This is a genomic window from Legionella quinlivanii (assembly GCF_900461555.1).
In the GTDB taxonomy this organism is placed as follows: Bacteria; Pseudomonadota; Gammaproteobacteria; order Legionellales; family Legionellaceae; genus Legionella_C; species Legionella_C quinlivanii.
Genome location: NZ_UGOX01000001.1, coordinates 678,186 through 735,856, shown reverse-complemented (window position 1 = coordinate 735,856; position 57,671 = coordinate 678,186). Strand labels below are relative to the sequence as shown.

Here is a 57,671-nt window from a genome sequence, read left to right as displayed (position 1 = left end):
ATTTTACCGGGATTTATTGTTTTCATTTTTTTGCTCCACTGTTGGTGGCCAATATTGGACGAACAATTACCTTTGTACCCAATCGATTGATTTTGGGGTTGGCTATCTCTACAAATTCATGATTCAACCAAAGCGCATCCTGCGTGAACAACCTGACACATCCATGACTGGCCCGCTCTCCAGGCATATCATCGGAACCGTGTAAAGCAAAACCTTTGTGGAAATACATACAGTACGGCATCTTTGCTCCCCCTCTGCCGATAGGGAACACGTTGGAACGGCATTTCTCATTTTCTTTGCTGAAGAAATGAAAGATCCCGGTCATTGTGCGGCAAGAGTGGTTACTGTCTGAGCATTTATCCCGGCCTGAAGAGATAGGACCCCATTTAACCAGCTTGCCGTTTACATCATAAGCTGCCCAGGCTAATTTGTCCTGATCGACAATCACCTGTTTTTCATCCTCGGGTTCTATTTGTAGCGGGAAGGGGGCGAAATCAAGCAAAGTTTTCTGATTAAGATCTTTGGGGACTACAATTTCTTTCCCAGCCCATAAATGATTGTAGGAGCGGTTCAAACGCTGAACAATATCACGCTGCACTGCGTCAGGAAACAGCGTTTCCCATGTTTGGCCTTTTTGCACCTTGATGCATTGATACTGAGAATAAGCACATAGACCCACGCCATAATAATTGCTTGCGGCAGACACTGAAGTCGATAGCAATAATGTCATCACTGCTAATAGTTTTCTCATAATTTGCTCCCTTCGTGCATTTATCTTTTCTCAAGCAAAAAACGTGCTGAAATTTGCGTTATTAATCTGTTTCAAAGCTAATGTCGGTAGAAGGTGAAAAAAGTTTAGCTAAAAAGGAAATTTTTCCAGCTATTAATTCTGAAATACCGGCCAATGCAGACAAAAGCCTATACATTCTCTCAATTGCCGTTTTTTTTCAAGCCTCAGGATGGAAATGTTGAAAAATTCGCATTGCGAGCTCTGCATTGATTCCAGAGACCTTCACAATTTCATCATAAGGCGCTTTTGCCAACTCTCTGAGACCGCCAAAACGGTTCATAAGAGCCTGACGCCGCTTTGACCCTACCCCCTCAATAGTCAATAAGGAAGAGTCCAGTCCGGTTTGCAAACGCTTTTTACGATGAGAAGTGATCGCAAACCGATGGGCCTCATCGCGAATATGCTGCAAAAGATGGAGAGCTGGAGAATCGATGGGTAAAGTGATTTCTCTATCCTGAGACACGAGAATCAAACGCTCCCAGCCAGCCTTTCGTTCCGGACCTTTTGCAATCCCCAGTAAAAAAACCGACTGAATGTCTAATGAGGATAATACTTTCGACGCCACTGCCACCTGCCCTTTTCCACCGTCGATTATCAGTACATCCGGCAAATTCTGCATTGCCGCCAGACGTTTGAAACGTCGGGAAATCGCCTGCTCCATCGCCGCATAATCATCTCCTGGCGTGATACCCTGAATATTGAAGCGTCTGTATTCACTTTTCCAGGGGCCCTCCTGATTAAATACCACGCAGGATGCCACGGTGGAATCCCCTTGCGTATGGCTGATATCAAAGCACTCCATTCGATTTATCGCCGATGGCAGGGCAAGTAACTCCTTAAGAGAGCTGTAGCGTTTTTCCAGTGTGGTGGTGGAAGCAATATGCTCAGCCACTGCCAGCCGCAGATTTTTGCTGGCCAGTTCAAGCCATCTCGCTTTTATACCTCGCGGTTTTGAGTTAATACGGACTTCTTTTTTTCTGAGTTCGCCCAACATCAGTTCAATGACCGGCTCATCTGTCAGAGCATCATCCAGTATAATGAGAGAAGGAATTCGTTCTGGCGTTTCCAGGTAATAATAAGAAACAAAGGCTTCAAATACTTGCTGACGCAAATCATTGGGTTCATATTCTTCCAGAGCAATGTGTTTTCTGGGCATGCTGGGAAAAAAACTTTGACTGGCAATTACCTGACCATCGCGGATTGTCAGACATTGGATACAGGCGAAGCCAGGCTGAACATCCATGACTATGACATCGGCATCGCCGCGCAACTGAATGATCCCCTGCTGTTCCTGGACCAGGCGTAAACTTTTTATCTGGTCGCGCAAAACTGCCGCTTCCTCAAAAGCCAGGCGCTCAACTGCACTTTCCATCCGTTTAGCCAGCTCATCAAGAATTTGCCCGCATTTACCTTGCAAAAACCGCAGCGCATCATTAATTGATTGCTGGTACTCTTCAGGAGAGATATAGGCAGTACAGGGTGCACTGCACCGTTTAATCTGATATTGCAGACAGGGTCTTGAACGTGCATTGAAATAACTGTCGCGGCAATTGCGGATCTTAAACACTTTCTGAATCACCCCAAGTGTTTCCCGCACCGATCCCGCACTGGGATAAGGTCCGAATACCTGACCCTTCTGCGGCTTTCGCTTACTGCGAAACATTTCTATACGTGGATACGCACTTCCGGAGCTAACCTGAATATAGGGATAAGTTTTATCATCACGCATCAATACGTTATATCGAGGCCGCAGTGTTTTAATGAGGCTGCTTTCAAGCAGCAAGGCTTCTGTTTCGCTGCTGGTTACTGTGACATCAATAGCAGTGATTTGATTGACCAGTGATTGTGTTTTGGTGCCGATTGATTGTTTATTGAAATAGCTGCTGACTCTTTTTTTAAGATTGGATGCCTTGCCAACATACAGCACAGTACCCTCGCCATCCAGCATGCGATAAACACCAGGCTCGCTGGTAAGCTTTGATAAAAAAGCTGAAAAATCGGTAGTGACTTCGTGATTACTCATAGAATTAAAATTATACTGTAAAAGCCTGACAATTTTTTGAACTCGATTGAAATCCCCTCTCTCTAACTCTCTCCCTCAGGGAGAGAGGACTTTAAAGAAGATTCCATTTAAAAAGAAATTCCCCTCTCCCAAGCCGGGAGAGGGCCAGGGTGAGGGTTGATTTAAACTCTCTTCGGGCTGAAAAAAGGACTATCTCAAAACCTGCTCAGGACTCATCATGCAGTGCGTCGGTGGGCTTTTCAATAATACGATGTTTCATGGCCAGGAAGGTCAGCTCGACATCATTTTTAATACCCAGCTTGTCAAACATGCGGTAACGATAACCATTGATAGTCTTGGTACTTAAAAACAAGCGATCCGCAATATCCTGAACGGTCATGCCGCTGGTGATCATAAACATGACTTGCATTTCACGTTCAGAAAGCTGATCAAAAGGAGATTCCTGATCGGCCTCGAGGCTGCTGATTGCCATTTTCTGAGCAATTTCAGTACTTAAATATTTTTCACCCTTGGCCACTTTGCGAATTGCGGCAGCCATTTCTTCAGCACTGGATTCTTTTGTAACATATCCCATTGCACCCAATTGTAAAACACGTGAGGGCAAAGGTTCAGCGCATAATGCCGTCACCGCAATAATTTTGACCTGCGGATTGGATTTTTTTAAACGACGGGTTACTTCCCAGCCATCAATGCCGGGCATTTTCATATCGAGCAAAATCACATCCGGTTTATGCAACTTGACCTGTGTTAACGCCTGTTCGCCGCTTTCTGCTTCAGCAACGACACTCATGTCAGGTAAATCTTCCAACAAACGGCGAATACCCATTCTAACGAACACATGGTCATCCACAATGAGTACTTTAATCAAACGATGCTCCTTGACCACTACGCCAATGAACACAAAAGGTCCACTGATATTAGCAAGACTGCTCTGTCATTACAATGATAGCCAGTCAATAAGCCATTTCAATTCCCTGTGCACAACTCATGACGCATACTATATAGTGTAGCGGAATTTAACAGGCCAGAATATGAATGCTGGGATTATTCGGATCCACCGAGAAAAAAGGAGGATACTCACCAAGTTCCCGCGCCCTGTTAATCAATTTGGAAATATCCTGAGTCACCAGCTCGTAAAGCTGCTCATAACTATCAATAACAAAATAAACTTTTTGTAACTGATCAATACGGTATGGCGTTCTAAACGCAGTAATGGGATTGAACATCGCCCGCATCGGAATTTCGCTTTCCACACTGTAAGCGGTTTCGCTGATTGAAGAGAGAATACCGCCGCCATATGCCCGCAGACCCTGGCGATTATTTATTAATCCAAATTCAACGGTGAACCAGAACAAGCGCTGCAGCAAAGGCCATTCATCCTCAGAAAAACCCAGCACCCGCTGGGCATAGTTACACACAAAATCGGCGTAGACCGGATTAGTAAGCATGGGACAATGGCCAAAGAGTTCATGAAAAATATCCGGCTCCTGAACATAATTTAACTCTTCCTCGCAGCGGATAAAGGTGGCAGCGGGAAATTTCCTCTGAGCCAGCAACTCGAAAAACTCTCTTGCTGAAATAAGCGCTGCAACCGGTTCCACCTGCCAACCAGTTAACTCAAGCAGTTTGCGGCTAATATGCGGTAACTGAGGAATTCCATCGGCAGACAGACCAAGGCGTTCGAGGCCGTTTAAAAATTCATCGCAAGCCCGATTAACCAAAATCGGCATTTGCCGCTCATAAAGCAATTGCCAGATTCGATGTTCCTCAGGGGAATAATTGACCATGCCCTCTGAATCAGGCTTGTGAGAAACATAGCGGCTGACAAACTCCATAATTACCTCGTGGATATTTCATTCTGATGACTAAATTATAGCGATTTGCTGGATTGTGCAAATAAAAATTAATCGTACAAATACTGGTCTGGCTATTAATTCTTCTTACCCTCGATCCGCTTTACAACATAGAGTATTCCATCTTACTTACATCCGCGGGAACCACAAGCTCAACAAACTGTGGCAGTACCCTGGCGGAAACAACAGTTGTACGATAACCATCACACCAGGTGGCACCACCACCTCCAACGGCACCAACCCCTGTTCGAGTCAGGTGTTCCCGGGCTTTAACCCTTTAAGCCTTTACAAGATCCGCAAAGCGGGGATTCATTCGACCGCTTATCCACAGAATCTGTGGATAAGCTTGTGCATACCCTGTAAAACGCCTTCAAAACAAAGGCCTGTGAGCTATTGCTTTAAATCTGACAGGCTGCATTATCCATGGCAGCGAGTTAATTTTTTATTAGGCTTGTGTTTACAGTAATTAAATCATGCTAAAATTGGCAGCTTTGCACATGAAAAAGCAGCATGGTTCAATCAGAACGTTATAAGCAGGCCAAACGCGTTACCCTTCTTGGCGCATTAGTCAACGCAATGCTGGGTTTAATTAAATTAATCACCGGTTTTATCTGGCATTCCCATGCGCTGGTTGCAGATGGCGTACACTCTTTTTCAGACTTATTTACCGACGGTCTGGTTCTCTTTGCTTCCCGATATGGCAGTCTGGATGCGGATGACAGTCATCCTTATGGACATCAGCGTATTGAAACTGCCGCCACTTTACTGTTGTCGCTGCTGCTGGTACTTGCAGGAAGCGGCATTGCCTGGGATTCTATTGACGAGCTGATGAACGCCAGCCACACCCGTCCTGGCTGGCTTGCCCTGCCAGTTGCCTTAATTTCTATTTTGTTGAATGAACTCCTCTTTCATTACACCCGTCATGTGGGCAAGCGCATTAAATCAGAGCTGATTATAGCCAATGCCTGGCATCATCGTTCAGACGCCGCCTCTTCCGTCGTGGTAGCATTAGGCTTGGTAGCCAGCCTTTCAGGGTTTATTTATTTTGATGCCATCGCTGCCATTATTGTGGGATTAATGATTATCAAAATGGGACTTGAATACGGTTGGAACAGTGTGAAAGAGCTGGTTGACACCGCGGTTGACGCCGAGACCCTGCAGGCAATTGAAACGATTATTCAGCAAGTGGATGGTGTGGATAAAATTCATCAGTTGCGCAGCCGATTCATGGGAGGCGATATCCTAATTGATGTGCATATCCTTGTCTCTCCGTTTATATCAGTCTCTGAAGGGCATTATATTGCGCAACATGTCCATCAGGCATTAGTGAATAAACTGGAAAAAGTGAAAGATGTTATTGTTCATGTGGATCCGGAAGATGATGAGGTCACTTGCCCGTCCTTGCATCTTCCCAGCCGAAAAAAATTGCAGGAAATGTTAATTACTCCCTGGCAGCAGCAATTCCATGAACTGGAGAGATGCACCATTCATTATCTTGACGGCTATATCTATCTTGATTTACAGATTAAATCCTCATCAATCTCTTCATCGCTTCAGGAAACCATTATCCGTGATCTCGCAGATTATCCTCAAATTAAACGCGTTACTATCCTGAATCTGAACCAGAGTATTGAAAATGAGGCTTGTCGAATTGGCTAGAAAACACTTGCCAAATAGAGTATGGAAAAATATCATTCCTGCATCTTTCAGGCCCAGGCATATTATTAAACAGTATCCCACCCAAGGAAATCCATGATTGTCACTGCAGCTACATTAAAGCTGATATTTGCCGTTGCCATTGTTGCGGTTATTTTATTAGCAGGTTGGTTACCTTTCAAGAAACGGATTGAAAACGAAGAACATCTGGATTTTCCTATCGGAGAAACACTGGCTACCGGTGTCTTTCTCGGTGCTGCATTAATGCATATGCTGCCTGAAGCAAATCATGCATTTATGGAACGAGGTTATCATTACCCTTTTGCTTTTATCATTACCGGGCTGGTTTTCCTGGTGTTTTTGTGGTTTGAGCATTTAGGCAAGGAACTGTACCAGCATCATAATCACCGCCATCCGGCTTTTGCTATATTAGCCTGGGCGATGTTGTCGGTTCATTCGCTGATGTTAGGCACAGCGCTGGGCTTAAGCCACAGTAATTCAGTAGTGATTATGCTTTTCTTAGCCATCATTACCCATAAATGGGCCGAAAGTTTTGCAATCGCTGTACAACTTAACAAAAGCAGCCTCAGTCATACCAAAAGCCTGCTCTTTTTTTTGTCCTTTAGCCTAATGACGCCGCTGGGTATTTTTCTCGGCTGGTATTTTGGAAGAGGACTTGAGACCAATTCACTTTTTGATTCCATCCTGATCTCAGCCTCAGCCGGTACGTTTCTTTATCTGGGAACCTTGCACGGACTGGAGCGCTGTGTAATGGTGGAGCGCTGCTGTAATCTTCGTGATTTCAGTTTTGTGATCATTGGTTTTCTATTGATGGCTTCGGTAGCGGTTTATGTATAATTTCCCCCATCAGAAACCGATTATTCTGGCATCTGGTTCAAGAGCGCGTCAGGAACTGCTGCGCTCACTGGGTCTTGATTTCCGGGTAATTCCATCCAACTGCGATGAAGAGGAAATCAAACAGTCATTCCCCTCTCAGGAATTTATTGAGCTGGCGCGCCAATTAGCTCGCTGTAAAGCGCTGTCCGTCAGCCAGGCGAACCCATCCTCTTATGTGATTGCCGCAGATCAGCTCTGTGTATTGGATGAGCAGATTCTGGATAAACCGGGAGGCCATGAAACCGCGGTAATCCACCTTAAAATGTTAAGAGGGAAACAGCACAGTCAAATTTCAGCCTGTTGCATTGCTTTCGCTGGAAAAATTATCTGGGAGGCTCAGGATAGCGCTTTGCTGACAATAAAAAACTTAAGTGAACAGGCGATTGAAAATTATCTTAAACAGGATAAACCCTATCAAAGCTGCGGCGCTTATCATTATGAGGGAAGGGCCAAATGGCTGTTTAGTGAAGTCATCGGCAGCGATAGTACGATTCAGGGTCTCCCTTTAATAGCATTGACTAATGCGCTGATTGATTTGGGGATTGTAGAACTGGATTAGCTTCTACCCGGCTTCCCCGCATTCCGCGGGGAATCACAGATAATAATATTACTCTTTTGAATGACCAAATCCACCTGGATTCCAGGGAATATTATCAAAGAAAGCATCCACATGGGTCATTTTACCGGTCTGAATAGTCTGCTTGTCTATGATCGCCAGCTTGTAGCTCACTTCATTGTTCTTGTAATGCGGAGAAGAAACCACTGCTACAAAATTCTGCTGCTTTCCAGACGCTGGCATCATGGCGAAGGCGACATTCGGCGGCACCTCTTTAAAATTATCTTTAATTGAATTATCGGTCCATAGCTTCAGAAACTCAGATAAACTTACCAGACCTGTTGAACGCACTGGCCGATCTGAAAAGTAGCTCAGATAATTTGGAGGATTTTGCAAGGTCAGAGTATACGAACTGTCAGCATTTTTTACCAGCTGCGCCTGTGAGTCGCTCTGGAAAAACATGTAATTGGTCTGAGTTGAGGCCATTGCATAACTACTGACTACCAAACAAACAGTACCCAACAACTTTTTCATGATAACCTCTTAAATTAGCTAGACTCATATCCGCTACGATGATTTAAATCGTCGCTATGTTCTTGCTTTACAACACTGGATGTTCCCAAGCTATGTCTGGCAAAAAACGGATAACGATTCTTGCCCTGCAAAGAAACATTGACCTCTGACACATCCTTTATCTGCTTATAATCTATCCTTATTGATTCATTATACTCTTTTTGATGCAAAGGTGAAGCAGTATTGTCATCAAAAATACTCAATCCTTCAAGACTTATATCCTCAATGCTTTCATCTTCGAGAAGTGGCTCTGAAGTCATTTGCTCTTCTTCACTGTATTGACTGATATCATCATCCGCATCATAGGAATATTCATCTGATTGATCTTCGAGAGCGTCGCTCTGCTGTTCAAACATGTCACTATCAGTATTTTCATCTTCATCCGAGAAATCAGACATAGAAAATGTAAGCAATTCCTGGCTTTCGATATCATTCTCTGCATCAATTTCTTCAATCCGTACTGAAGGTTCTTTTTGACGGCGCTGTGCTAATTGCAACTGAAAATCGATAAGTGCCACTGCAGACAGTAAACCCATTAAGAAAGAGCTTCCACCCAAATCCCAATCAAATAAATCATTAGTAACCTCATCATCATGAGCTGCGGCATAGATATCCAAAGGAAAATGAAAGAGAGCAGCAGCTAGCGAAGGATTAACACAAAGCACGGCCAATAGAAAGATTAAACTATCACTTAATACAGGATAGCCCTCTCTTGCCAGTGACTCACATAGGCCTGTAATTGCAGTGAAAAGGATTATTGTAGTGGGAATAAATGAGTTTAAAGCCAATTGTCCTTGCTGAATGAGTACATCAAGCACCCCTGTGAAAGCGGTTCCGCCGCGCCAAAAACTGGCAGCGTGCCTGGAAAAACTACGCTCATTCCTTTCACCCTGAACGCGATAATATTCCTGGCGGGTTGAAATCAGCGTGGGGATCAGAGCCAAGGCCGGCGCAATAATCTTGCCAAAGCTGTCGCTATATAAACGCACTCCCCCAACATCCATAGCCACGGTGGTTATCATGGTCCAGGCAAAGCCGAAGTCCCCCAGAAATCCACCTACTGCATAATCCATAAAGAACGTGCCTTTATGCAGTGATTTCAGGAATTTATTTTCGGGATATCGTTTAGCAAGCGCTTCGACCACCTCATTGCTAAGTGAAATACCCGCTCCCAAGGCCATTGGTGCAATTAACCAGGAACCCGGGTGGTAATAAATAGCCACCAGACCAAAAGTCGAAACCCAATTCGCGGCCCCTTCAGGAATAGAGGCCACTAAACGAATGCCAGTTTTGAATTTTTCCACAGTTGGATACTGCTCGATGGAGGCATTGGGATTGTCAGGCAGTAAAGGTCTACTTTCTGAATTTGGCATAAAACTCTCAGAAAAATTTATATTTAAATCACAATGGTTCAATATTTTACACACAAAGACTTAAGAAAAGCTTAAGCTTATGTATTAAGCACAGAAGCAGTGTCATTTCAGCGCAGGCAAAAATCTATTTGTGGTTTGGCACAGTGCTTTGTCTGAAATAGATTTCGGCCTGCCGGACAACGTGAGGTGTAGTCCTGCTCATATAGACAAATAATCAATTCGCGTGGATGCATCAGAGACAGTCGAGTAACTTGGGAATAACATTATTCCTTGTTTTCAATAAATAAATTAGCCAAGTTTCTATCTATATACTAAGCTAGAAAATGATAACTTCACTCAACGGAGCATGCCATGACCTTTCGATCCATGAAGTCACTATTAACAGTTGTAGTTGTAAGTTGTTTGCCGGCCATTGGTTTTAGCGAAGACACCAAAACAGATGCGAAAACCGAGGCGCCCACGTTCCAGTCAACCTGCGTTAATGCCTGGATGGGCCGCAATACGGAAATAACTGATAAAATGGATTTTAAAAATTTTGGTGAAAAATATTGTAAATGTGCGGAAACCCAACAACCTCTTGACACCCAGGAAGCGATTAATAAAGCCGCTCAAGTGTGTATGTCGCGGACCATACTGCAAGATGCAATGGACAATGTAGAAGAAAATGTAGGCCTGGACAAAGTGACCAGTAAAGATATCGATGACAGCTGTCACAATCGCTGGCTGCTGGTTTATCCGAAAATGGATGAGAACGACAAGAAAATTGCGACATCCTATTGTGATTGCGCAGATCCCAAGTTGGTTGATTTAAGTAAAAACTCAGAAAAAATGACTGATGACGAGTATTATAAAGAAATTTACAAAATCGCTGCGACTTGTTCAGGAAAAGAAGGTAAATAGTTTAAGCTGAATCAGGGCGTGATGCTAATGAGATAGCTAACTTTCAGGGAGAGATCTCCTGGTCAGGAGATCTCAAGCTTTTACGAGGATTGCGGGAGTAGTACGATGGGCCACAAAGATAAATGTGAGGACGCAAGTTGCCACCATAAAGGTCCTTTATGTCGAATTAATAAACCATCCCATTTAACCGATGCACGGCAGCATTATGATCGAATAGCCTGTGTATTTCAGGGTGGCGGCGCATTAGGCGCTTATCAGGTAGGAGCCTTTCGGGCAATCCATGAAAAGGGTTACCAGCCCAATTTTCTGGCGGGCGTATCGATTGGTGCTATTAACAGTGCCATCATTGCCGGCAATCCCCCGGAAAAGCAGCTTGAAAAATTAATGGCATTCTGGAACAAAATTGTTCCAAACCTTTGGACTGATTCTTTTTTTGCGCATGAGATGCCTGATTACCTGCACCATTTCCATAACCGTATGGGCGCATTGCATACTGTATTTTTCGGCCTGGATGGTTTTTTTAAGCCTCGTCCATTACCCCCGCATGCTTTTTCCAATAATACGCCGGATAATTTAAGTTATTATGACACCTCGTACTTACGTGAAACGCTGGAGGAATTAATTGATTTTGATCGTATTAATAATAAAAAAATAACCTTATGCCTTGGAGCTGTGGATATTGCCTCTGGTGAAATGGAGTTTTTTAACAATCAAAAGACGGAAATAACAGTCGACCATGTCATGGCCAGCGGTGCCTTACCCCCCGGCTTTCCAGCTGTTAAAATAGGAGATAATTACTATTGGGATGGCGGAATTTATGCCAACACTCCCCTGGTAACCGTATTGGACGCCCTGCCCGAACAGGATACACTTTGCTTTGTAGTGGACTGTTTCAGTTTGCAAGGCAATTTGCCCCGAACAATGGATGAAATGGAAGAGCGTCAAAAAGATATCCGCTATGCCAGTCATTCCCGACGTTTGACCAACGTGTACACCAGTCGTCAGAATTTACAGGCAGCTATTCAGTATCTTAGTGATAAATTAACCCCGGAAGCGATGCAGGATCCCGAAGTACAGAAAATTCTCGAACTGGGGCATAGCAAACATTTCAGTGTGGTGCATATCATCTATCGCGGAACGGCCTTTGCGCATTCATTCAAAGATTACAACTTTATTCGCTCCGCTATTGATCATCGAATGAATACGGGCTATCAGAATGCTCTGGACGTACTGGTTAAGCCGGATTGGGAAAGAAAATCAGACAAAGCCTTAGCCTGCTCCATCTATGGCGTGCCCTCCGATTATTTTGAGCAACATTAAGAGCATGGCTGTATCTTTAAAACTCTCAGGCCTGCGTTCCCCGCTTACTCTCAAGCCTGCGTCCTCGCTTATCTCAAGCCTATGTCCTCGCTTATCTCAAGCCTACGTTCCCCGCTTTATGCGGGGAATCCAGTGAATCTACTAAACTTCTGGATCCCCCGCATAAAGCGGGGGACGTAGAGACGAGGCAGCAGTGCGCACCATGAGATGCCATTCTGTAAGCATAATCAAATAACCGGCGCCGCCTGTTTTACCATTGCGTCAACCGCGTCAAGCAAATCGTCCAATCGTTTGCAGGAGGATTCAGCATCGCTTTTAAAAAAACCATGTTTCTTGGGAGAAGCTGAGTCTGCCATCTTCTGTGCTCCCTCAGAAACAGACTTCCCTGTCTTGAATCCTGATGTTTTACATTGAGCGAGTTCCGATTTAAATTGTTCAATGTTGACTGCATTGCACAGGCCAGCCAGAACTGTGAACAATCGATCCTTTTGTTGTTTCGGGAAATTACTCTCTTTTTCATTGAATAATTTGTCCGCCTGCTTTAACAGATCAGCAAAAAGCGGACCTTCTTTGATATGCGTCAAATCGGTATCCAGCCTTGAAATTCTGGCGCTGTGGTTTTTTATGTTTTCCCAAATGCTACTGTTGTAATTGCGGCTTTTTACTGGGGCTTCCATTCTTTCATCAATCGGCGTCGCAGACTTTTTATCAGGAGTTGCTGAAACTGACGGTCCGAAATCCGGCAGCGTATCAGCCAGAGGAACTGTGCGCAACGCTTTTTTCTGTAAGGCTATAATCCCCTCTTCCTGCTCTATAGCATGAGAAGCAATAGCAGACTCAATTTGCTCTGCCAATTCCTTTTGGGACGTATGCAAATAAGAGAGCATTTCCGCTCCCGATTTGTTCAGATACTTTCTTAAAAATTTTTCCGCTTTTTCTATGCCTGCGGCATTATTGGAAAACTCAATTCTACGGGTACCATAATTCGCATCAAAATATTTTAAAACGATGGATTTATCTTTGTGCTGAATACGTAAACCCATTGTATGAGCGACCTCCTCTCCATAATAAAAGAATTGCATGCGATCTTTTTGCGGATTGGCAAGGATATCCCTGACAATCGTATGAGCTATGGATTTCTGCGTCGAGTTGCCTGCTTTAAAATTGGCTTCAGGCAAATCATCAGGCCGCAATCTCCATTGGGCTCGCTGTAAAGCCGCAATTCGTCTAACCATAGGCATATTGCTGTAGTCACTTTGGTTAGCAGTTAATTCCCGAAATTGCTTAACGAATTTATCCGTTATTAACCACAGTCCGGTAATACCGTAGCATTCTCCGCCCTTATTCACGAAGCCTTTTTTATCTCCTAAAATCAAAGTACCCTGGTTAAAATTCCGATGATTGACGGAAATAAAATTACTCAGTTGGGTTAAGGGGTTGGAATAACTGCTCTTTTGCTCTTTTAGCATCGGCGGATACGATTTAAAATCAATAAACTTTTGAAATCGCTTTTCGAGTGCTGGCTCCTTAATCATCGCTTTCATAGATAGCCCATGAAATTCAAGACTTGCAGCACAAAGTTTCACATAATCATAGGGATTAATGTGGCGTAAAAAATACTGTACCTCTTCGATAGAAAAAGGAATCGTACTAAAATTAGTTGCCATTTGCAGATAATGCTCATCGGATGCTCTAGCCCAGGCTCGCTCATTGCTCCAAAGTTCAAGAAAAAGAAAACGGCTGAAATCAGGGCCAAATTGCCCCAGCTTATCAAATATCTCTTCTGGATCTTCATTTTGCTCGCGAAATGAACTCCATAATGCCAGAATGTCCACCCGCAGCAGCACATTCATTACAACTTTTGGTTCTTCCTGGCTTAAATTATTAATGGCAATGAGAGGATGCGTATTTTCAAGATCCATCACCAGCTCATTTACCTTGTCATTTTGTTTAGGGGTCAGGTCTTTATAAGGATTCAGAAATGCGAAAGGGGTAAGGACACTGCGTGGAGGCATATTAATTGTCCAAATAATACACATAACGAATTATTAGTATAAAGACTCTCTATTTGCAAATTACTAAAAGCCCATGTCAGCCTGACTTACATCTTTTGCAATACGTCCTGCAAATGTTTGACAGGTTCTACATCGAGCCCCATGGTCTGTTTCGGTGCATTGGCAAAAGGAACAATGGCCCGTTTAAAGCCATGCTTGGCAGCTTCTCTCAGACGCTCCTGCCCGCTTTGCACTGGACGGATTTCGCCTGCCAGACCGATCTCGCCAAAAATTATTGTTTCACGATCAAAGACCTGGTTTCTTAAACTTGAAACCACGGCCGCCAGCAAAGCCAGATCACTGCCGGTTTCAGTCACTTTCACACCGCCTACCACATTAATAAACACATCCTGATCAAAAGTAGCTACTCCGCCATGACGATGTAAAACGGCTAATAAAATAGCCAGACGATTATGCTCAAGACCAGCCGTAACCCGTTTTGGCTGCTGTCCATGCGCTTCGTCAACCAAAGCCTGCACCTCAACTAACATAGGACGAGATCCCTCCCAGGTGACCATTACTGCGCTGCCGGGTGTCGGCTCCGGTTGACGAGACAGAAAAATTGCCGAAGGATTGGCAACTTCTTTTAGCCCGCGATCGGTCATCGCAAAAACACCTAGCTCATTCACAGCTCCAAAACGATTTTTTATCGCGCGAATTACGCGAAATCGGCTATCACTCTGGCCTTCAAAATACAAGACACTATCCACCATGTGTTCCAAAACGCGAGGACCTGCCAGTGCGCCCTCTTTGGTGACGTGACCCACAAGAAATACCGCAGTTTGTGAGCTTTTTGCAAAACGAACAAGCTGTGCAGCCGATTCACGGACCTGTCCCACGCCACCAGGTGCGGAAGAAATACTGTCGGTAAAGATAGTTTGTATCGAATCAATGACCACTACGCGAGGTTTTTCAGTCTGTGTATGGCTTATAATAGTTTCCACATGGGTTTCAGCCAGCAAGCGAAGACCATCCAGAGGCAACTGCAGGCGCTTTGCGCGCATGGCGACCTGTTGTAATGATTCTTCACCCGTAACATAGAGGACTGATTGCTCTTTTGAAAGATTCGCCAGTGTCTGAAGCAGAAGAGTCGATTTCCCGATACCGGGATCACCCCCAATTAACACTACCGAACCATCCACCAATCCTCCGCCAAGAACGCGATTGAGCTCCGATAAACCGCAGTCCATACGTACTTCATGATTGATAATCACATCTTCAACAGAGGTGACGATTGACTTCTGATTGGCATAATTACCAACGCGCAGATTCTTCACCGGACCGATACTTTCCTCAATCACTGAATTCCAGGCACCACACTGTGTACACTGGCCCGACCATTGGGAAAAACTGGCTGCGCATTGACTGCAACTGTAACGGATTTTAACTTTCATTTATTCTTTGCTTCTTTTTTCATAATGTAACAAACTGGGTAATCTTATCCTGAAAATCTAACCGAGGCTATGTCGACAATGAGTGCAGAAGTTTTTCAATGGGCAGTCACAGGTGCGGGGCCCGCAGGAATTGCCGCAGTAGGAAAACTCATCGACCAGGGTATACCGGCGAGTGAAATTCTCTGGATTGATCCTGCCTTTAAAGTGGGTGATCTGGGGCAATACTGGAGTGAGGTATCCAGTAATACACGCGTATCGCTTTTTGTGGATTTTTTAAAGAATGCCCAATCTTTTAAATTCGATGAAGCCGCAGAAGAGTTTGAGTTACTGAGATTGCCTCCCGAGGAGACTTGCAAGCTTGAATATATCGTCAAACCCTTACAATGGGTAAGTGATCATTTACGTCAATCCACCACGTCCCGTCAGGAATCAGTGCAGCAGATCAATTTATCAGGGCGGCAATGGACTTTGACCACTGAAAAAAATGAATATAAAGCTGCAAATGTCATTTTAGCAACCGGCGCTCTGCCCTCTTCTCTAAATTATCCTGGTGTGGATGTACTTCCTTTTGAAATAGCTATCGATAAGCATAAGTTAGCCCAGACAATAAGAAAAGATTATTGCTATGGAGTGTTTGGTTCCTCTCACTCAGCCATTATTATTCTGCGGCATCTGGTTGAGCTTGGCGTGGAAAAAATTATCAATTTCTACCGCTCCCCCTGCCGATATGCCATTAATATGGGTGACTGGATTTTATTTGACAATACCGGTTTAAAAGGTCAAACAGCGACTTGGGCGCGTGAGAATATTGATGGAACACTTCCAGCCAGTCTCTCCCGATATATTATCAATGAGCATAACCTTGCGCGCTATCTTCCTCAATGTCAGCAGGTAATCTATGCCGTGGGCTTTGAAACGCGGAAAAACCTGATTATCGGTGATTACGATCAGGTCCAATACAATCCTCATCTTGGTATTATTGGTCCGGGATTATTTGGTCTGGGTATCGCTTATCCTGAATTAAAAGCTGATCCTTACGGCAGCGTGGAGGCGCAGGTGGGGCTTTGGAAATTTATGGTTTATCTTAACAAGATACTGCCATTGTGGCTCAAATATCATACCTGAGCTTTGAGACAGCTTAAGTTTTGGTCCACCTATCAAAAAATAAAATAGGCTCTACTCTGCAATTTCAGATATAATATTGCAACTTTGTGAACAGGCAGTACACTCGCAACGTTCTGCCCCTCTGGAAACCCTTATGTCTGAAACCATTCATTTTGAAAAATCCATGCAGGAACTTGAAGAAATCGTCCGGCAGCTTGAACGTGGGGATTTGATGCTGGAAGACTCGCTAAAGCAATATGAGAAAGGTATTCAACTGGCTCGTAAATGCCAGGAAGTACTAACCCAGGCTGAGCAGAAAATTGAAATGTTGCGGATGAATACAATGGAAACCGGTGAGCCTTCCAATGAATAATGAGAAAGTAAATGCCCTTATCGACCGCCACGAGATGGTCTTATTGCAACTGCTGTCTGAACTCGACATACCTGCTTCCCGGTTAAAAGAAGCCATTGCTTATTCCTTGTTTCCTGGTGGTAAGCGGCTAAGGCCGGTTCTGGTTTATCTTTGCGGTGAAATGGTTCGGGCACCACTGGCAGCACTCGACTATATCGCGGCAGCAGTTGAATTGACCCATTGCTACTCGCTGGTTCACGATGACTTGCCCGCAATGGATAATGACGACATGCGCCGAGGAAAACCAAGCTGTCACCGCGCCTTTGATGAAGCAACGGCTATTCTGGTCGGCGACGGCATGCAAGCACTTGCAATTGAAATCCTGCTAAGCAAACTGACCGATATCCTTGCGCCTGCCAAGGTCATTGAAATCACCAGAGAATTAGTACGCGCCAGCGGTCCTACCGGTATGGTGAGCGGGCAAAGTCTGGATCTGTCTGAGTTGAGCAACAGCAGCATTGATGAACATACTTTGAAAAAAATTCACCAGTTGAAGACAGGCAAACTCATTCTCTCCTGCATTAATATGGCATTGGCTGCGGGAAGCCCCAGCCATGAAGAAATCAGAAATCTGCGTCTTTATGGCAACCATCTGGGTCTGGTGTTTCAAATGCAGGATGACTACCTGGATGCCTACGCTTCAATAGAACATCTCGGTAAAGGCCGAGCCTCTGATTTGGCTAATGATAAAATTACCTACGCACAGCTTTATCCCCAGAAAGGATTGCTTGAACAAATTAACCAGCACTTTGATCATGCCAAAACCGCCTTACAGCAAATCGGTTCTACCGCATTGGAACTCCTTCACTTAAATGGGCAGCTGCATCAGCGCACTTCTTCTTTTTAGAGTACTCCATAAAACTTCCAGGCATCGCTCTTGTAACCTACTCTCCATTCTGCTGCTATTCTTTAAGAATGGACTTTTACAGAGCGATCACGGGCATGAGACGCTGTGCAATAAATTATCTAATCGCTTTGATTCTGATATCAGTCTGTGGCTTTGCTCAAGCTGGGAAAATCATTCAATTTACCGTTAAGGGCAGCATAGGGCCTGCTACTGCGGATTATTTGAGTCGTGGGATCACTGCCGCACAAAACGCCAGTTTAATTCTGATTATTCTTGATACTCCGGGCGGGCTCGACAAATCAACCCGTCTCATCATTCAAGACATTCTCGCCTCCAGAGTACCTGTGGTCACTTATGTTTATCCAAAAGGCGCCCGCGCTGCCAGTGCGGGTACCTTTTTGCTTTATGCGAGCACGATTGCAGCAATGGCACCAGGAACCAATCTCGGAGCCGCAAGTCCGGTCAATTTAAGCAGCGATGAGAAGTCCGGGGTAATGGATAAAAAAGTTACTAATGACAGCGTAGCCTATATACGCTCATTAGCGCAATTGCGAGGAAGAAATCCTCTGTTTGCCGAGCAAGCAGTCATTGCCGCCTCTACTCTGACCGCCAAGGAGGCGCTGAAAAAAGGGGTAATTGACATTATTGCGGATACCCCGAACGATTTACTGGAAAAACTCAATGGAAAAACCGTCAGTCAGGGAGGGTTAACCATCCAGATTGATACAAAACATCCTGAAATCGCCGCAGTGAATCCCGACTGGCGTATGAAGTTGTTATTGATTATCACCGAACCAACCATTGCCTATCTGCTGTTACTGCTAGGAATATACGGCATTTTTTTTGAGCTGGTAAACCCTGGATTTGTTTTGCCAGGGGTTATAGGTTCTATTTCAATGATTATTGCCCTCTATGGTCTGCAATTGCTGCCAGTTAATTACGCCGGACTGGCTTTGATGGTTATTGGTATTGGTTTTATCATCACCGAAGTGTTTACCTCAAGCTTTGGAATCCTTGGGATCGGAGGAACAATCGCCTTTATCGCCGGCTCAATTTTGCTCATTGATACCGAGCACCAATCCTATCAGATTGCCCGCTCAGCCATCTGGTCCATGGCTGCGGCCAATATTATTGCCATGTTTACCTTGTTGGGAATGGCTATCCAGTCGCGCCGCAAAACCGTTCAGAATGGACTGTCTATACTTCTCAACGCTGAAGGTCGAGCTCTCAATGATATTAATTTAAAAGGCCAAGCCATTATACGGGGTGAAATATGGAGCGTTAGTTCTTTGAAGCCAATCACTGCCGATAAACCGGTTAGAGTCATTAAAGCAGAGGGATTAAATCTGGAAGTGGAAGAAATAGATTTAAAGGAAAAGATCAGTCATCAGGGAGAAAATTAATCATGAGCTCATTTTTAGGTTTTTTGATTGCATTCATTATTATTATCATTATTTCAAGTTTTCGTGTCCTGCGGGAATATGAGCGCGGCGTTATCTTTCAGCTGGGACGTTTCTGGAGCGTCAAAGGGCCTGGGCTTATTCTTGTACTTCCTGGCGTGCAGCAAATGGTGCGCGTGGATTTGCGTACAGTTGTAATGGACGTTCCCAGCCAGGATGTGATATCTCGTGACAATGTGTCGGTGCGCGTCAATGCCGTGCTTTATTTTCGCGTTGTCGAACCGGAAAAAGCGATTATACAGGTGGAAAATTATTTTGAAGCGACCAGTCAGTTGGCCCAGACCACGCTGCGTTCAGTCCTGGGGCAGCATGAGTTGGATGAGATGCTGGCTGAACGTGAACAATTAAACAGTGATATTCAAAAAATCCTGGATAGCCAAACCGATGGCTGGGGAATCAAAGTCTCCAATGTGGAAATTAAGCATGTTGATTTGGATGAAAGCATGATTAGAGCGATTGCCAAACAGGCAGAAGCTGAACGAGATAGACGTGCTAAAGTCATTCATGCAGAAGGAGAACTTCAGGCCTCTGAAAAATTATTGCAGGCAGCGAGAGTTTTATCAGAACAACCTCAGGCCATGCAACTTCGTTATCTTCAAACTTTATCTGCTCTCGCAGGCGGCAATACCTCGACTATTGTTTTTCCAATGCCGATTGAATTAGGGGAGTTATTGAAAAAAATGGGCTGATTTTAAGTAGTTTAGGAGAAATAACTCTAATCAGACATTAGCACCAACTCAACTATAGATTTCCACTTATGGGGAGATGAATTTTGTGCGAATAACGATAAGTCTTTGCGATCGTTAGCGAAGAAATGAAGCTTGAACACTCTCAGAATTTTAACCTCCTTTTAGTAAAGGCCATTTCATCACCGGGATATAACGCACCCCTTCGCTGATGGATTGGCTTTCAAAAAGAGTGACCTCACTGACATTCATCGGGGTAAAAACTGGCAAAGATACTTGTTCCCCGAACTGTCTATTCCATGCGTTATCCCGAATTCGACCTAAAGTCACATGCGCTGTATAAGGCCGCCGCTCAGTGGCATAACCCAAGTGGTTTAATACCTCTCCGATGATTCGGGATAACCTGGCGAGCGTTTCATTCGGCTCTACTTTAAGCGATATCACCTTGGGGTGAGCAAGATTGGGAAAATAAAGAAAGTCTCCAAATTGTACTGGAAATGGTTCACAGCTAAACTCAGCTGTTAAAGTCTTCGCTAGTAACGGTATATCCTTGCAATTCATTTTTTGCACAAACTGCAAAGTCACATGCAAATTTTCTTTCAATGTCCATTTTACTGAGGAAGCGGATGGATGCGCTTTTAACTCACTAATCAATAGGGCCAGTTCTTCCTGAGCCTGACCACTAATCTCCATGCCAAAAAAAGCCCGAAACGACTCCATAATCATTCTAATAATCGAAGTTATTTCTAATTTACGATAAAACACTTTTTATTTCTATGTTATCCACAAAATCTGTGGGTAACTGTGTGTATAGTTTGTCAGTTTTACAAACCCGGCATGTGAGAAATTTATCAACAGCACCTCAACAAAAGAACAAAACAGACTCAAAGAGGAAAAATATTAACCTTTATGTTATATTAATTTGTATATCCTTAAAAAGGAAACCGGGGTATGGAGCTACAGTTGAGTAAAAATAAGCTTCTTATGGAAGCTTTAATGGCTTTAAAAAAACTGCTCAGGGATGAAGAAGCTTTAGATATTGCGGTGTTTCGCAATGGCCGCGTCAAATCGCCTGGCGTCAAATCGGGATATGAGGATGCCGAATTTCTGGATGGTTTTGTTTCTTTATCCACATTAAGTCTATGGGATACTCTGGATCAAAATGGGAATATTCAGGTCGATGCGGTGAGAAACGCTGGATTCAAAGTGGAATTGAATAATGATAGCTTGAAAAGCAATCTAAGTATGCTCTTTACTGACTCCCAAATTGAAAATCTGTCCGACAAAGAAAAATTATATACGGATGCTATCGTTTACACTATCAGTTCAGAGCTTCAAACGCCTGAGCGATTAATTGCCGCGCTTAAGCCTGGTCCTTTTCAGAAATTCTTCAATATACAATCCCTGATAAAAGAAGCATTTGATGGTCTTGATCTCACAGCCCTGCTTAAAGATAGCGTCTCTTTAGAAAAAGCAATTGACCTAAGACTATCCGCATTGGACACAAAACCTGATGAGCAATGTGTAGCAGAGTATGAACCCCGTGATCTTGAGTTATTTAGCTCGCAGAAAAGGATCAATTATCGGCAGGTTCTTGAATCGATTAATCAGCAGGAACAGCGGCGTAAAGAAATACGTCAAAGAGACTTGCCTCATTTTTCCAATTTGATAATGGAGCTGACAGCGCTTGCGCATTCAACTGATTTTTTAAATGGGTTCGTAGAAAAAACAAAATTACTGGATAAATCCAGACTTATTCTGGAATTATTGAGTCGAACACAAATGTCAGCAGCGGCGGGCATCCCTAATCCATTCCCTAAAGAAACCCGCTCCCTGGAAAATCTTTATTATCATTTGATTATTGATGCCCTCTATCAGACTTTACAGTCTGAAAAAGAGGATGGTGTTAAACATCTTATCCAGGAACTGAAAAGTTCCAACGCTCTATGGGAAAAAACGGTTTCTTGCCTGGCAGAACATTTTATCACCCTCTGCGACAGCATGTTTTCTTTCTGCCTTGGGTCTAATCTCAACGCTGAAAACAAAATATCATTGAACAATGCCTATCGACTGGCCAGTGTAATCGCACCGGAAATTCAGAATAACTCACTTAAAAATAAATTATTGGAAGCCAGAGCCGAAGTATTTCTGGCAGCATTAATGCAAATCCTCATTACCACGACCATAAGTCAAAGGGGCTGGGGAGTTCGGAATAGCCGTTATGAAATAACCATCGACGGAAAACCTTATAAACTCCCAAAGCGCGCCTCTGAACAGTATGCAGCCATCCAGGATTTTATGAATGGCAAACTATCCGCAATAGAGGCTGCAAGCCTGGTAATGAGTATTGGCCAGAAGGACTCCTCCAATTTAATCACAAGCCCTGGAGTAGTCGTGAAGAATTATTTTTCACTCTTTAAAGAAGGCGATCGCAAAAAAACCGAAGAAGAGGTAACCGAGCAGCTAACTAAAAAAAATAACCCCACTTAACCTCACTCTGAGGTATTAACTAGCCGCAAATGTTATAGCCTCCATCGACATAGAGAACCTGTCCGGTGATATGAGCCGCTTTATCTGATACCAGGAACGCAGCCATCTCCCCTACTGACTCGATAGTGACTAATTGATTCAGCGGTGCCTCTTTTGCTGCTTTTTCCATAAGCTGATCAAAATGCTCCAGACCAGAGGCTGCACGGGTCATTATCGGACCAGGAGAAATGGCATTAATCCTGATTTTTTCCTGGCCGAGATCAATAGCCAAATAACGCACGGTCGCCTCTAAAGCCGCTTTCACCGGCCCCATCAGATTGTAATTTTTAATTACTTTTTCGGAACCATAATAACTCATGGTAATTATCGAACCGCCATGACTCATTAGAGGCTCCACCGCTTTGGAAAGACGGATCAGTGAGTGACAGGAAATGTCCATCGCCAATAAAAAACCCTCTTTGGAGCAATCCAGCACTCGGCCCTGCAAATCTGATTTTGGGGCAAAGGCGATGGAATGAATCAGAAAATCCAGCTTTCCCCATTGTTTATGAATTGTTTCAAAAAGAGCGGTGGCTTCCTCTTTGTTACAGACATCAAGAGGCATAAAAATGGGGGCCTTAACTTTTTCAGCCAAAGGCTGTACATATTTTCGCGCTTTTTCATTCTGATAAGTCAGAGCCAGCTCTGCTCCAGCCTGATGCAATACTTTTGCACATCCCCAGGCAATTGATGATTCATTGGCTATGCCGACAATTAATCCTTTTAAACCCATTTTCAAGACTCCTTGTTCAAAATGGCCAGGCTGTGTAAAGCCATCATTTTCTCTTCATTGGCGGCAATGACCAGCACAGAACGTACAGGCAAAAAATGAATAGCATCCATAATTTTTTTTCGGACCGCCATCGAATTTTCACCAATGCCTCCTGTAAATATAATATGATCCACGCCTCCCAAAGAGATAGCCATCATCGCCATATATTGCGCCACTTTCAGGCAAAAGAAATCCATTGCGAACTGCGCTTTTTTATCTTCGCTTTTCTCAAGCAACTGAACATCATTCGTCCAACCGGATAATCCTTTCAAGCCAGACTCTCTGTATAATAGCGACTCCACTTCCTCAATACTGAAACCAAACTGCCTGACTAAATAAGGAATAACGCCCGGATCGATACTGCCGCAGCGCGTACCCATCGGCAAACCATCAAGGGCGGTCAGTCCCATTGTCGTATCTACACTGCGGCCTCCGGACATGGCACAAAGACTAGCTCCGTTCCCCAAATGAGCGGCGATAATCAAGTCTTTATTCAGAGCACTATGATGCTTATCGAGATAATAGCTGATCCATTCATAGGAAAGACCATGAAATCCATAACGCCTTACTCCTGCCTGGCGAATGGTTTCAGGCAGGGCATATTCAGTAAACAATGGCTCATGCCCGGCATGAAAGGCAGTATCAAAACAGGCAATTTGTATAACACTCTTGCCAAGCTGGTAAATATATTCCACCCCGGCAATGTTGTAAGGCTGATGCAAAGGAGCCAAAGGACAAAGCGTTTTCAAATAATCAATAGCATCAGGGGTAATAAGAACTGAATGTTTATAACGCTCACCGCCATGAACAATACGATGTGCTACCGTAAGAATTTTCCATTGGCATTCATGATGCTCTATCCAGTTAAAAATGTATTCCACAGCTAGCCGCTGATCCATGTTCTTTGCAAGACTTAAACTTTCTGCCGGTCCTTCATCAACCCGAGCTGCAAACACAGGCTTGCCGCCAATATTAAAAACCTTGCCACTGGCCAGCAATTCAAGGCTTTCATCAGCCACAAACAATTGAAATTTGACGCTTGAAGAACCGACATTTAATACGAGAATGCTGTTTATTGCCAGGTTCATTTAATCAGACCTTCTTTTCGAGCAGCAGCCATTTTTACAGCCAGTGCACAGGACAGCAGTCGTGTACGAATTGAGTCAGCACGGCTAGTCAAAATGATTGGAACTCTGGCGCCTAATACAAGTCCTGCGGCATCGGCATGTCCAAAAAAAGTGAGCTGTTTGGAAAGCAGATTTCCTGATTCAATATCAGGAACTACCAGAATATCCGCATCCCCTGCCACTTCCGAGATAATATTTTTTTCAATAGCGGCCTGTTTGTTAATCGCATTATCAAACGCCAGAGGACCATCCAAAATAGCCTGAGTAATTTGTTCTCTTTCTGACATCTTACATAATAGTGCCGCATCCACGGTGGCCTGCATCTTCACATTAATAAACTCGGTAGCTGCCAGTATCGCTACCTTGGGCTTTTTATCCATTCCATAAAGCACCCGCCATAAATTGATGGCATTTTGGCAGATATCCGCTTTTTCTGATACCGTAGGCGAAATATTAATCGCAGCGTCTGTGATAACCAATGGTTTATGATAAGAAGGAACGTCCATTACATAGGCATGGCTAATACGGTATTTGGTTCGCAGATTGGCAGAAGAAGGCACTATTGCGCCAAGCAACTCATGAGTTGCTAAAGAACCTTTCATGATCGCATCAACTTTTCCCTCCGCCGCAAGCGACGCGGCTCTGACTGCCGCGGCATCACTATGAGGGCAATCAATAATTTCCCATTGAGACATATCAATATTGGCTTCACTGCCTGCCGCCCTGATTTTAGCGACAGGACCAACCAACAGAGGCCTGATCAATCCCGCCCGTTCGGCATCAGCAATTGCTTCTATGCTGTTCGCTTTAACCGGATGAACAACCACAGTATTAATGGGTCCAATCGTTTTGCAGGATTTGATGATTGGTTCAAATCGGTCATGGTTATGAATTTCGATATCCGGCAAACGTGTTTTGGCAACCTTCAATTTTTTTGTCGGAGCCAATACCCGTGCCTGCCCCTCAATTACGATATCTCCCTTTTGATTTTTTCCTAAACAATTAAAGACGACAATGGGCTTATTTTTCTCCTTGTCAATCACAGTAATTGTTATTAGGACCGTATCTCCGAGATGTACCGGATTTTTAAACTTAAGATCCTGGCCAAGGTAAATAGTACCAGGGCCGGGCAAAGCAGTGCCTAATAAAGCCGAAATCAAACCGCCAGTCCACATACCGTGACCGACAATTCCATGAAATATATCGTTTTGAGCAAATCCGGGATCCATATGAGCAGGATTGATATCGCCTGAAACCGCTGCGAATAAGGCGATATCCTCTGGAGTGAGCTTGCGGCTTAGCATTGCCTGCTGTCCTATGGATAATTCTTCAAAGGTGGTATTTTCAAGAAATTCATCGTTCACAGCTTATATCCCTACGACAGTGTGGTTACAGAAACGCCCATAAGCGTCAACTTCAAAATCCTCTCTCCCCTCAGGGGAGAGAGTTAGAGAGAGGGGTTTAAAATCAACCCTCACCCTAGCCCTTACTGGCATTAAGTTAAGGAATTTAGTCATTCCCGCGAAGGCGGGAATCCATTCCTCAATTGGCATTATAGCTCGCTCAGAGAGGGATCCCCGCCTTCGCGGGGAAGACAGTTTAATATACAGTTGACAACTATCCGCAAACGCGGAATTATGGATTTTTCCTTCAGCGTTTTGGCCGAAGCAACTTACTTTTTTTATTATAATAAGAGTTCCTGGAACGGCTGTCTGATGCGAAAGTTGCTATCGCTTTGAGAACAAGATTACCCGCTTTTGAAAAGGCTTGTAACAAGGCGAAAGCCAGCGTTCTGGCTCTTGTTGAGTGTGTCTTCATAAAGCACTTCCTATGCTAACAAATTAATCATCCATTTTGCGCGCTTACCTGCACGCAGCTTAATGATATAATTTAAACTAAATTCACACAATAATTCTTAAAAAAGAAAACCGGTTATCTAAACTCCTCCCATAAATTCAATTGCTTTGGCCCCTGCTCTATTTTGCGGAATTGACTGGTATTTAAAGCAATCTGCCTTTCAGTATTTAAGCCAAAACGCTTGCAAGCCAACTGGAATCGCATCTTTAACAAATTGGCAAATTCTCCCTCTCCACGCATACGGGTGCCAAATGTCGAATCATATTCTTTACCGCCGCGCATTTGACGAATTAAGCTCATAATATGCGCGGCTCGCTCTGGAAAATGCTTGCCCAGCCATTCCTTAAACAAATCCTTCACTTCGTGGGGTAATCGAAGCAATACATAAGCAGCATTACGCGCTCCGGCCCTGCTGACCGCTTCGAGTACCCCCTCCAGCTCCATATCATTGATCATAGGTATTACTGGCGCGAGCATCACCTGCACTGGGATATTATTTTGAGCCAGCCCCTGCACCCAGCCTTAATCTCGCAGAAGGTGCCGAGGTTCTTGGCTCCATAATGCGCTTCAGATCTGTGGATAATGAAGTAATACTGACCGCCACTTTAGCCAGGTTGCTCTTCGCCATTGCTGTTAGCAGATCGAAATCCCTCTCCAGCAGCGAGTTTTTAGTAATTACCACCACTGGATGCTGATGCTCAAGCAAAACCTCTAACAAGCTGCGGGTTATTTTCAGTTTTCCTTCAACTGGTTGATAAGGATCAGTGTTTGCCCCAATCACGATGGGTTTACACTGGTAATTTGCCTTATTGATTTCCTTTCGCAATAATTCGGCAGCATCCGGTTTGTAGAAAATTTTGGTCTCAAAATCAAGACCAGGAGATAAATCCATATAAGCATGGCTAGGTCTGGCATAGCAGTAAATACATCCGTGCTCGCAGCCCTTGTATGGGTTAATCGACTGTTCAAAGCCAATGTCAGGGGATTCATTGCGGCTAATAATTGTTTTTGCTGATTCAGGATATAAAAAAGTTTCAAGCGGCGGCAGCGCTTCTTCCTCCCTGTTCCATCCATCATCATAGTATTCATGACTTGTTTTTGTAAAACGTCCTTCCGGGTTAGACAAAGCGCCTCGATTTTTTATAGTGGGTCCAGTTTTCATGATCAATAATTCAACATAGTTTGATGCAATTTTACCCAAACCAGTTAAAATTTGTAGCTCAAATCAGCAAATATGTATTGTAAAAACCCGAGTATTTAAAAACGGGAATGACTGCATCAGGGGCTTGTCAGGCGGTTTTTAACTCTTTTTGTCTGCCAGTGTTTTTGCCTCTTTCCACAAGGCCATCAACTGTTCAAATGATAAATGGTCAAGATTATTTAAATTCTGACTTTTAGCTAATTGCTTGACTACTGAAAAGCGCTGCTCAAATTTGTTCAAACTCTTTTCCAGGGTTAATTCAGGATCATAACCGCAATATACGCAAAGCGATAACACCGCATGGAGCAGATCGCCAATCTCATATTGCAGTAAATCATTTTCTGCAAGGTCCTGATCCAGCAACTGATTGACTTCTACGCACTCGCTTTCAACTTGTGCCAGAATCTGCCGGGCATTTTCCCAACGAAAACCAAACTGCATGGCATCCAGTTCCAAATCGATCAACTTATTAAATAAATTCATAACTTGAATAGTTCCAAGTGCGGTAGAGAGTCATTATCAGGGAGGATTCATTTTTATTCCAGTCTTAGAGTCCTGGATTCGCTCGAATTAGCTGATATTTACGTCTCTTGGATGTGAATACGCATTGCCAACAGATTTTAAACAGCAACGGGATACCTGCCTGCAGACTAAATTCTTCTGGAGTTAATTAACTTTGACTGCCTGCCTGATTTTCATTAAGCTTTGGTAAAATGAAATGCTAAGGACGTCATCATGCCGGTACTGCAAGGAAGTCACATTAGAACCTACTATGAAATTCATGGACAAGGTCAACCGCTGGTATTGATTGCCGGGTACACCGGCGATCACAATTTCTGGAATCTTATGTTGCCGCAACTGGCAAATCAATTTCAGGTCGTCATTTTTGATAATCGCGGAATTGGTGAAACAACTGATAAGGGAGAGCCCTTTACTTTAGAAACCATGGCAGCCGATGTGATTGCATTGATTGAAGCTCTTGGGTTGCTAAAGCCGCATATTCTGGGCCAGTCAATGGGTGGCGCAATTGCACAGATTGTTGCCCGAAACTATCTCGATCGAATCGGTAAACTAATCCTATTAAATACCGTTTCACGTTTCAATCAACGGACCATCAGAACGCTGGAGAGTTTACTGCGTTGCCGCAAAGAAGGGGTATCCTTTGATTTGTTTATGGATTTGGCCATGCCCTGGTTTCTTTCCAATGCCTACCTGAGCAATGAACACAATATTTTATTATTTAAAGAGGTGCTTAAAAATAGTCCCATTCCTCAAACCATTGAGGATCAGCAACGCCAGCTCAGAGCACTTGCTACATTTGACTCCACCGCCTGGCTGGGAGAACTCCATGTTCCCAGTCTGGTCATTGCCGCAGAAGAAGATATCATCACCTTACCGGGAGAGAGCGAAGCTCTGGCGAAAATGTTACCCAATGCAGCATTCATGAAGGTCCATGGTGCTCATTCCAGCCCTCTGGAACAAGCGCAAAGGGTCAATGAATTAGTTTTAAAATTTTGTGCTTAAAGATCCCCTGAATAAACTATGTTTGGACAGATGACTTTAGCCCGCTGAATTAGGGCGGGCGCAATCCTAATATGTACCCTATTGCTTCAATCTCTCTTTAATCGTTTGTGCCGTATCATTTATAACCGTTAGCAACTGCTGGAAAAGCTGCTCCAGTAATGCAGTATGGCCTGACAATTGATACTCCTCCAAACACTGACAAGCCCATTGCAAACGTATATTCCCGCAATACATTGCACTGCTCTTCAGTTTGTGAGCCAGTTTGGCTACTTTCTGCCAATCTCGTTCAGAATGTGCTTTGGCTAATTCTTCTCCAATGGCAGGTAATTCTTTTTCTAGCAATAAACTGAGCATTTCGCGTAAAGTGGTAAAATCACCCAGATTAGCAATGCCAATAGTTTCATCGAATAACGTATGGCCTGACAAGGCAAAATAATGGAGCTCCTTGTTATCGCTGACGTGGTGAACGAATTTGTCTTCTGCAATGAATTCTTTCAAAAGAGCTTGAAATGCCGGGAGAGTCACCGGTTTGCTGATTAATTTATTCATTCCAGCAGGAAGCTCCAGGGTATCCCTGGATGATAAAGACTGCGCAGTCAGGCCCACAAAAGGAATAGGCGCTCGGCCCTCCTGCTGCTCAAGCTCACGCAATCTATTTAACATCTCATGTCCCGAAATCCCTGGCAAACCCAGATCGCTGATGATTAAATCAAAGGGTTGTTGTTGCAAAAGCTGCAATGCTTCTTCTCCGGAGGTGGCAATCTGATAATGGCATCCGGATTTTTGCGCCATAATTTCCACAGTTTTTAATGCGACCGGATTATCCTCAACTAACAATAAGCGCGCCTCATGGTTGGATATTTCATGTTCGGAATTTAATTTTTCGTCATCCTGATACGTTTCATCATAACTTATGTCAGGCTCAGCCAACACCATCGGAAGTCGGAAGTAAAATCGGGTTCCCTTTCCAATAGTACTGCTTAAATTAATTTCCCCTCCTAGCAACTCCACATAGGTTTTCACAATATGCAAACCAACCCCATGCCCCTGATATTGTGCTTTATTGGATGGGTTTACTTTAAAAAACCGATCAAACACCTTGGCTTGCGCCTCTTCGCTAATACCTAAACCTGAATCAAATACCGAAAACTCCAAAGTCACCTTATTCTCTTCCTCTGAAAGCTTTTGAATGCTTACTCCAACATGGCCTTCCTGGGTGAATTTAATGGCGTTTCCAAGCAAATTCAGCAAAATGCGATGAATTTTGATGCGATCACTGATAAACCAATCGGGAACATCTGGCTTGATATCAACCAGAAACTCAAGCTTTCGCATTAACACAGAAGGTTGTTCCAGCTGGACAATATCTTTTATTAGTTTTCTCAGGCTGAAATGCTCATAATGCAAATCTTTTTCCTGAATGTTCCCAGAAGAAACAATTTCCAGAACGCCGTTAAGTAATGCAAGCAACTGGGTACCGCTTTCGTGTATCCAGCGAGAATATTGCATCTCTTCCTGTGTATTGGCATTTTCCTCAAGCAGGTTGGACATGCTGATTATGCCGGTAATAGGCGTGCGAATGTCATGGCTCATATTGGCGAGAAACTCGTCTTTGGCAATGTTGGCGGCTTCTGCCAATTCTTTTGCCTCACGCAATGCTTCTGCCCGTTTATTATCTTCCGTAACGTCCGTGGCCACTCCGGTGACGCCATAGCAAATCCCCTGCTCATCAAATAATGGAAATCCATTATCAATAATCCAGCGTATTTCACCATCGGGACGAATAATCCGATAATGTTCCGAATAACGGGCTCGCTCGCCCAGGCGGCTCACTTTTTCAGCCATTTCGGAAATAGGATTATGATCCATTGCATCATCAGGATGAAGAAAATCCATCCATATCGATGGATTATTGTATAATTGCTCGCGAGAACGCCCCCAGATGCGCTCAAACGATGGGCTAATGTATTGAATTTTCTTGAAATCCGGGCTGCTAATCCAATACACCTGATCACTATGTTCAGAGAATTTTGCCAGGAAATCTCCGACTTCATTAATAGTGAGATGAATCTTGTCCTTTTTTTCACCCATTGGAATGCTAGACTAAGAAATGTATAATTAAAATTTTAGCAAACTATATTTATTTTGCGCACTATTTATTTTGGAGCAAACATGAGAGACCCCGTAGGCCAAAATGCAAATAATGCTGATCAGGTAATGACACAAGCAACTTGGGTAAACCACATCGAATCGCTTATCGAGCAAGGTCTTTCCCCAAAAGAAATTGCGGCCGGGATGTTAAAACCAACCGGCAAAACTGGCTACCTGAATCTACAAAACAAACCCTACCTAATCAAGGCAGGCATGGGAAGACCGACTTATCCCGCTTCCGTTGCCGCCGTTTTGAAAAAGTACTTCTCTAATATAGAGGAAACGGCTAAAAAAGAAAGACGTGAGTTAGAAAATACTTCCGGCAAGGGTGCACTGGATTACGGTGATCCCCAGGGAGATGAGGCGAATCGAAAAATGATGGCCGCCGCTATGTCCAATTGGTATGATGCCCCAATCTCACCTCAGGATATTCTGTTTACTGTCGGTGGAGCCGGAGGCCTGCATTTAGTATTTGAAGTGCTGAATCAATTAAATGATAACGTGCCCTTCCGGATGATAACTCCTTTTCCTCATTATTCACTCTATGCTTCAAATCCCGGGCATAAACTTCATCCTATCGATGTGTTCAAGCTCCCTGGATACAAACTGACTGCCGAGGCGATTGAGGCCAGTATTATTGAAGCTTATGAAGCGGCCAAAGAAGATCATATCCAGCCCAAAGCGATTTTAATTTGTAATCCCAATAACCCGATGGGTACAGTGATTGACGCAGAAGAGATGAAAAAAATTGCGGTCGTACTTAAAAAATACCCTGATTTGCGCGTCATCTTTGATGAAGCCTATACAGAAATGAATTATGTGCGCAGGGGTCTTCTGGAAATACTTGAAGACTTACTTAAAGAAAACCCGAATTTAAAAATTATTCTTGATGAAGCCCATGAAAAAATGGGGATGGAAGAAAAAGTTAATTTTTTAAATCTGGTGGGTGCCCTGCTCCAACAACATAAGCTTCAGAAGGAACATTTGCCCAATCTGAGAAAAGAATACTATAAAACCCTGGATACGGTAATGAGCGGTTCCATTTCACTCAACACGATGTACAGGTTCCTCACCTTGAGGTCGCAACTGGCCTATCTCGAAAAGGCCGCTAGTAATCTGCTGGTTGATAAATCCATCAAAGATAACTATGGCGACAAGGTCTATCATTCCCTGAGGAAACTCGCATCGGCTCTGGAAAAAGATCCAAGACTTCCTGAAATGCTGGAACAGGCTCAGGCTATCAAAGATAAGGAAAATGCTTCACTGGCAAAGCTGGCCCCTGAGTTACTTGATCGAATTATTATTATGCGTTCAGCAACAAAAGCCTTCTCTGCCGCAGGAGAGAGGCTAGCTGTTTTAATGGCCTTTGATCCTGTGTTTATGCGTGAACTCAAAACCTTGCAAATCAACACCGTGGGTCATGCGCCGCGCTCTTTACAAAAAGCCTATGCCGAAACGATGGCGAATCTTAATGAAAAAGAGCATCTGCTCATGAAGTATTTTTATAAGGCAAAAGTCGATTATGTAACCCAGCGTGCCAAACAAATGGGGATTACCCTGCCTTCAGCCGAGTATCGTACCGAGGGCACCTTCTATGTTCCAGTGGATTTAAGTGAATTATTTGGAATGAAAATTCCTAAAGGCGCAAGCAGAGCGCTGGAAAAAGAGGGGGTAGTCAGCAATGATTTGGAGTTAGCTTATAGTTTGCTATATAAAGATCTGCTGTCCATTAGTCCTTTTTCCTATTGTGGTGTCGACGGTAAAAAAGGATATATGCGTATTACCTGCTGCAGCCCGCAGGATGAGTTACGTGAAATGATGGACCGAATCGAAAAGCGCATTCTTAAAGTCAGACTTGAAAAGAATAAAAAAATGCGCCATGAAATTGAACAATTACTTCATAGTTATGAAAATATTGAAACTACCTTTTCAAGAAGCAGTTTATTAGCTGAGCCGTCTTCAAGAGATCGCTGGGCTGAGCAAAGTCCTAAAAATGAACCCTCTCTATCATCAAGCCAGGAAGAAGAAAGAAGCAGTATCGAGGAATTTGCCCGCGAAATCAGAATTCGTTATCAAAACATTAGCAGGGAAAAGGAACCCAGCGCACGTGGAGTTAAAAAAGCAAATCAACAGCTTGAAAACATACTGTCGGAATTGCGGCCTGCAATTATGAGAGCAACCCGATTAGGCCAAAGAATAGCCGCTCGCAAAATTAAAAACTTCCTATCCCATAATTTTCTTGCCAGCAAGAATGTTAAAGACAAAAAAAACCAGCAGCGCGAAGAAGATGCAATCTGGAAGAGAGTTGTCGATAAAATGTTTAATAAAGATTGCCCACAAAAAGAAAGCCTTCTCTGCCTTACACGTGAAAAACGAATGGACTATGCCGAATATACAGAGGCACTCAATAAGTTACAAACTAATGACAGCGTTCCCCAGCGCCCTCGCACACAATAACTTATAGTCAATCTGCCATTAATTTAAGCAATTCTCCAATTTCCTGTAGGTTGGGCCCTTGGCCTAACCTACAATAATCTTTAATGGCCGTGCCCCAAAGCCTTTACTTTTCATTTTCCCAACTCGATGCCATACTCATTTCTTTCAATACCGAGCAGATCTTGTGATAAAAAAAACAGCCTATCTTGTTATGGTAACAATGATCATTGGAGTGCTTTCAGGCCTTGGTGGAATGTGTATCGCCTTGCTATTGCACTGGATACAGCATATTGCTTACGGTTACAGTCTACAGCATATTATCAGCCCGGAAAGCTTTCTCCAGGGTGTCGAGGCAGCGTCGGGCGAACGCCGGCTATTGGTTTTAGTCATTTGCGGCCTGATTGCCGGAATTGGCTGGGGGCTTCTCTATCGCTTTGGCACTCCACTGCTTGGAATCTCCAACTCCATTAAAAAAGCCGAACCTATGCCGGTCATTGCAACAAGCATCCACTCTCTTCTGCAGGTAATAACCGTTGCACTTGGTTCACCGCTGGGCAGAGAAGTAGCTCCTCGCGAAATAGGCGCACTGTTCGCTGGATGGATTTCGCAAAAAAGCGGGCTGAGAAGCGAAGATACCAAAATAATGATCGCTTGTGGGGCAGGTGCTGGCCTGGCCGCGGTTTACAACGTTCCATTGGGCGGCGCTCTGTTTATTGCAGAAGTCTTGTTGCTTAGCTTCAACTGGTCGGTGCTGCTTCCGGCCCTGGTTAGTTCGACTATTGCGGTCGCCGTCTCCTGGATTGGTCTCGGTAATCAACCGCAATATGATCTTTCAGGGTTAGTGCTCAGCCCCGGAATTATGGCCTGGTCAATACTCACCGGACCTGTTTATGGGCTTGCGGGTTACTGGTTCAGTAGAATCGCGAATCAATGCCGTAAAGCGGCGAAGCACAACTGGCAACTACCTATTCTTTGTATTCTTAATTTTAGCTTAATCGGCGTGCTGGCTATTTTCTTTCCGGCTATTTTAGGGAACGGTAAAAGCGTCATTCATGTCGAATTTGGCGCCGTCACGCTGATGTCGCTCTCGGCAATATTATTCCTGTTGCGTGTTATAACCACCTGGTCGAGTTTACGGGCCGGGGCAGAAGGGGGCTTGTTAACCCCCTCCATGGCGGCCGGTGCCTTGTTGGGCGGTTTTTTAGGGGGTTTATGGAATCTGTATTTTCCAGGTATAATCCCCGCGTCCTTTGCTGCAATTGGCGCCACCGCGATGCTGGCTGCAAGCCAAAAAATGCCGCTGACTGCTATTGTGCTTATCTTTGAATTTACCCGTATCGATTTCAGTTTTATTATGCCCGTCCTCTTTGCAGTATGCGGATCACTTGCCGTTTGCAAATTGTGCATGAGCCTTGAAAAATAACCCGCTCAACCGGGTTTATTGCATCAGGACATGCGATAGATGAGCGTACCAGAAAGGCCATTATCCTGAACATTGGAAGCCCATTGTGCAATATAGGAAAGCTTCAACTGCAAATGATCCATTTCTGGGCGTTGCAATAATAATCCGGCATCAATTAACACCGAATTGCGGGCAATGGGGCTGCCGTAAATAGTAAACGGATTGCTGCCGCTATTAAACGCCATCAGGGTCTGCGGATCAAGATGATGATTGGCGTGCTGCCATCCGAGCATTAAACGCTGAGCGATGTTAACTTTGTCATTGACGAGCAGATTCGAGGTCTCACGAAGCCCCAGAGTTGAATAGAAAACATTTTCCTGACCGCGGCCATTTAAGGCGGCAGAACTCGCTGACTCGAAAAAGCGGCGCGTTTCCACATTCACATAGCTCCCGCCTATAAAAGGCTCTGCCTCTATGTTGTTCATTGAGAGCGGATAGCCTAATTCCCCGAACAATTGGGCCGTATCGCCGTTGGAACTGGATTTAACCGAGCTGGAAAAACCGGGAAATACAATATTACGTTGCGTATGAATATCATGCCAGGTATAGGCAGCTCCACCTCGTAAATTAAACCAGGACAGACGACTGCCCGCATAAACTCCCAGATCATAATTGTCGCTGGATACCCAGGAGTTGCGTGCATACACTTTAATGTCTGAATTACTAACCCCGCCAATCATTCCGAGACGAAATGGCAAAACAGAGGTCGTGTCCGCTCCCAGAAAAAATCCACGGGTTCTGCGATCAGTTTGCGCCGCATTCCCATTGCCTTCCAGTTTACCCCAGGCGCCAAAACCCTGGCCCCACCAGGTGAGACCTGACTGCTTTTGGAGTTTCTGATTAGCATCCACCTGTAAACCTTTAACGCCGGAGAAAGCCTGTTGCAAGCGGTTTAGAGCCGCATAGCGCAGATAACGGCTTTCTTCCATAAAGGCGCCTAATGTCGATACATGGATTTCTCCAGAAAGGCTGTCAAATGCCTGTGGGGCGAACTGTAAACTGCTGAGGTTACTGATTGCGTCAAATACCGGATTACCGCCGCCAAGACTCTCTACCCCTTCCGCCGTATTGAATTGATTGACAGTTAGGGCGGCACTGGAGAATCGCAAACCATTTCGCAGAATATCCAGATAAACATGCTGCGGATCATAGGCAAGAATAAAATCCAGAAACGGTAAATGCTCATTAAGACTATTGTAGGTCCCTGTAACCCCGCCAAGCGCTGTTAAAATGGTATAGCGCGTTCCAGCGGAATAAACCCCAGGGCTTTGAAGCAATAATACTTCGGCGCCAGCGATATTCGCTGTTCCTCCTATACTGATCAAATCCGATTGACCGGCTGGGTTAATTTCAAGCTCGTAAACCGAGCCAGGAAGCTGCAGGTAATTGCCCAGCACAGACAAAGTGCCAATTGAATTGCCTGGGGCAATAGTTCCGCCAATGACTGCATAACCCACTGAACCTGTACCTTGCAGGCGCGCGCCAGGCAAAACATCAATCGCGCCGGGGAGGCTGCCATCGATTCGTAAAATCCCCTGATTAACACTTGTTGGGCCGGTATAAGTCTGTTGGCCGCCAATGGTTAACTGGCCTGCCCCTGTTTTGGTTAAGCCGCCGCAGCCATCAAACACATTATCGGTCCCGATATTAAAACCATTGGAATCAATTGTTAAGCCCTGGCAACTCACGAACAACTGTCCAGGAAGAAAACCGCTGATAAACTGGTCATTATTTCCATTAGCTCTGAGAATACCCCCGTCGAAATGAGTGGCAATGAAGAGACTGTTACCCACTAACTGATTCGTCTTCAAAACCCCATTGGCAACAATCTCAAGCAGAGCAGAGCCGCTTCCAAGGACAGTTTTCTCCATCACATTGACCAGCCCTCCATCCTGAATACTGAGAAAACCCGCAGAGTTTTGTCCCACTGTCAAAGACGTATTATTCCAGACTGAGCCCTCACCATTCACTATCACCGCGCCCACGGCTCCTGCGTCGGCAGCAATAATCCCCTGCTGATTACTCACCGTTCCGCCGCCGCTTATAAACAGACTGCCGTTTCCGGATCCACCGATAGTCAGGCTGCCGTTGTTAGACCATAGTGAATTTTCGCCATTCACATCGGCAATACTGACTGAGCTCGCGCCCGCAGCAATTACGGCTGATTGGGAGGTAACCAGACCGCCAAAGAAAATCGACAGCGATCCGTCTGATAATAATCCTATGTATAAATTGCCTTGGGTATGCCATTGTGAGCCCTCACCTTCTACACCCACGCCTCCTGTAGAACCCATGTCCGCACCGAGTATGGCATTCAGATTGGATACCATGCCCCCGTCACAAATACACAAATCGCCGAATCCGCCCTTTCCGATAATCAGATCACCACTATTAATCCACTGCGACCCCGGACCCACCACATCAATCACACCCACCGCATTTGAAGTATAAGCAACCGTGGTGGTGTTACTATTGACCTGGCTGCCATTATCAATAATTACGTCTCCGGTTCCATCAAAGCCGATTAACCATTGGCTATTGATGTTCAGCAAGCCGTTATCCATCGCCAATATACCAAGAGAACCAGCGGTTAGACCCATGGTGAAGTTAGCCGTATTGACGGCCCCCCCATCCAGGATATTTAAATTGCCAGTGCCAAAACCGCCAAGCTCGAGTACAGCTGCATTACTCCACTGTGAGCCAGAACCATTTACACTCACCGTTCCGCTTGAGCCCACATTGGTACCGATTTGCGCCAGAAAATCGCTTACGACACCTCCATTTACAATATCCAGTATCCCTTCATTGGTATCACCAACGATTAAGGACACCAGAAATGCCGTTGAATTGCCGTTGACTTCAGTCGAGTTAGGAATAATTGTATCTATGATTACGGAATCACCTGGAGCTGGGACTCCTGGAACCCAGTTCAAAGGATCAAACCAGTCGTTTGACACTGACCCTGTCCAGTCAACTGCCCATGCGGGATTGGATAAGCAGAAAATAGTCAATAAGGAAATTAATGGTTTGCCGGAAAAGAAGAAATGGGTTCTTGTTTTAAGTGTGTGGTTCAAATTCTAAGCTCCGTTTAAACATCCTTGTTTTCCTGAATCTTCATTTAATGGCACTAACTTAAGGCTTTAACGCCTACTCCTACGTCCCTTGGCTTGTCCGAGGGACGTAGTTAAATATCTTAAGTAAGTGTCATTGGGCCAAGGGCCCAACATGTAACTGCAGAATTCTCGCAGACATTACATCAGATCAAATTTGATAATACTTGAAATTATTCAAGTGTGAAATGGGCTTTAGTATGTACCCTGCCTTGCTAAAGACTATCCGACTCCAAAGCTTTCAACTCCAGACCCTCAATCTCCTGCAAGGATTTTCCGGCGATACCTTGTAAATCGCCATACATTCCTACGGTGGCATTCATCACCCGTTCGATTTGCTCGGTACGCTTCGCCCATTGTTTCATAATCGCTTTACGCTCTTTATCCAGGTCCGTCTGCATTGAGGAAAAGGCTTCAACGATGGCTTCAATCCGCTGCCGGAAGCGAGATCCGGTGAGATATTGATAAACCATTTCCATTTTGCCTAACTGGCCTTCAGACGATTTTCTGGCAAGAGACAATTCGAGTAAGGACTGACGAAGGATTGTCGCCACGGGAAAGGCTGCTTTTGGATGAGTAACCCAAACGCCGTCAATCAAATCGAAGGTTTCAACCCCATCCGGTAGGGCCTGACTGACCAGAACCGAAATTTCCGCTTTCGCGCTGCGCTGGTCCTCTCTCAATTTACTTAACCAGCCATCACTCCAGTGTTTGGTGCGCTTGGATTCCCATAAAATACTCCCGCAGGCCTGCTGATTACCTCCAAATACCCTTTGCAGCACATCACCGCCAAACTCGCCTTTGGGCACCGGTTCAATTAAATCAAAGGGAAATTTGGTCTGCAGCATGGACTCCAGATAAAGCTCCTGCACTTCCCCCTGCAATTGCTGCGAACCCTGCTCCGCTTTTCGCTTCAGGTCTTCAATCTGTTTCTGCATGCTGGAAATGGTTTGTTCTTTTTCCCTGATTTTAAAAACCAGCCCTTCTTCTGCTTCAAGACGCGCCTTATTCTTAACCGACTCAAGGCCCTCATTAATACGCTTTTCAATGGTTAAATCCATTTCACGTTTTGCATCTTCCAGCTCACGCTGTTTTTTAATCGCTTCCGCCTGCATCTTTTGCGCTTCAGCAAGTTTTTCATCACGGGTCTTAAGAATGGCCTGTAATTCAGCAATCTCTTTGAGCCTGTTTTCCAAATCGGAACCCATTGCGAGTTTAGCTTTTTGCGATTCTTCGACAGCGATGCGGCTGCGCTCTTTTTTAAGTTGAGCCTCAAGCTCATCAGCAATTTTCTTTTGCATTTGCTGCTCAGCTTGTTTCAGCAGATTCTCTTTCTGGCGTACCGCTTCTTCTTTCGCAAATATTGCCTGATCTTTTTCCAGTAATTGCTGCTGGAATTGCTTTTTTGTGGTTTCAATCAAAGGCGCTGCCAGTGATTCGGTTAACTTGATGTCTGTTTTACAGGAAGGACAGCGAATGGTGGGCTCAGTCATTGTTCACCGATGAAGAGAAAAAGCCCATTTTAAATACCTCTGAACAAAACATCCACTTCTGTACGAAAAAATATTTTGCTTATTTTATGTACATTTAATTCTATAACTTATACTTATTAAATCATAATAAAATTTGAGTTGGCTTATGAGTAAAGATTCTGCTGATGACACCACCGTGTCTGCTCCTTCAGGCAAAGATGGTCCACAAATAGCAGCGGTGATAGACGCCGATCCCGAACAGTATTTGTACGCAAAATTTGAATTTGTAACCAACGCGGATAACGTGCAGACTGTTAGAAGGGGAGATACGAAAGAGGATGGAACACCCATAAATGGCATCTTTACTGCCGGTATGACCGACTGTGTCGCCCTGGCTTTAATTATCCGTAATCAGAAAGGGGAGATTACACAAATCTCGATGATGCATGTGCCCGGCGGAATTGCGTCTTCTACCTTTGAAAAAGATAATGAGCACACGCCATCTGACATTATCGATAACATGCTTAAGAAGGTACCGGAAGACTCACACATCGAGGTCGTTATTGGCTGGAGCAAAGAGCATTACGAACATAGTTTCAAAGAAAATTTACTTGATGAAGACCTCGCCAATGCTATCGAAGGAGTGATTACTAAAAAAAAATATAAGCTTGATAAAATCGAAACCTACTGGGGGAAACAAAATAATCTGAGTGGAAGCGCTTTCAGTTTTGGCATCAATCTTCAGGGCGAGCGAGGAGAATTTAAAAACTGCCGTGGTAATTGTGCTAAGGAAGTGGAATCGCGGATCAAAAAAACTGATTCTCCAAGCACCCCATCAATGGCAGCCTTCATGTTGAATTGGGCTCGAACTATTCGAGATAAAGTATTCTTTAATGACATAAAAAAGAAACTTGCTGATGCACAAAACCCGACTTTTGATGAAGTAAAAAAAATCAGCTTTGACTACAGCAAAGCCGAACTGCCATTAAACGATATGGTTAAATTAAAAGAAATGATGGTGCTGGCCCGAGATAAAAATGATTCCAGGCTCTGGGCTACCATTAAAGACGCCCTGGTCGAGCAGATTCAAAACAGCGCCGATAAAGCTACCGCAGTGGCTGAGCGAAAAGAATTATTATCCATGCATTTTAAGGGTAAAGACAGTAATGGAGAATATAAAGGCAGCTGGCTTTGCCAAAAGTTTAATGGCGGTGAAACCGCTCACTGGCGTCAGGTAAAGCAATTTGAGGGCTCAGCGCAGGCGGTCATGCAAAAATCGACTGACATGAAAGCGCAACTCAGACTTTCAAACCCGGCTCCTGACACCCAGCCCCTGCTGGACTCGGACAATAAAGAGGAGCAAAGGGATACAGCAAGCTTTAGCACCTAGACTTAATGTCGTAGGATACCGGCATTTTGTTTTTTAAATCAGGATAGTATACTAGGCGCTTTTCCTTCTGAAGCACCAGCATGACTGAACTATTTCACAACGCTCTCACTTTTATTAACAGTACCAAGCTGCTCAGCTCGCTTTATGCAGCCGGCTTAATCGTGGTCGGCTACATTGTAGCACAACGAGTAAGCACCATGACTAATCACTCCATCAGCAAACGCTTTTCCCGGCATCATGCCTTACTGATCAGCCGCATTGTATTTTATATTATTCTCGGATTATTTGCCGTATCCAGCCTGCAGCATCTCGGGTTCAAGCTTGGGGTATTGCTGGGAGCGGCAGGTATTTTTACAGTCGCTATCAGTTTTGCCTCGCAAACCGCGGCCTCCAATCTAATCAGCGGCATTTTTTTATTGTTTGAGCATCCCTTTAAAGTAGGCGATACCATCGAACTTAAGGGTATTAATGGGGTGGTAGAGTCCATTGACTTACTCTCAACCAAGTTACGGACCTCCGATAATAAGCTTATCCGCATTCCAAATGAGGTGCTCATTAAATCTGAATTAGCCAATCTGAACTATTTTGACACACGCCGCATTGATTTAATTATTGGGGTGGCTTATCAAAGTAATATCAACGAAGTTAAAGCCACATTACTTGATATTGCCAGCCACTGTGCTCAAGTGCTAAAAGATCCTGCCCCCAATGTAAATATTAATAACTTTGCAGACTCTGCAATTGAGCTAAAATTCATGGTATGGGTTAAAACAGAAGATCACTCGGCAGTTAAAAATCAACTGCAGGAAATTATTAAAGAAAAGTTTGATCTCAAAGGGATTGAAATGCCCTTCCCGCAGGTCACCATTCACCGCGTTTAAATAACAGGATGACAGCATGACGATTGCCTTACTTGCGACTGGGGATGAAATCATCAATGGAGATACCCTTAACAGCAATGCCCATTATTTGGCCCATGCCCTGAGTTCGGAAGGGCTGACGGTCGGACGGCATATGTCTTGTAGTGATAGCCAGGCAGATATTCATGAATGCATCCAGTTTTTAGCAAAAGATCATTCCATTCTCATTATTATTGGCGGCTTGGGTCCTACCTCAGATGACCGGACACGCTTTGCCCTCGGTCAATTCATGGGAACCCCTCTGATAGAATTCCCGAAAGCTTTGGAGCATGTACAAAATCGTCTGCTAAGAAGCAAGCTCGCCTTGACTGAGGGCAACCGGCAACAGGCCAAATTCCCTCCACAAGCTGTGCTATTACCGAATCCTAATGGTACCGCCCTGGGTTGTTTATGCGAGTGGAATGGGCAATTATTTTTTTTACTTCCCGGCCCGCCGCGAGAATGCCATCCCATGTTTAACGAACATGTGCTTCCCAGATTACAATCAACAGACCATGAAAATACCCGATTACTGAAATGGCGAGCGTTTGGTGTTGCGGAAGGCCAGATTGCCCAGCAACTGGATGATGCGTTGAAAAATATAGATTGTGTTACCGGTTATCGTCTGGAAACGCCCTATGTCGAATGCAAGGTCCGCTGCAAGCCTGAACTCATCGCAGAGGTTAATACTATTGTAGAACCTATTCTAAGACCCCATTTAATTACCCGAAGTGATAAAAAAGCATCGGAAGAATTTATTATGGCTCTTTGTGAATCAGGGATAAAGCTTGCCGTCATCGACAAAGCAACGGGCGGCCATCTGCAGACTCTCATACATAAACCCGAAAACCGGGAGCAACTCCGATTTCATGATCATAGCGAAGCTGATCTGCACTTTGAGATTACAGGATTAAGCGAGTACTGGCAGCAAAGCCCGAATAGCGGCACAACCCAGTTGACAATCCACTGGCGCCGGGAAGACGAGCAAGGCAGTGAAACACATAGCCTCCCCTATCGCAGCGCCCTGGTAGTTCACTCAGCGACGGAATGGCTATGCTTCCGTATGCTTCATCTCATCAATCAGCTGCATAAGTGAATAACAAAGCTGTTGGGTGCCCTCTCCGGTCATCGCAGAAATCTGGAATACTTTGTCAGTCCAGTTTAAACCTTGAATCACTTTGTTAATGGCAGCCTCTCTTTCCTCTGGATCAGGAAGCATGTCAATTTTATTGAGCACCAGCCAGCGAGGCTTTTGCAATAAGACAGGATCATACTCACCCAGTTCATGAATGATTGTTTTTGCCGCTTCCACTGGGTCACTCTCATCTACAGGCGCCATATCGATTACATGCAGCAAAATACAAGTGCGTGCCAAATGCCTTAAAAAACGATGCCCAAGACCAGCCCCTTCGGCGGCACCTTCTATCAGACCAGGAATATCGGCCATCACAAAACTTTTATGCGATGAAACACTCACCACCGCTAAACTGGGATGCAAGGTCGTAAAGGGATAATCGGCAACTTTGGGTCTTGCTGCAGAGACCGCACGAATCAGGGTGGATTTACCCGCATTAGGAAGCCCTAAAAGGCCGACATCGGCCAAAACCCTCAACTCCAGCCGCAGATGGCGGGATTCGCCGGGCGTACCGGGTGTGGTCTGACGGGGAGCGCGATTGACGCTGCTTTTGTAACGGGTATTTCCCAAACCATGAAAACCGCCCTGAGCTACCAGCAATTGCTGGCCGTTCTCACTCACATCGCCCAGTAACTCACGCGAATCCACATCATAAACCAGAGTTCCTACTGGAACAGGGATGACTAAATCCTCTCCCCGCTTGCCCGTGCAATTTCCGCCCATTCCCGGTTGACCGTTTTCAGCTTTAAAATGTCTTTGGTAGCGAAAATCGACCAGGGTATTCAGGCTGCTATTGCCTTCCAGGTAAACACAGCCGCCATCGCCGCCATCACCACCGTCTGGTCCGCCGCGAGGAACAAATTTTTCGCGCCTGAAGCTCAGACAACCATGACCGCCATTACCAGCATCCACTTTAATGAGGGCTTCATCAACAAATTTCATGTTTTCTTACCCAAAATGAAAAAAAAAGCCCCGGTAGCGGGGCTTAAAGCTATTGTCCTGCATGAGCAGATTATGCCTGCTCTTCTACCGCCTGGACATTAACAAATTTACGATTTTTGACGCCTTTTACATTGAACTCAACGTAACCGGTAACCAAAGCATACAATGTATGATCGCGGCCACAACCCACGCCAACGCCTGGGTGGAAACGTGTACCACGCTGACGCACAAGGATTTCTCCCGCATTCACAAATTGACCGCCAAAGCGTTTTACACCAAGATACTTGGGATTCGAGTCACGTCCGTTACGCGTACTACCACCCGCTTTCTTATGAGCCATTTCTCTCCCCTCTACTTGCTGATCGCAGTAATTTTAACCTGCGTATAATATTGTCGGTGCCCCATTTGTTTCATATGGTGCTTACGACGTCTGAATTTAATAATCTTAACCTTTTTGTGTCGGCCATGTTCAAGCACTTCAGCAGTTACAGAGGCATTGGATATTAAAGGAGAGCCGCAAGTCACCTTATCGCCGTCTGTCAGCATTAGCACTTCGCTAAAGTTGATTTCTTTGCCAACGTCTGCGGTCAGCAATTCTAATTTTAAAACATCGCCTTCTTTGACACGGTACTGCTTACCGCCGCTCTTAATTACCGCATACATAGCTCTTCTCCCACTCGCCACATTTGGCTTACACAAGTTCAACAAAGTGGCATATTCTATGAAATTAATGCCCTGACTTCAAGTTGTATTTAAATTATTGTATACTTCCCTGCCCATCCATTTTAGCATTTTCCCTGGTCGCGGGCAAAATGTCGGGTAAATTTGACGATTTTTATTTTATTTGGAGATTTTTTAATGCCTATTTTACTGGAAGCCGAATCAAGAACTGATATGGGAAAAGGTGCGAGCCGCCGCCTGCGTCGTCTTGAAAATAAAGTTCCCGCCATTCTTTACGGCGGCGACAAAAAACCACAAACAATCCATTTATTACATAATAAAGTGATCAAGGCACTTGAACAGGAAAGTATTTATTCAAGTATTTTTGATCTGAAAGTGGATGGCAAGGTTGAGCACGTTATTCTGAAGGATTTGCAACGTCATCCCTACAAGCCTATTGTTCTGCATATGGATTTACAACGTGTTTCTGCTAAAGATGTACTGATTAAACACGTTCCTGTTCACTTCACAAACGAACAGCAATGCAAAGCAGTTAAAGCCGGCGGTATTGTCAACCACACGATGACCCAAGTTGAAGTTCGTTGCCAGGCTAAAGATTTACCTGAATTTATTGAAGTGGATTTGTCCAGCATGGTAATGGACCAGGTAATTCATTTATCTGACCTGAAATTGCCTAAAGGCGTTCAACTTACTGTTGACCTGGCAGACGGCACTCACAATCATCCAGTAGTCAGCATTCATGCTCCCCGAGGCAGTGCAGGCGATGCGGAAGAAGGTGAATCCGCAGAAGCAGCAGAATAAATTTGTTTTGGAAGAGGCGAGCCCGCCTCTTCCCTGATTTTGCTTATTTTATGACTATTAAACTAATAATTGGCCTTCGCAACCCGGGTTCGGCCTATGTGCCTACTCGACATAATGCCGGCGCCTGGTTCGTGGAAGCTTTAGCACAACATTTTGATTTGGCTTTCAAAACTGAAAAGAAATTAAACGCTGAGCTGGCAACGTTGGATGGTCGCTGCCGACTCCTCCTTCCACTAACCTTTATGAATAACAGCGGTCTCCCAGTGCGGGAAGTTGCCCAGTTTTATCGTATAAAACCTGAAGAGATTCTGGTTGTTCATGATGAGCTTGATTTGCCTGCGGGCCGAATTAAGCTGAAATCGGGTGGAGGACATGGCGGACATAATGGCTTGCGCGATATTATCGCTCATCTTGGCAGCCAGGCGTTTCATCGTCTGCGAGTGGGAATTGATCACCCAGGCCACAAAGATTTGGTGCTTAATTATGTGCTGGGTAAACCATCGCAGAATGACAAGCAATTAATTCTGGAAGCAATTGATCGGGCTATCCAGGCTGCACCGACCATTATTGACGGCAATATTGCTGCGGCAATGAATGTCATTAATGGATAATAACTCATCGACTGATGAGTTTCATTGATTTTGAAGTGAGGTTACTATGGGATTTAAATGCGGTATCGTCGGCTTACCCAATGTCGGCAAATCGACATTATTCAACGCGCTGACCAAGGCAGGAATTGAAGCAGCTAACTATCCTTTCTGTACCATAGAACCTAATGTGGGCATTGTAACCGTTCCCGATCCCCGCCTTGATGCGCTTAGTGCTATTGTAAAACCTCAGCAAACCCTGCCGACGACCATGCAGTTTGTTGATATCGCAGGATTAGTTAAGGGCGCTGCCAAAGGAGAAGGGCTTGGAAATCAATTCCTGGCCAATATTCGTGAGACAGACGCAATTGCCCATGTGGTCCGCTGTTTTGATAATTCCGATGTAATTCATGTTGACGGGCGTGTAGATCCGCTGTCTGACATTGAAATCATTAATACGGAGCTGGCGCTTGCCGATATGGAAACCGTCGATAAAGCCATCATGAAATCCGCAAAAAACAGCAGGAGCGGCAATAAGGAAGCGCTTTTTGAAAAACAGACTCTTGAGAAAATTAAAACCCATCTCGATGAGGGAACCCCGGTAAGAACCCTGGCATTAACCAATGAAGAAGAGCAAATTATCAAACGGCTCTTCCTGTTAACAGCCAAGCCGGTGCTCTATATTGCCAATGTAAGCGATGAAGGTCAGGAAAATAATCCTTATCTTGATAAGGTCAAAGAGCTGGCCGCCAGCGAAAATGCCAAAGTGGTTGCTCTATGTGCATCAACCGAATCAGATCTGATTGATTTGGATGATGAAGAGCGTCTTGAATACATGAATGAACTCGGTATTTCCGAGCCTGGCTTGAATCGGGTAATTCGTGCAGGCTATGACTTACTGGGCTTGCAAACCTATTTCACTGCTGGCGTTAAAGAAGTCCGTGCCTGGACAGTGGCGAAAGGAGCGACAGCACCACAGGCAGCCGGCGTTATTCACACCGATTTTGAAAAAGGCTTTATTCGCGCGGAAGTGATTGCTTATGAAGATTTTATTCAGAATCGTGGCGAGCAAGGTGCGAAGGAAGCCGGTAAACTGCGGTTGGAAGGCAAAGACTATATTGTTCGCGATGGCGATGTGATGCATTTTAGATTTAATGTCTGATACCTGTAGCTATCTATCGATACGAAATAGCTTTCTCTTCAGGATCAACAGAGCTCAGGAAACATTCTCCGGCCCTTCTACCCTACGTACCGCGACTTGTTCGCGGTATCCAGAAATGCCTGTATACACGCTTCAAGCTGGATGCCTCGGACAAGCCGAGGCACGTAGGAAGGTGGAACGCATAAGGACCGGAATACTTCAATTAATGATTAATTACCTCACTAATTTCATAAATTTTCCGCTCTACACTATAAAGTCCTTTAAAATCATCAGGTACTTCACTGCGCATTGCTGCTGCCTGATTTTCCAGATAGGACTGATAGGCCAGATAGTTTTTCACATAATAGTCGACCTTGATTTTTTTCCATGTAACCGCTTCTGTTTCGATGCAGGTCAATACTTCGGCTTTTAGAAAACCTTCAATATCAAGTAATTTACCGACATGCGTGTTGAGCCATACCATGTATTTATCGAATATATCCGGATGGATTTCCACGCTGATTTCATATTTAATCATGGCGTCTCTGCCTAGCTGCTTACCGCATTATAAGAACCTGCCAGATAATTATTATTGACCTGACGGGTCATTAAGTAATAATTAATTAGCTCCGCAAGATTCTTCATTCCCAGTTTCCTCATGATATTCGCCCGATGAATTTCTACTGTGGAAAGCGCAATATTGAGGGTGTAGCCGATCTCTTTGTTCATTTTGCCATTAATAACATATTCCAAAACTTCTTTTTCCCGAGGCGTTAATTTCATCATATCGTCTTTAAATCGGGTGACCGTATTACACAAGGGAATAGCAGCAAATGACTTCTGCACAGCAGCCAGCAGTTGCTGGTTGTTAAATGGCTTGGGGATGAAATCGAACGCGCCAATTTTCATGGCTCTTACAGCCATTTCAATATCACCATGCGCAGTAATAAAAATAACAGGCAGTAAATTTTTGCTTTGCGTCAAACTCTCCTGTAACTCCAATCCCCCCATGTTTGGAAGCCGTACATCCAGAATGATACAGCCATTCTGAATCTCGCCTCTTTGAAAAGCTTCCAGAAAAAGATAGGGATCATTGTAACAAACCACCTCAATTTGCACCGATTCAAACAAGGCCATAAGCGCTCTGCTGATGGAAAGATCATCTTCTACCAGATAGACGCAAAAATTCGATTTATGCATTGATTTGACTTCCTGAATCATCAATTATTGCGTATCTTAAAGAGATTAATATCGCTTGACAATTCATTTTTAGCGCGGGCTCGCGTATAAAAGATATTTCGTTTGAGCCATTATCAAGGTGATTTAATATTGAAAGTTATGGTCATGGGTAACGCTGAAAAAACTAATTCCATTCCTGATGCTGAGCAAATGATGCGTTGCTTACATCAGTTGTCTGTGCAAAGCACAAGTAACAAAAACCTCTACTCTCTTCTCCAGGAGCATCTGGCACTTATTATCCAGCTGTTCAAAGTGTCTTATGTCCAATTGAGCCTGCAGGATGCGGATACTCATCAGGTGCTTGTAGAAGTGGGTGAAAACCTGAGCGTTAATCCCGCTTCCATTTTGCGCTTAAGTCAAAAAGCTGAAAGAATCCAGAATAGTTTCTATATTGATAATCCCCTGCTCACAGAGGGTATTGCAAACCGCCTTATACTCATTCCTTTGTTAAGCTCAGCAAAAACCGCCTTGGGCAATCTTTTAATTTATTGGCCGCATACTCAGAAACCGAATGATATGAGCATCTCCTGTCTTGAGTTAATTGCTTATCATACCGGCAATTTATTACAGCAACGTGAAATTGAAAGTCTCTCCAGTCTTTATAAAACCACGGCAACCGAGGAAGGTTATGCCAAAAAGCTTTTTTTAGCCGCTCTTTCTCATGATCTTCGCTCACCGCTAACTTCAATTTTGACTTGGGCCCAATTACTTAAAACAACCTCATCTCCTCCGGATAAGTTAAAAACCGGTTTAAATTTTATTGAAGAAAGTGCACTTAGACAAAATAAGATTATTGATAATCTTATTCATATTTCCGAAGTGCTTTTAAATAAAACACCCATGGAATTTGAGTTCACTGATGTCAATTCCATTCTTAACAAATCCCTGCAATCAGTAATTTCGCTGGTACAAAACAGAAACCTGCAAGTTAAGAAATGTCTGACGCCGCACCCGCTCATAATCCGCGCGGACTCGTTTCAGATTAAACAGGTTTTTTGTAATTTGCTGGCCAATGCAATTAAATTCAGTTTTGAAAGCGGAGAGTTATTGATCAAAACAGAGCATTTGGTTTTAAATAAAAAGAGTTATGCCCAGATCGTGTTCGAGGATCATGGCGTGGGTATGAAAAAAGAACAATTAACAAGAATTCTTCGACTATTCAATGAGGACAATGGCATAAAGGCTAAAGAGGGAATGGGAATCGGCCTTGCATTTTCTGCCTATCTGGTCAAATTACACAGCGGCTTTATGGACGCTGAAAGTAAGGGAGAGAATAAAGGCTCTATTTTCAAAGTCATGATACCGCTCGTTTGATTATACATAGTGGTTAACCATTAGCGCAAAGATAAAAACCTGTATTTTTTGATTGATAAGAACAGGTTATCGTTTCAGTTCTTCTTTAGAATTCAAGGCATTGAGGAAATAGAATGACTGAACGATTAACAGGTAAGGTAAAATGGTTTGATCCCAAAAAAGGTTTTGGATTTATCCATGCTGAGGGGCAAGACTATTTTGTGCATTTTCGTAATATTCAAGCGACAGGATTCAGAACATTGACTGAAGGAGCTGAAGTGAGTTTTTCTCCTTGTAAGGAAGATAAGGGATTGAAAGCATGCGAAGTAGAAATTATTAACCCGGCCTGAATTTGAAAATGCGATGAGAAATTAAACATTTGTTAGAGACAAGGAGAGCTCTAGTTAAAATGGAAATTTTGAAACTAAATGCTTTACAGGGGCCAAATTACTGGTCAACTACACATACCCGTTTAATAGTCCTCGAACTGGACTTGTTAAACTACGAGACGCGTCCAAGTAACTCACTTCAGGGGTTTACTGACGCCTTGGAAAGATTATTCCCTTCTCTGGCAGAAAATCCCTCTTCGGATAGTTGCGAGGGGGGATTTTTGCAAAGACTGCGAAGAGGTATCCCCTTAAGCAGCGTCATTGAGCAAGTCGCTCTTGAATTACAATCTCTGGCCGGCATGACCTGCAGTTTCGGCAGAACGCAATATATTGCCAGCAGGGGCGTGTACCAGATTATTTTCAGTTATGAATTAGAGGAAGCAGGTTTATACGCGGCTAAAACTGCAGTCTCTATCGTCGAGTGTCTGGCGCTCTGCAAGCCGTATCTATGTCTGGAAAACGATCTGTCCTATCTGAAACAAATCCGACTACTTGCCAGTCCAGCCCCAGGTATTCTTTCTATTTTAAAAGAAGCAGAGAAAAGAAATATTCCTTATTATCGGCTTGATAATGAACCTTTCTATCGGCTTGGACAAGGATGCAATCAAAGGCTTCTTTGCGCAACCCTGGGCTCTCAGAATAGCAGTATCGGTGTTGATAATGCTTATGATGAGACAGCAGCAAAAAAAATTCTGGCTTCTCAGGGTATACCAGTTATTCAAAGCTCGAGCGTCAAGGGTCACAACTTTATCTTTTTAGTCATTAATTTCAAACTAGCCGCGGTGATCAAACAGAATCAGCCAATCACCGATAGCAAAGACGATAATGAAATGACCTCGATGGAGGTTACGGCCCAGACCCATACCTCCTTTGTCTTCCTTGCGGAACGTGTTGCGAGACTAATGCATCTCCACTTATGTGAAGTAGTTATAGTGAGTGAAGATATTCGTTTACCACTTAATGAAACCAGCAAAGCAATCTTTCAAGTGAACGCCGCTCCTCGCATTGATCAGTATCCTTTTGTAAAACATATTGCAGCATCTGTTATTGATATGCTCTATCCGCCTCATCAATCTTCACGCATTCCCATTGTTGCTTTAACCGGTGTCAAGGGGCAACCGGGACTGGCCCAATTAATCGCATCAATGGCGGATAAATACGATTTTTCAAGTGGATTTACATCTGTTAACGGAGCCTGTATCGCTGGACAGCCAATTACCCTCACCAATGACAAGCCATTTAATCAGGCGAGAGCAGTATTAAGGGATCCGGCCGTAAACTTTGCGGTTTTTGAATGCGATGCCGAAAGCATCTATGATTTCGGTCTGGCTTTTGATCACTGTGATATCGGCATCGTAATGAATGTTGCAGAAGAAAGCTCAGCTTTTGCACGAGCCAAAGAAGCCATACTCCGCAGCGTCCACTCTAAGGGCTACTGCATTTTAAATGCAGACAATGATCTGGTTTATTCCATGCGAACAATTCCTGATTGCCCAGTGGCATTATTCAGTCTAAATGCCGATAATTTAAGAATCAACGAACACTGCCAACAAAATGGACTGTCCGCTTATCTTGAGGACCACTTCCTAATCGTTAGGAAAGGCAACAAAATCAAATGCCGCATTTACCTGCCTGAAATAACTGAGAGCTGCCTGGCTCAAAATATCCTGACCACAGTATTAGTGTTTGCTTGTTTTGAGTTTAATCTGGACTCTATCGATCAAAAACTTGCCAGCATTCTGGAGAGAGAAAAATCTGCGCCTCGCTTGTCCGATGTTGTTCTTGAATAAGCGCAGCGCAGTCGGCTCAGCGCTAGTGAGTTAAGGCAAGCAAGTCTGCCAGATCATTAGCATGATCCTCTTCTTCCTCCAGAATCACTTCCAGCATGCGTCGTGTGGTGGGATCTTCCTGCCCAAACCAGGCGATTAATTTGCGATAGACCATAATCGCAATTCGCTCAGCAACCAGATCATCCTCAATCATACCGCGCAAATCGGTACTGGAACCGAACTCTGTAGCAGAACGTGAAAGGATGTTGGCAGGATTAAAATCCGGGTCACCTCCCAGCTGATTAATTCGCTCAGCAATCATCAGCATATGATGCTCTTCCTGCTGCGCATGCTCTTCAAATTCCGCAGCCACCTGGATGTAATCAATGCCTTTGGCAATTATCTGATGGTGTCGATAGCGCAGCACACATAAGATTTCTGTCGCCAAGGCATCATTTAACAACTTGCAGGCCTGCGTTAAATCAAGCGGATAGTCACAGGTCACCGCACCGTCCTGTAGGCTATTTCTTGCTTCGTTTCGTATTTCCTGCAGATTATAGGGAAAAGTAACCTGTTCAGTGTCTTTCATTATCTATCCTTGATTAGACGCTTTATAAAACATTATAGACAATATTTAATAGCAGCAAACAAATAAAATACATTCTGATGCTAAGGAAAACCACTAATAAATCCTGTAAATTCCACTATTTATAAATAAATACAAACAAGAGATGATAAATAATACTCGTTTTCCCTTAAATCGCGCTAACCATGACAAACGCTACTGTACAATTAACGGAGTAAATTTTATGACAGATAAAATTAAAGGAAAGGTTAAATGGTTTAATGCCAAGAAAGGTTATGGATTTATTATGGCCAATAATGAGGATTATTTCGTTCATTTTCGAGAGATTCAGTGTACGGGTTTTCGCACTCTGATAGAAGGCTCGGAAGTGACCTTCGTTGCTGAGCACACCGCAAGGGGGCCACAAGCTTTGAATGTTGAAATTACAGGCTCTGAGACACGGAATTAAAAGCAGGTTTACAGAGCGGCAATACCCTGCGTGTTTCATTTTTTATAAATACTTGATTTCTCTTTTGCTGCCCCAGAAAATTTCCCGCCTGGCGGGAAATTAAACTGGCTCCTTTCATCAGGAACTAATAAGAAGAACCACTTGAACTGCCACTTCCTGTCCCAGTACTACCTGTTCCAGGATTTGTTGTATCTGTACCTGTTCCTGTGCTGTCAGTTCCAGGATTGGTTGTACCTGTTCCAGTTCCGGTATTATTGGTTCCAGGATTGGTTGTGCCTGTGCCGGTATTATCGGTCCCAGGATTGGTTGTAGTATTGGCGTCAGTACCCGTTCCTGTAGTTCCTGTCGTGGAATCGGTTCCATTAGTTCCTGTTCCCGTGCTGCCTGTACCTGTTGTAGTGGAGGTGCCCGTGTTTGTCGTGCTGGTTGCATCGGTGCCGGTTGTTGTGGTGGAATTCGTAGTGCTGCCTGTGTTGGCATGCAGAGAAAATGCCATCGCGGCGAATAGAAATGCTATCATCCTTTTCATACTCATCTCCTAATTATGAATTTTTATTTACAAGATCATTTTGATTTATTGAATTGAACGGCGGATCTGGACAGAACTATCATTTGTCCTTAATTGTTCTCACCTTTAAGTTTAGTACAAAATAACCGGAGCAGCCGCCAGTTTATAAAACTATTTCAGCCGGAGAAATTATTTTATGATAGACTAAGCTCAATTTAATCCATACCAGGAGTAAGAATGGAAAGCATGTTCACCTGTCTTGTTCTATTATTTATCCTGGTTATTTCGGGCGTGGTTTCCCGACTATTACCGTCATTACCCTCGCCTCTGGTACAAATTGCTCTGGGAGCGATTGCCAGCAGCCTCTCCCCCAACTTTTACATTGGCTTTAACCCTGAACTGTTCATGCTGTTGTTCATACCCCCATTGTTATTCAGTGACAGCTGGCATTTTCCCAAAAGAGAGTTCTTTTCCAATACCCGGCCAATTATTATGCTCTCTATCGGGCTCGTATTTTTTACAGTCGCCGGCATGGGGTATTTGCTTCACTGGCTTGAACCCTCAATCCCTTTAGCAGCCTGCTTCGCATTGGCCGCAGCTTTATCGCCTACTGACGCGGTTTCTTTAAAATCAATGACAAGCAAAACCGGAATGCCAGAGCGTTTGCGGCATATTCTGCAAGGCGAGGCATTATTAAATGATGCCTCTGGTCTTGTTTCTTTTAAATTTTCAGTTACCGCGATGCTGACCGGTTTCTTTTCCTTTACTAATGCCACTATCAGTCTGCTTCTGGTGGGATTAGGAGGAATTATCATTGGGATTCTGCTGACCTATTTATTCATTGCTGCACTTGGACAGTTAAGCCGTCGAAACGCCAGTGAAACGACCACCGAAAACCTGCTGCTTTTACTTTTGCCTTACGCAGCCTATCTTGCCGCCGAGCATTTAGGGTGCTCAGGCATTATTGCCGCAGTTGCTGCCGGCTTTACGCTCGATCAGGCCGGTTTTCTGGATAAGACAATGGCTATCATGCGTATTGAAGGCCGCTTTGTCTGGGGTATGCTTGAGACTACTTTAAATGGCATCATTTTCATTTTACTGGGTTTGTATTTACCCAACTCCTTTCAAATCATTGCCTATACCGGAACCAGCCTGTCCAATTGCTTCCTGATTATTGCATTGATTACCTGCTCTCTGATTGCGCTTAGGGCACTCTGGATTTATCTGACCTTGCCTTTTGAAGCAATGATAGCGAGACGAAAACAGGCAGAGTGGAAAATCCCCAATTTGAAAATTGTAACCGCCATAGCATTTGGCGGTATTCGCGGAGCTATCGCTTTAGCAGCAATCCTTTCATTACCTACCTGGATGCCTGACGGCTCACCCTTCCCCATGAGGGATCTTTTAATCAGCGTGGTCGTGGGTGTCGTACTCTGTTCCCTGTTATTGAGTGCCATAGTACTGCCTCTCATTATTCCTAGCCTGCGTTCTCTAATTATTGAATCGCCAGATGATGAAGAATTTCAGGCACGAATCGCTGCCGCTCAGGCTGGTATTCATGCTATAGAACAGGAATTGGCTCAACTGGCCGAAAACTTAAATGAAGAAGAACTCAATTTGTGTACACAAGTGGGCAAAACACTTACCGCTTCCCTGAGTCAATTCGTTTCTTCCAGTGTCGGCGGAGAAACAGAGAAAATGGCGAGTCTGAAAGCACTTGATTTTGAAGAATCTTTACGGCTGGCAGCCCTGGAAGGCGCTCGCAAAGAGCTAAGGCAGTTGCGAAAAAAGGGGCGAATTAATAATTCCACGATGATTGGCATTATCAACTTACTGGATATTCGCCAGCTTTCCCTGGTGGATAATTACAGACAATCTCAATTAAAAAAAATCAAGCGCTGAAGACGGCTCATTTTCCAGAACTGAGCAAGTGAGAGCTGCTATCATTGAGCCTCGCCAGTAATTCAGTCGTTATCAGCTCTCCCTCCATCTGCCCGCTTATCATTTCAGAGGAGGTCAGATAACTCAACCCTAAAGCCAGCTCTTTAATTTCCGAGCCCATTTCCTGTGAGAGATACTGGCGAATACGATCGATTAAAGCCAGACAACCCTCTCGGTCTGTCATTGGCAACAGAAAAAACATAGTACCTTCCATCCTGGAGGATAAATCACTTTCGCGAAAGATTTGGCGCAATTTTTTAAAAAATTGTCCCATAGCCCGCTCGGTATTAACAATCCCTTTCTCATGCAGTAATTGATCTTCATTGAGAATGCGCAAGGTCATTATACTGAAATACCAGGTGTTATAACGTTCTGCCAGTTTGGCTTGCCAGGATACAATCGCCATAAAAACGATATAGTCAATGACATTAAAAAACTGGTGAAAATTGTGATAAATTTCCTTTTCTATGCCTTGTACCAGATATTCAGCTCTCCTGGTTAGTGAATAGTCGTACAAAAATCGTGTTTTCAATTCGTCAATAAAAAAAAGACGCTGACAAACCAGACACATCATATTCACTTCCGCTTCAGCAAAAAAGTGACCACAATCCATGCACATTTTATCTTCGACAGGCTTATCATAATCCACACCCAATTCTTCGAGCTTGGTATTACATCGGCTGCAAATCAATCGCTCCCGGCGAAGAAACTCTGGAACAGGCCCTATTTTGCCGCAAGTATAACAATGAACAAAATTCTGTAATTTAATACGAATCGAATGGCAGCTGGGGCAGGAATTTTTTAAATTTAACAGACCGGAACTACAGAAACTGCAAATCTTGATTTCATCAATCAAATTATGCTGAGAAAGAATATCCCTTAAGACCAAATCCTCGAGAAATTCCCAGTCATCCCTTTTCTCCTCTGGAGAAGAAAACAGAGTAATTAATGGAAAATAATAGACATAAGGATTTTGATAACTAATCTGACCTCTTAATTTTAATTCAGGACGTGTGTAAAGATAGGTACTGAGCATTACCTCTTTCTCTTCTGACAAAAGCACATTCCCCGGAATTTTTTTTAAACGCTGATGAATCGCATGCGCTTTAGTCAATAATTCATCGTCAGCCGAACCATCAAATAAGTCTTGAAGAGACTCGTCAATGTCTCCATGATAAAAAATAGGTGTATACCTATAAGTCGGAATCGAACGGAGTTCGCGCAACAAGGCAATCCACTCCTGCCGCTCTTTTTTAGACATTACAATGGCATAGGGTGATTGCTTGGGAAGCTCATTAATCTGCCCCACGATTTCCACCTTGAACGGTAAAAATTTATCGTCGCTAATATTGCTAATCATCCAAATTGATTGCGGATCATTTTTTGTCATTACGGTTATCCTGACTCAACTTTATATTTTGAGTTTAGACTATTTATATTTTCAATACCGCAAAGAGCAGGCATGTTTATGGCATGGCACTTCTGTTGCCATCCTCTTCAAACTTGACATTATCGCTGACCCGACTTAGCATGCGAGCATAACAAGCGCAGGGGCAGATTATGACGGTTAATCGTTTGAGGGCATTAGTCAGCGAAGACTTTGAAGCCGTTAATTCATTAATTATTGATAAAATCCAGTCACAGGTCGGATTAATTGAAGACTTGTCGCACTATATTGTCCAGAGCGGCGGCAAACGCTTACGTCCTCTTCTATTGTTATTAGCGAGCCGCGCCTGTGGATATGAAGGCCGGGATCATATCCCGCTGGCGGCTATGATTGAATATTTTCACACGGCAACCTTATTACATGATGATGTGGTTGATGAATCCACCCTGAGACGCGGAAGAGAAACTGCCAATGAAATCTGGGGCAGTAAAGCCAGTATTCTCGTAGGGGATTATCTCTTCACCCAGTCCGTCCAATTGATGGTAAACGTGCACAACTGGTCAGTGCTTCACCTTTTGGCTGACACCTCTCATCAAATAAGCTGCGGTGAAGTCAAGCAGCTGGTCAACAAGCATAATTCCTCACTCACCGTAAAAGACTATTATGATGTGATCCGCGCAAAAACAGCCCTGTTATTCGCCGCAGCCGCATCGATTGGCGCTATCCTCAGCAATGCCGGTGAACCTTTGGAAAAGGCGCTTTATGCTTATGGACTTCATTTAGGAAACGCCTTTCAGCTCATCGATGACGCCCTGGATTACTGTGCAGACAGTAAAACCATCGGCAAAAATATTGGCGATGATCTTGCAGATGGAAAGGCAACCATGCCATTATTACATGCACTGGAGCATTCAAATCCGGAACAACAGCAAATTATCAGAGAAAGCCTGCAAACAGGCAATCGCGATAAGCTGGAAGCTATATTAGAGATAATCG

Annotated in this window: 52 protein-coding genes and 1 pseudogene (2 of these 53 cut by a window edge); 26 read left to right on the top strand and 27 right to left on the bottom strand. The window is 44.1% G+C overall.

Annotated elements, in window-relative coordinates; translation table 11 throughout:
* The 5 genes from DYH61_RS03255 to phhA form a co-directional block, all read right to left on the bottom strand.
* Nucleotides 1-26 carry the 5' end (the start) of a hypothetical protein gene (locus DYH61_RS03255; RefSeq protein WP_058506410.1) on the bottom strand. The gene continues 502 nt to the left of window position 1, outside the view, so only the first 26 of its 528 coding nucleotides appear in the window; the start codon lies at nt 24-26; its stop codon lies off the left edge, out of view.
* Entirely contained in the window at nt 23-751 is a 729-nt protein-coding gene (locus DYH61_RS03250) for a L,D-transpeptidase (RefSeq protein WP_058506409.1), read from the bottom strand. The genes DYH61_RS03255 and DYH61_RS03250 overlap by 4 nt, the downstream gene beginning before the upstream one ends.
* Nucleotides 752-947: 196 nt before the next feature.
* Nucleotides 948-2,813 carry an excinuclease ABC subunit UvrC gene (gene uvrC, locus DYH61_RS03245; RefSeq protein ID WP_058506408.1) on the bottom strand — a complete coding sequence of 622 codons (1,866 nt, stop codon included), beginning with the start codon at nt 2,811-2,813 and terminating at the stop codon, nt 948-950.
* 205 nt (nt 2,814-3,018) lie between these two features.
* Complete coding sequence (gene letA / locus DYH61_RS03240) at nt 3,019-3,681, bottom strand: two-component system response regulator LetA (RefSeq protein ID WP_058506407.1); 663 nt, start codon at nt 3,679-3,681, stop codon at nt 3,019-3,021.
* A 148-nt stretch (nt 3,682-3,829) separates the two neighbouring features.
* Nucleotides 3,830-4,648: a phenylalanine 4-monooxygenase gene (gene phhA, locus DYH61_RS03235; protein WP_058506406.1), complete on the bottom strand. Its 819-nt coding sequence runs from the start codon at nt 4,646-4,648 to the stop codon at nt 3,830-3,832.
* Nucleotides 4,649-5,176: 528 nt separating this feature from the next.
* Here phhA and DYH61_RS03230 point away from each other — a divergent pair.
* From DYH61_RS03230 to DYH61_RS03220, 3 genes are all read left to right on the top strand, one after another.
* Nucleotides 5,177-6,325 (top strand): cation diffusion facilitator family transporter, encoded by a 1,149-nt coding sequence (locus DYH61_RS03230; RefSeq protein ID WP_058506405.1) that lies wholly within the window; start codon nt 5,177-5,179, stop codon nt 6,323-6,325.
* A 93-nt stretch (nt 6,326-6,418) separates the two neighbouring features.
* Nucleotides 6,419-7,180: a ZIP family metal transporter gene (locus DYH61_RS03225; RefSeq protein ID WP_407927342.1), complete on the top strand. Its 762-nt coding sequence runs from the start codon at nt 6,419-6,421 to the stop codon at nt 7,178-7,180.
* A complete protein-coding gene (locus DYH61_RS03220) occupies nt 7,173-7,778 on the top strand; it encodes a Maf family protein (RefSeq protein WP_058506404.1) in 606 nt (201 codons plus the stop codon). Before DYH61_RS03225 ends, DYH61_RS03220 begins: the two co-directional genes overlap by 8 nt.
* A 48-nt stretch (nt 7,779-7,826) precedes the next feature.
* Here DYH61_RS03220 and DYH61_RS03215 read toward each other — a convergent pair whose 3' ends face one another.
* Nucleotides 7,827-8,309 (bottom strand): hypothetical protein, encoded by a 483-nt coding sequence (locus DYH61_RS03215; protein ID WP_058506403.1) that lies wholly within the window; start codon nt 8,307-8,309, stop codon nt 7,827-7,829.
* A gap of 14 nt (nt 8,310-8,323) precedes the next feature.
* Nucleotides 8,324-9,721, bottom strand: a complete 1,398-nt coding sequence (locus tag DYH61_RS03210; protein WP_058506402.1) for a hypothetical protein — start codon at nt 9,719-9,721, stop codon at nt 8,324-8,326.
* Between the two features lie 351 nt (nt 9,722-10,072).
* Here DYH61_RS03210 and DYH61_RS03205 point away from each other — a divergent pair, with 351 nt between their 5' ends.
* Nucleotides 10,073-10,621 carry a hypothetical protein gene (locus tag DYH61_RS03205; protein WP_058506401.1) on the top strand — a complete coding sequence of 183 codons (549 nt, stop codon included), beginning with the start codon at nt 10,073-10,075 and terminating at the stop codon, nt 10,619-10,621.
* 105 nt (nt 10,622-10,726) lie between these two features.
* Nucleotides 10,727-11,941, top strand: coding sequence for a patatin-like phospholipase family protein (locus DYH61_RS03200; RefSeq protein ID WP_058506400.1), 1,215 nt, complete (start codon nt 10,727-10,729; stop codon nt 11,939-11,941).
* A 227-nt stretch (nt 11,942-12,168) separates the two neighbouring features.
* On the opposite strand, the gene DYH61_RS03195 is transcribed toward DYH61_RS03200, so the two are convergent.
* Together DYH61_RS03195 and radA are read right to left on the bottom strand one after the other, a co-directional pair.
* Nucleotides 12,169-13,956: a hypothetical protein gene (locus DYH61_RS03195; protein WP_058506399.1), complete on the bottom strand. Its 1,788-nt coding sequence runs from the start codon at nt 13,954-13,956 to the stop codon at nt 12,169-12,171.
* A gap of 86 nt (nt 13,957-14,042) precedes the next feature.
* Nucleotides 14,043-15,389 carry a DNA repair protein RadA gene (gene radA / locus DYH61_RS03190; RefSeq protein WP_058506398.1) on the bottom strand — a complete coding sequence of 449 codons (1,347 nt, stop codon included), beginning with the start codon at nt 15,387-15,389 and terminating at the stop codon, nt 14,043-14,045.
* Between the two features lie 78 nt (nt 15,390-15,467).
* Between radA and DYH61_RS03185 the strand changes: the two genes are divergently transcribed.
* From DYH61_RS03185 to DYH61_RS03165, 5 genes are all read left to right on the top strand, one after another.
* On the top strand, nt 15,468-16,514 hold the full coding sequence (locus DYH61_RS03185) for an NAD(P)-binding domain-containing protein (RefSeq protein ID WP_058506397.1): 1,047 nt from the start codon (nt 15,468-15,470) through the stop codon (nt 16,512-16,514).
* 133 nt (nt 16,515-16,647) lie between these two features.
* Nucleotides 16,648-16,866, top strand: coding sequence for an exodeoxyribonuclease VII small subunit (locus DYH61_RS03180; RefSeq protein ID WP_058506396.1), 219 nt, complete (start codon nt 16,648-16,650; stop codon nt 16,864-16,866).
* Nucleotides 16,859-17,752 carry a polyprenyl synthetase family protein gene (locus tag DYH61_RS03175; RefSeq protein WP_058506395.1) on the top strand — a complete coding sequence of 298 codons (894 nt, stop codon included), beginning with the start codon at nt 16,859-16,861 and terminating at the stop codon, nt 17,750-17,752. Before DYH61_RS03180 ends, DYH61_RS03175 begins: the two co-directional genes overlap by 8 nt.
* A gap of 95 nt (nt 17,753-17,847) precedes the next feature.
* On the top strand, nt 17,848-19,155 hold the full coding sequence (locus DYH61_RS03170; RefSeq protein ID WP_058506394.1) for an NfeD family protein: 1,308 nt from the start codon (nt 17,848-17,850) through the stop codon (nt 19,153-19,155).
* A gap of 2 nt (nt 19,156-19,157) precedes the next feature.
* On the top strand, nt 19,158-19,901 hold the full coding sequence (locus tag DYH61_RS03165) for a slipin family protein (protein ID WP_058506393.1): 744 nt from the start codon (nt 19,158-19,160) through the stop codon (nt 19,899-19,901).
* A gap of 150 nt (nt 19,902-20,051) precedes the next feature.
* Here the strand turns inward: DYH61_RS03165 and thpR are convergent, their stop codons facing one another.
* The gene (gene thpR / locus DYH61_RS03160) at nt 20,052-20,663 is read right to left on the bottom strand and encodes an RNA 2',3'-cyclic phosphodiesterase (protein WP_083499143.1); all 612 of its coding nucleotides are present in this window, start codon (nt 20,661-20,663) and stop codon (nt 20,052-20,054) included.
* A 186-nt stretch (nt 20,664-20,849) separates the two neighbouring features.
* Between thpR and DYH61_RS03155 the strand changes: the two genes are divergently transcribed.
* A complete protein-coding gene (locus tag DYH61_RS03155; protein WP_058506391.1) occupies nt 20,850-22,388 on the top strand; it encodes a hypothetical protein in 1,539 nt (512 codons plus the stop codon).
* A 19-nt stretch (nt 22,389-22,407) separates the two neighbouring features.
* On the opposite strand, the gene fabI is transcribed toward DYH61_RS03155, so the two are convergent.
* The 6 genes and pseudogenes from fabI to DYH61_RS03125 all read right to left on the bottom strand — a co-directional run bounded on the left by fabI (nt 22,408) and on the right by DYH61_RS03125 (nt 27,867).
* Nucleotides 22,408-23,160, bottom strand: coding sequence for an enoyl-ACP reductase FabI (gene fabI, locus DYH61_RS03150; protein WP_058506390.1), 753 nt, complete (start codon nt 23,158-23,160; stop codon nt 22,408-22,410).
* 2 nt (nt 23,161-23,162) lie between these two features.
* Nucleotides 23,163-24,287 carry an acetate/propionate family kinase gene (locus tag DYH61_RS03145; protein ID WP_058506389.1) on the bottom strand — a complete coding sequence of 375 codons (1,125 nt, stop codon included), beginning with the start codon at nt 24,285-24,287 and terminating at the stop codon, nt 23,163-23,165.
* Nucleotides 24,284-25,690: a bifunctional enoyl-CoA hydratase/phosphate acetyltransferase gene (locus DYH61_RS03140; protein WP_058506388.1), complete on the bottom strand. Its 1,407-nt coding sequence runs from the start codon at nt 25,688-25,690 to the stop codon at nt 24,284-24,286. Before DYH61_RS03140 ends, DYH61_RS03145 begins: the two co-directional genes overlap by 4 nt.
* Before the next feature lie 286 nt (nt 25,691-25,976).
* Nucleotides 25,977-26,144: a hypothetical protein gene (locus DYH61_RS15590; protein ID WP_157072282.1), complete on the bottom strand. Its 168-nt coding sequence runs from the start codon at nt 26,142-26,144 to the stop codon at nt 25,977-25,979.
* 114 nt (nt 26,145-26,258) lie between these two features.
* Nucleotides 26,259-27,345: pseudogene (locus DYH61_RS15955) on the bottom strand (PA0069 family radical SAM protein).
* A gap of 138 nt (nt 27,346-27,483) precedes the next feature.
* Nucleotides 27,484-27,867 carry a nucleoside triphosphate pyrophosphohydrolase family protein gene (locus DYH61_RS03125; protein ID WP_058506386.1) on the bottom strand — a complete coding sequence of 128 codons (384 nt, stop codon included), beginning with the start codon at nt 27,865-27,867 and terminating at the stop codon, nt 27,484-27,486.
* Between the two features lie 252 nt (nt 27,868-28,119).
* Here DYH61_RS03125 and DYH61_RS03120 point away from each other — a divergent pair, with 252 nt between their 5' ends.
* On the top strand, nt 28,120-28,908 hold the full coding sequence (locus tag DYH61_RS03120) for an alpha/beta fold hydrolase (RefSeq protein ID WP_058506385.1): 789 nt from the start codon (nt 28,120-28,122) through the stop codon (nt 28,906-28,908).
* Between the two features lie 78 nt (nt 28,909-28,986).
* Here DYH61_RS03120 and DYH61_RS03115 read toward each other — a convergent pair whose 3' ends face one another.
* Nucleotides 28,987-30,999, bottom strand: a complete 2,013-nt coding sequence (locus tag DYH61_RS03115; protein WP_058506384.1) for a PAS domain-containing hybrid sensor histidine kinase/response regulator — start codon at nt 30,997-30,999, stop codon at nt 28,987-28,989.
* An 81-nt stretch (nt 31,000-31,080) separates the two neighbouring features.
* Here DYH61_RS03115 and DYH61_RS03110 point away from each other — a divergent pair, with 81 nt between their 5' ends.
* A complete protein-coding gene (locus DYH61_RS03110; RefSeq protein WP_058506383.1) occupies nt 31,081-33,516 on the top strand; it encodes an aminotransferase class I/II-fold pyridoxal phosphate-dependent enzyme in 2,436 nt (811 codons plus the stop codon).
* Between the two features lie 163 nt (nt 33,517-33,679).
* Nucleotides 33,680-34,918, top strand: a complete 1,239-nt coding sequence (locus tag DYH61_RS03105) for a chloride channel protein (RefSeq protein WP_407927341.1) — start codon at nt 33,680-33,682, stop codon at nt 34,916-34,918.
* A gap of 23 nt (nt 34,919-34,941) precedes the next feature.
* On the opposite strand, the gene DYH61_RS03100 is transcribed toward DYH61_RS03105, so the two are convergent.
* Both DYH61_RS03100 and DYH61_RS03095 read right to left on the bottom strand, forming a co-directional pair.
* Nucleotides 34,942-38,031, bottom strand: coding sequence for an autotransporter outer membrane beta-barrel domain-containing protein (locus DYH61_RS03100; RefSeq protein ID WP_083499142.1), 3,090 nt, complete (start codon nt 38,029-38,031; stop codon nt 34,942-34,944).
* 251 nt (nt 38,032-38,282) lie between these two features.
* Entirely contained in the window at nt 38,283-39,560 is a 1,278-nt protein-coding gene (locus DYH61_RS03095; RefSeq protein WP_058506380.1) for a DUF2130 domain-containing protein, read from the bottom strand.
* Between the two features lie 145 nt (nt 39,561-39,705).
* Here DYH61_RS03095 and DYH61_RS03090 point away from each other — a divergent pair, with 145 nt between their 5' ends.
* The 3 genes from DYH61_RS03090 (at nt 39,706) to DYH61_RS03080 (ending at nt 42,924) form a co-directional block, all read left to right on the top strand.
* Complete coding sequence (locus tag DYH61_RS03090; protein ID WP_058506379.1) at nt 39,706-40,929, top strand: hypothetical protein; 1,224 nt, start codon at nt 39,706-39,708, stop codon at nt 40,927-40,929.
* An 80-nt stretch (nt 40,930-41,009) separates the two neighbouring features.
* The gene (locus DYH61_RS03085) at nt 41,010-41,810 is read left to right on the top strand and encodes a mechanosensitive ion channel family protein (protein WP_058506378.1); all 801 of its coding nucleotides are present in this window, start codon (nt 41,010-41,012) and stop codon (nt 41,808-41,810) included.
* A 16-nt stretch (nt 41,811-41,826) separates the two neighbouring features.
* Complete coding sequence (locus DYH61_RS03080; RefSeq protein ID WP_058506377.1) at nt 41,827-42,924, top strand: competence/damage-inducible protein A; 1,098 nt, start codon at nt 41,827-41,829, stop codon at nt 42,922-42,924.
* On the opposite strand, the gene cgtA is transcribed toward DYH61_RS03080, so the two are convergent.
* From cgtA to rplU, 3 genes are all read right to left on the bottom strand, one after another.
* Nucleotides 42,880-43,905 (bottom strand): Obg family GTPase CgtA, encoded by a 1,026-nt coding sequence (gene cgtA, locus DYH61_RS03075; RefSeq protein ID WP_058506376.1) that lies wholly within the window; start codon nt 43,903-43,905, stop codon nt 42,880-42,882. The two genes, DYH61_RS03080 and cgtA, sit on opposite strands and share 45 nt — an antisense overlap.
* A gap of 70 nt (nt 43,906-43,975) precedes the next feature.
* Nucleotides 43,976-44,245 carry a 50S ribosomal protein L27 gene (gene rpmA / locus DYH61_RS03070; RefSeq protein WP_058506375.1) on the bottom strand — a complete coding sequence of 90 codons (270 nt, stop codon included), beginning with the start codon at nt 44,243-44,245 and terminating at the stop codon, nt 43,976-43,978.
* Nucleotides 44,246-44,256: 11 nt separating this feature from the next.
* Nucleotides 44,257-44,568 (bottom strand): 50S ribosomal protein L21, encoded by a 312-nt coding sequence (gene rplU, locus DYH61_RS03065; protein WP_058506374.1) that lies wholly within the window; start codon nt 44,566-44,568, stop codon nt 44,257-44,259.
* A gap of 195 nt (nt 44,569-44,763) precedes the next feature.
* On the opposite strand from rplU, the gene DYH61_RS03060 reads away from it, so the two are divergent.
* Genes DYH61_RS03060 through ychF form a run of 3 tightly spaced genes read left to right on the top strand, consistent with a single transcriptional unit; the run spans nt 44,764 to nt 47,136 of the window.
* Entirely contained in the window at nt 44,764-45,387 is a 624-nt protein-coding gene (locus DYH61_RS03060; RefSeq protein WP_058506373.1) for a 50S ribosomal protein L25/general stress protein Ctc, read from the top strand.
* Between the two features lie 50 nt (nt 45,388-45,437).
* Nucleotides 45,438-45,998, top strand: a complete 561-nt coding sequence (gene pth / locus DYH61_RS03055; RefSeq protein WP_058506372.1) for an aminoacyl-tRNA hydrolase — start codon at nt 45,438-45,440, stop codon at nt 45,996-45,998.
* 46 nt (nt 45,999-46,044) lie between these two features.
* Nucleotides 46,045-47,136 (top strand): redox-regulated ATPase YchF, encoded by a 1,092-nt coding sequence (gene ychF, locus DYH61_RS03050; RefSeq protein WP_058506371.1) that lies wholly within the window; start codon nt 46,045-46,047, stop codon nt 47,134-47,136.
* A 202-nt stretch (nt 47,137-47,338) separates the two neighbouring features.
* Here the strand turns inward: ychF and DYH61_RS03045 are convergent, their stop codons facing one another.
* Both DYH61_RS03045 and DYH61_RS03040 read right to left on the bottom strand, forming a co-directional pair.
* On the bottom strand, nt 47,339-47,653 hold the full coding sequence (locus DYH61_RS03045; RefSeq protein ID WP_058506370.1) for a DUF4286 family protein: 315 nt from the start codon (nt 47,651-47,653) through the stop codon (nt 47,339-47,341).
* A gap of 11 nt (nt 47,654-47,664) precedes the next feature.
* A complete protein-coding gene (locus tag DYH61_RS03040; protein ID WP_065236126.1) occupies nt 47,665-48,315 on the bottom strand; it encodes a response regulator transcription factor in 651 nt (216 codons plus the stop codon).
* 138 nt (nt 48,316-48,453) lie between these two features.
* On the opposite strand from DYH61_RS03040, the gene DYH61_RS03035 reads away from it, so the two are divergent.
* From DYH61_RS03035 to DYH61_RS03025, 3 genes are all read left to right on the top strand, one after another.
* Nucleotides 48,454-49,668 (top strand): sensor histidine kinase, encoded by a 1,215-nt coding sequence (locus tag DYH61_RS03035; RefSeq protein WP_234999842.1) that lies wholly within the window; start codon nt 48,454-48,456, stop codon nt 49,666-49,668.
* Between the two features lie 113 nt (nt 49,669-49,781).
* Complete coding sequence (locus DYH61_RS03030; RefSeq protein WP_058506367.1) at nt 49,782-49,997, top strand: cold-shock protein; 216 nt, start codon at nt 49,782-49,784, stop codon at nt 49,995-49,997.
* Between the two features lie 59 nt (nt 49,998-50,056).
* Entirely contained in the window at nt 50,057-51,826 is a 1,770-nt protein-coding gene (locus DYH61_RS03025) for a cyanophycin synthetase family protein (RefSeq protein WP_058506366.1), read from the top strand.
* A gap of 22 nt (nt 51,827-51,848) precedes the next feature.
* On the opposite strand, the gene DYH61_RS03020 is transcribed toward DYH61_RS03025, so the two are convergent.
* The gene (locus tag DYH61_RS03020; protein ID WP_058506365.1) at nt 51,849-52,394 is read right to left on the bottom strand and encodes a ferritin-like domain-containing protein; all 546 of its coding nucleotides are present in this window, start codon (nt 52,392-52,394) and stop codon (nt 51,849-51,851) included.
* Between the two features lie 220 nt (nt 52,395-52,614).
* Between DYH61_RS03020 and DYH61_RS03015 the strand changes: the two genes are divergently transcribed.
* Nucleotides 52,615-52,839: a cold-shock protein gene (locus DYH61_RS03015; protein WP_058506364.1), complete on the top strand. Its 225-nt coding sequence runs from the start codon at nt 52,615-52,617 to the stop codon at nt 52,837-52,839.
* 124 nt (nt 52,840-52,963) lie between these two features.
* Here the strand turns inward: DYH61_RS03015 and DYH61_RS03010 are convergent, their stop codons facing one another.
* Nucleotides 52,964-53,368 (bottom strand): hypothetical protein, encoded by a 405-nt coding sequence (locus DYH61_RS03010; protein ID WP_133129122.1) that lies wholly within the window; start codon nt 53,366-53,368, stop codon nt 52,964-52,966.
* A gap of 216 nt (nt 53,369-53,584) precedes the next feature.
* On the opposite strand from DYH61_RS03010, the gene DYH61_RS03005 reads away from it, so the two are divergent.
* Nucleotides 53,585-55,249 carry a Na+/H+ antiporter gene (locus tag DYH61_RS03005; RefSeq protein WP_058506362.1) on the top strand — a complete coding sequence of 555 codons (1,665 nt, stop codon included), beginning with the start codon at nt 53,585-53,587 and terminating at the stop codon, nt 55,247-55,249.
* A gap of 7 nt (nt 55,250-55,256) precedes the next feature.
* Here DYH61_RS03005 and DYH61_RS03000 read toward each other — a convergent pair whose 3' ends face one another.
* Nucleotides 55,257-56,678, bottom strand: a complete 1,422-nt coding sequence (locus DYH61_RS03000; RefSeq protein WP_058506361.1) for a TackOD1 domain-containing metal-binding protein — start codon at nt 56,676-56,678, stop codon at nt 55,257-55,259.
* Nucleotides 56,679-56,848: 170 nt separating this feature from the next.
* Here DYH61_RS03000 and DYH61_RS02995 point away from each other — a divergent pair, with 170 nt between their 5' ends.
* Nucleotides 56,849-57,671, top strand: partial view of a polyprenyl synthetase family protein gene (locus DYH61_RS02995; protein ID WP_058506360.1) — the 5' portion only. The gene runs 146 nt beyond the window's last position; the window shows 823 of its 969 coding nt (coding positions 1-823); it begins with the start codon at nt 56,849-56,851; its stop codon lies off the right edge, out of view.

Excerpts from the sequence above, each read along its gene's own strand:
- DYH61_RS03250 (WP_058506409.1), bottom strand. The coding sequence starts at position 751 with ATGAGAAAACTATTAGCAGTGATGACATTATTGCTATCGACTTCAGTG.
- uvrC (WP_058506408.1), bottom strand. The coding sequence starts at position 2,813 with ATGAGTAATCACGAAGTCACTACCGATTTTTCAGCTTTTTTATCAAAG.
- phhA (WP_058506406.1), bottom strand. The coding sequence starts at position 4,648 with ATGGAGTTTGTCAGCCGCTATGTTTCTCACAAGCCTGATTCAGAGGGC.
- DYH61_RS03230 (WP_058506405.1), top strand. The coding sequence starts at position 5,177 with ATGGTTCAATCAGAACGTTATAAGCAGGCCAAACGCGTTACCCTTCTT.
- DYH61_RS03225 (WP_407927342.1), top strand. The coding sequence starts at position 6,419 with ATGATTGTCACTGCAGCTACATTAAAGCTGATATTTGCCGTTGCCATT.
- DYH61_RS03220 (WP_058506404.1), top strand. The coding sequence starts at position 7,173 with ATGTATAATTTCCCCCATCAGAAACCGATTATTCTGGCATCTGGTTCA.
- DYH61_RS03215 (WP_058506403.1), bottom strand. The coding sequence starts at position 8,309 with ATGAAAAAGTTGTTGGGTACTGTTTGTTTGGTAGTCAGTAGTTATGCA.
- DYH61_RS03210 (WP_058506402.1), bottom strand. The coding sequence starts at position 9,721 with ATGCCAAATTCAGAAAGTAGACCTTTACTGCCTGACAATCCCAATGCC.
- DYH61_RS03205 (WP_058506401.1), top strand. The coding sequence starts at position 10,073 with ATGACCTTTCGATCCATGAAGTCACTATTAACAGTTGTAGTTGTAAGT.
- DYH61_RS03200 (WP_058506400.1), top strand. The coding sequence starts at position 10,727 with ATGGGCCACAAAGATAAATGTGAGGACGCAAGTTGCCACCATAAAGGT.
- DYH61_RS03195 (WP_058506399.1), bottom strand. The coding sequence starts at position 13,956 with ATGCCTCCACGCAGTGTCCTTACCCCTTTCGCATTTCTGAATCCTTAT.
- radA (WP_058506398.1), bottom strand. The coding sequence starts at position 15,389 with ATGAAAGTTAAAATCCGTTACAGTTGCAGTCAATGCGCAGCCAGTTTT.
- DYH61_RS03185 (WP_058506397.1), top strand. The coding sequence starts at position 15,468 with ATGAGTGCAGAAGTTTTTCAATGGGCAGTCACAGGTGCGGGGCCCGCA.
- DYH61_RS03180 (WP_058506396.1), top strand. The coding sequence starts at position 16,648 with ATGTCTGAAACCATTCATTTTGAAAAATCCATGCAGGAACTTGAAGAA.
- DYH61_RS03175 (WP_058506395.1), top strand. The coding sequence starts at position 16,859 with ATGAATAATGAGAAAGTAAATGCCCTTATCGACCGCCACGAGATGGTC.
- DYH61_RS03170 (WP_058506394.1), top strand. The coding sequence starts at position 17,848 with ATGAGACGCTGTGCAATAAATTATCTAATCGCTTTGATTCTGATATCA.
- DYH61_RS03165 (WP_058506393.1), top strand. The coding sequence starts at position 19,158 with ATGAGCTCATTTTTAGGTTTTTTGATTGCATTCATTATTATTATCATT.
- DYH61_RS03155 (WP_058506391.1), top strand. The coding sequence starts at position 20,850 with ATGGAGCTACAGTTGAGTAAAAATAAGCTTCTTATGGAAGCTTTAATG.
- fabI (WP_058506390.1), bottom strand. The coding sequence starts at position 23,160 with ATGGGTTTAAAAGGATTAATTGTCGGCATAGCCAATGAATCATCAATT.
- DYH61_RS03145 (WP_058506389.1), bottom strand. The coding sequence starts at position 24,287 with ATGAACCTGGCAATAAACAGCATTCTCGTATTAAATGTCGGTTCTTCA.
- DYH61_RS15590 (WP_157072282.1), bottom strand. The coding sequence starts at position 26,144 with ATGAAGACACACTCAACAAGAGCCAGAACGCTGGCTTTCGCCTTGTTA.
- DYH61_RS03125 (WP_058506386.1), bottom strand. The coding sequence starts at position 27,867 with ATGAATTTATTTAATAAGTTGATCGATTTGGAACTGGATGCCATGCAG.
- DYH61_RS03120 (WP_058506385.1), top strand. The coding sequence starts at position 28,120 with ATGCCGGTACTGCAAGGAAGTCACATTAGAACCTACTATGAAATTCAT.
- DYH61_RS03115 (WP_058506384.1), bottom strand. The coding sequence starts at position 30,999 with ATGGGTGAAAAAAAGGACAAGATTCATCTCACTATTAATGAAGTCGGA.
- DYH61_RS03110 (WP_058506383.1), top strand. The coding sequence starts at position 31,081 with ATGAGAGACCCCGTAGGCCAAAATGCAAATAATGCTGATCAGGTAATG.
- DYH61_RS03095 (WP_058506380.1), bottom strand. The coding sequence starts at position 39,560 with ATGACTGAGCCCACCATTCGCTGTCCTTCCTGTAAAACAGACATCAAG.
- DYH61_RS03090 (WP_058506379.1), top strand. The coding sequence starts at position 39,706 with ATGAGTAAAGATTCTGCTGATGACACCACCGTGTCTGCTCCTTCAGGC.
- DYH61_RS03085 (WP_058506378.1), top strand. The coding sequence starts at position 41,010 with ATGACTGAACTATTTCACAACGCTCTCACTTTTATTAACAGTACCAAG.
- DYH61_RS03080 (WP_058506377.1), top strand. The coding sequence starts at position 41,827 with ATGACGATTGCCTTACTTGCGACTGGGGATGAAATCATCAATGGAGAT.
- cgtA (WP_058506376.1), bottom strand. The coding sequence starts at position 43,905 with ATGAAATTTGTTGATGAAGCCCTCATTAAAGTGGATGCTGGTAATGGC.
- rpmA (WP_058506375.1), bottom strand. The coding sequence starts at position 44,245 with ATGGCTCATAAGAAAGCGGGTGGTAGTACGCGTAACGGACGTGACTCG.
- rplU (WP_058506374.1), bottom strand. The coding sequence starts at position 44,568 with ATGTATGCGGTAATTAAGAGCGGCGGTAAGCAGTACCGTGTCAAAGAA.
- DYH61_RS03060 (WP_058506373.1), top strand. The coding sequence starts at position 44,764 with ATGCCTATTTTACTGGAAGCCGAATCAAGAACTGATATGGGAAAAGGT.
- pth (WP_058506372.1), top strand. The coding sequence starts at position 45,438 with ATGACTATTAAACTAATAATTGGCCTTCGCAACCCGGGTTCGGCCTAT.
- ychF (WP_058506371.1), top strand. The coding sequence starts at position 46,045 with ATGGGATTTAAATGCGGTATCGTCGGCTTACCCAATGTCGGCAAATCG.
- DYH61_RS03045 (WP_058506370.1), bottom strand. The coding sequence starts at position 47,653 with ATGATTAAATATGAAATCAGCGTGGAAATCCATCCGGATATATTCGAT.
- DYH61_RS03040 (WP_065236126.1), bottom strand. The coding sequence starts at position 48,315 with ATGCATAAATCGAATTTTTGCGTCTATCTGGTAGAAGATGATCTTTCC.
- DYH61_RS03035 (WP_234999842.1), top strand. The coding sequence starts at position 48,454 with ATGGTCATGGGTAACGCTGAAAAAACTAATTCCATTCCTGATGCTGAG.
- DYH61_RS03030 (WP_058506367.1), top strand. The coding sequence starts at position 49,782 with ATGACTGAACGATTAACAGGTAAGGTAAAATGGTTTGATCCCAAAAAA.
- DYH61_RS03025 (WP_058506366.1), top strand. The coding sequence starts at position 50,057 with ATGGAAATTTTGAAACTAAATGCTTTACAGGGGCCAAATTACTGGTCA.
- DYH61_RS03020 (WP_058506365.1), bottom strand. The coding sequence starts at position 52,394 with ATGAAAGACACTGAACAGGTTACTTTTCCCTATAATCTGCAGGAAATA.
- DYH61_RS03015 (WP_058506364.1), top strand. The coding sequence starts at position 52,615 with ATGACAGATAAAATTAAAGGAAAGGTTAAATGGTTTAATGCCAAGAAA.
- DYH61_RS03010 (WP_133129122.1), bottom strand. The coding sequence starts at position 53,368 with ATGAAAAGGATGATAGCATTTCTATTCGCCGCGATGGCATTTTCTCTG.
- DYH61_RS03005 (WP_058506362.1), top strand. The coding sequence starts at position 53,585 with ATGGAAAGCATGTTCACCTGTCTTGTTCTATTATTTATCCTGGTTATT.
- DYH61_RS03000 (WP_058506361.1), bottom strand. The coding sequence starts at position 56,678 with ATGACAAAAAATGATCCGCAATCAATTTGGATGATTAGCAATATTAGC.